Origin of the sequence: Pseudomonas sp. HMSC057H01, assembly GCF_001836405.1 — a bacterium.
In the GTDB taxonomy this organism is placed as follows: Bacteria; Pseudomonadota; Gammaproteobacteria; order Pseudomonadales; family Pseudomonadaceae; genus Pseudomonas; species Pseudomonas aeruginosa.
The window spans coordinates 1-48,055 of sequence record NZ_KV828508.1; the positions used below are offsets into that span (position 1 = coordinate 1).

The 48,055-nt window shown below is 67.3% G+C and carries 37 protein-coding genes and 1 pseudogene; 8 read left to right on the forward strand and 30 right to left on the reverse strand.

Annotation, left to right across the window (positions count from 1 at the left end):
* From HMPREF2581_RS21955 to hutC, 18 genes and pseudogenes are all read right to left on the reverse strand, one after another.
* Positions 1-313: pseudogene (locus HMPREF2581_RS21955) on the reverse strand (sel1 repeat family protein); the annotation flags it as partial.
* A gap of 3 nt (positions 314-316) precedes the next feature.
* The gene (pldB, locus tag HMPREF2581_RS21960) at positions 317-2,554 is read right to left on the reverse strand and encodes a type VI secrection system-dependent phospholipase D effector PldB (RefSeq protein ID WP_003141825.1); all 2,238 of its coding nucleotides are present in this window, start codon (positions 2,552-2,554) and stop codon (positions 317-319) included.
* Positions 2,551-4,923: a type VI secretion system Vgr family protein gene (locus HMPREF2581_RS21965; protein WP_003141826.1), complete on the reverse strand. Its 2,373-nt coding sequence runs from the start codon at positions 4,921-4,923 to the stop codon at positions 2,551-2,553. Before HMPREF2581_RS21965 ends, pldB begins: the two co-directional genes overlap by 4 nt.
* Before the next feature lie 269 nt (positions 4,924-5,192).
* Positions 5,193-5,993 carry an N-formylglutamate deformylase gene (gene hutG / locus HMPREF2581_RS21970; RefSeq protein ID WP_003117997.1) on the reverse strand — a complete coding sequence of 267 codons (801 nt, stop codon included), beginning with the start codon at positions 5,991-5,993 and terminating at the stop codon, positions 5,193-5,195.
* Positions 5,986-7,194 (reverse strand): imidazolonepropionase, encoded by a 1,209-nt coding sequence (hutI, locus tag HMPREF2581_RS21975; RefSeq protein ID WP_003141827.1) that lies wholly within the window; start codon positions 7,192-7,194, stop codon positions 5,986-5,988. Before hutI ends, hutG begins: the two co-directional genes overlap by 8 nt.
* Complete coding sequence (gene hutH, locus HMPREF2581_RS21980) at positions 7,191-8,723, reverse strand: HAL/PAL/TAL family ammonia-lyase (protein ID WP_003101754.1); 1,533 nt, start codon at positions 8,721-8,723, stop codon at positions 7,191-7,193. Before hutH (HMPREF2581_RS21980) ends, hutI begins: the two co-directional genes overlap by 4 nt.
* A complete protein-coding gene (locus HMPREF2581_RS21985) occupies positions 8,720-9,550 on the reverse strand; it encodes a quaternary amine ABC transporter ATP-binding protein (RefSeq protein ID WP_003135837.1) in 831 nt (276 codons plus the stop codon). Before HMPREF2581_RS21985 ends, hutH (HMPREF2581_RS21980) begins: the two co-directional genes overlap by 4 nt.
* A complete protein-coding gene (locus tag HMPREF2581_RS21990) occupies positions 9,547-10,398 on the reverse strand; it encodes an ABC transporter permease (RefSeq protein ID WP_003095946.1) in 852 nt (283 codons plus the stop codon). Before HMPREF2581_RS21990 ends, HMPREF2581_RS21985 begins: the two co-directional genes overlap by 4 nt.
* A 24-nt stretch (positions 10,399-10,422) precedes the next feature.
* Positions 10,423-11,391: an ABC transporter substrate-binding protein gene (locus tag HMPREF2581_RS21995; protein ID WP_003141828.1), complete on the reverse strand. Its 969-nt coding sequence runs from the start codon at positions 11,389-11,391 to the stop codon at positions 10,423-10,425.
* 117 nt (positions 11,392-11,508) lie between these two features.
* Complete coding sequence (locus tag HMPREF2581_RS22000) at positions 11,509-12,912, reverse strand: amino acid permease (RefSeq protein WP_003141829.1); 1,404 nt, start codon at positions 12,910-12,912, stop codon at positions 11,509-11,511.
* Between the two features lie 62 nt (positions 12,913-12,974).
* Entirely contained in the window at positions 12,975-14,504 is a 1,530-nt protein-coding gene (gene hutH, locus HMPREF2581_RS22005; RefSeq protein WP_003095952.1) for a histidine ammonia-lyase, read from the reverse strand.
* 96 nt (positions 14,505-14,600) lie between these two features.
* Positions 14,601-16,043 carry a purine-cytosine permease family protein gene (locus HMPREF2581_RS22010; protein WP_003095954.1) on the reverse strand — a complete coding sequence of 481 codons (1,443 nt, stop codon included), beginning with the start codon at positions 16,041-16,043 and terminating at the stop codon, positions 14,601-14,603.
* 107 nt (positions 16,044-16,150) lie between these two features.
* Positions 16,151-17,830 carry a urocanate hydratase gene (gene hutU, locus HMPREF2581_RS22015; RefSeq protein WP_003095958.1) on the reverse strand — a complete coding sequence of 560 codons (1,680 nt, stop codon included), beginning with the start codon at positions 17,828-17,830 and terminating at the stop codon, positions 16,151-16,153.
* 324 nt (positions 17,831-18,154) lie between these two features.
* Positions 18,155-18,952, reverse strand: coding sequence for a phosphate/phosphite/phosphonate ABC transporter substrate-binding protein (locus HMPREF2581_RS22020; protein WP_003095961.1), 798 nt, complete (start codon positions 18,950-18,952; stop codon positions 18,155-18,157).
* Between the two features lie 18 nt (positions 18,953-18,970).
* Entirely contained in the window at positions 18,971-19,909 is a 939-nt protein-coding gene (locus tag HMPREF2581_RS22025) for a fatty acid desaturase (RefSeq protein WP_003141830.1), read from the reverse strand.
* Positions 19,910-19,924: 15 nt separating this feature from the next.
* Entirely contained in the window at positions 19,925-20,947 is a 1,023-nt protein-coding gene (locus tag HMPREF2581_RS22030; protein ID WP_003101766.1) for an ABC transporter substrate-binding protein, read from the reverse strand.
* A gap of 141 nt (positions 20,948-21,088) precedes the next feature.
* Positions 21,089-21,679 (reverse strand): HutD/Ves family protein, encoded by a 591-nt coding sequence (locus tag HMPREF2581_RS22035; RefSeq protein ID WP_003095969.1) that lies wholly within the window; start codon positions 21,677-21,679, stop codon positions 21,089-21,091.
* On the reverse strand, positions 21,676-22,428 hold the full coding sequence (hutC, locus tag HMPREF2581_RS22040) for a histidine utilization repressor (protein WP_003095970.1): 753 nt from the start codon (positions 22,426-22,428) through the stop codon (positions 21,676-21,678). The genes HMPREF2581_RS22035 and hutC overlap by 4 nt, the downstream gene beginning before the upstream one ends.
* A 100-nt stretch (positions 22,429-22,528) precedes the next feature.
* On the opposite strand from hutC, the gene HMPREF2581_RS22045 reads away from it, so the two are divergent.
* Positions 22,529-23,890: a formimidoylglutamate deiminase gene (locus tag HMPREF2581_RS22045; RefSeq protein ID WP_003141831.1), complete on the forward strand. Its 1,362-nt coding sequence runs from the start codon at positions 22,529-22,531 to the stop codon at positions 23,888-23,890.
* A 142-nt stretch (positions 23,891-24,032) separates the two neighbouring features.
* On the opposite strand, the gene HMPREF2581_RS22050 is transcribed toward HMPREF2581_RS22045, so the two are convergent.
* The 9 genes from HMPREF2581_RS22050 to HMPREF2581_RS22090 form a co-directional block, all read right to left on the reverse strand.
* Positions 24,033-24,602, reverse strand: coding sequence for a lipocalin family protein (locus HMPREF2581_RS22050; RefSeq protein ID WP_003141833.1), 570 nt, complete (start codon positions 24,600-24,602; stop codon positions 24,033-24,035).
* Positions 24,599-24,856: an outer membrane protein assembly factor BamE domain-containing protein gene (gene bamE / locus HMPREF2581_RS22055; protein ID WP_003095983.1), complete on the reverse strand. Its 258-nt coding sequence runs from the start codon at positions 24,854-24,856 to the stop codon at positions 24,599-24,601. Before bamE ends, HMPREF2581_RS22050 begins: the two co-directional genes overlap by 4 nt.
* A gap of 72 nt (positions 24,857-24,928) precedes the next feature.
* On the reverse strand, positions 24,929-25,531 hold the full coding sequence (locus HMPREF2581_RS22060; protein WP_003095987.1) for a DUF924 family protein: 603 nt from the start codon (positions 25,529-25,531) through the stop codon (positions 24,929-24,931).
* Between the two features lie 4 nt (positions 25,532-25,535).
* Positions 25,536-26,546 carry a class 1 fructose-bisphosphatase gene (locus HMPREF2581_RS22065; RefSeq protein ID WP_003110175.1) on the reverse strand — a complete coding sequence of 337 codons (1,011 nt, stop codon included), beginning with the start codon at positions 26,544-26,546 and terminating at the stop codon, positions 25,536-25,538.
* A gap of 139 nt (positions 26,547-26,685) precedes the next feature.
* Positions 26,686-27,216: a lactoylglutathione lyase gene (gene gloA, locus HMPREF2581_RS22070; protein ID WP_003141835.1), complete on the reverse strand. Its 531-nt coding sequence runs from the start codon at positions 27,214-27,216 to the stop codon at positions 26,686-26,688.
* 153 nt (positions 27,217-27,369) lie between these two features.
* Complete coding sequence (gene estA / locus HMPREF2581_RS22075) at positions 27,370-29,310, reverse strand: esterase EstA (RefSeq protein WP_003115524.1); 1,941 nt, start codon at positions 29,308-29,310, stop codon at positions 27,370-27,372.
* 108 nt (positions 29,311-29,418) lie between these two features.
* A complete protein-coding gene (locus HMPREF2581_RS22080) occupies positions 29,419-30,813 on the reverse strand; it encodes a DUF3999 domain-containing protein (RefSeq protein ID WP_003141838.1) in 1,395 nt (464 codons plus the stop codon).
* Entirely contained in the window at positions 30,810-34,415 is a 3,606-nt protein-coding gene (locus tag HMPREF2581_RS22085) for a DUF2339 domain-containing protein (protein WP_003141840.1), read from the reverse strand. Before HMPREF2581_RS22085 ends, HMPREF2581_RS22080 begins: the two co-directional genes overlap by 4 nt.
* 138 nt (positions 34,416-34,553) lie before the next feature.
* Positions 34,554-35,138: an SAM-dependent methyltransferase gene (locus tag HMPREF2581_RS22090; protein WP_003110179.1), complete on the reverse strand. Its 585-nt coding sequence runs from the start codon at positions 35,136-35,138 to the stop codon at positions 34,554-34,556.
* 83 nt (positions 35,139-35,221) lie between these two features.
* Between HMPREF2581_RS22090 and HMPREF2581_RS22095 the strand changes: the two genes are divergently transcribed.
* A complete protein-coding gene (locus HMPREF2581_RS22095) occupies positions 35,222-35,647 on the forward strand; it encodes a helix-turn-helix domain-containing protein (protein WP_003114472.1) in 426 nt (141 codons plus the stop codon).
* Between the two features lie 83 nt (positions 35,648-35,730).
* On the opposite strand, the gene typA is transcribed toward HMPREF2581_RS22095, so the two are convergent.
* The gene (gene typA, locus HMPREF2581_RS22100; RefSeq protein ID WP_003096009.1) at positions 35,731-37,548 is read right to left on the reverse strand and encodes a translational GTPase TypA; all 1,818 of its coding nucleotides are present in this window, start codon (positions 37,546-37,548) and stop codon (positions 35,731-35,733) included.
* 216 nt (positions 37,549-37,764) lie between these two features.
* Positions 37,765-39,219 carry a tRNA uracil 4-sulfurtransferase ThiI gene (gene thiI / locus HMPREF2581_RS22105; RefSeq protein ID WP_003141843.1) on the reverse strand — a complete coding sequence of 485 codons (1,455 nt, stop codon included), beginning with the start codon at positions 39,217-39,219 and terminating at the stop codon, positions 37,765-37,767.
* 336 nt (positions 39,220-39,555) lie between these two features.
* Here thiI and glnA point away from each other — a divergent pair, with 336 nt between their 5' ends.
* Together glnA and HMPREF2581_RS22115 are read left to right on the forward strand one after the other, a co-directional pair.
* A complete protein-coding gene (glnA, locus tag HMPREF2581_RS22110; RefSeq protein ID WP_003096016.1) occupies positions 39,556-40,965 on the forward strand; it encodes a glutamate--ammonia ligase in 1,410 nt (469 codons plus the stop codon).
* A gap of 147 nt (positions 40,966-41,112) precedes the next feature.
* Positions 41,113-41,517 carry a hypothetical protein gene (locus HMPREF2581_RS22115; RefSeq protein WP_003141845.1) on the forward strand — a complete coding sequence of 135 codons (405 nt, stop codon included), beginning with the start codon at positions 41,113-41,115 and terminating at the stop codon, positions 41,515-41,517.
* Here the strand turns inward: HMPREF2581_RS22115 and HMPREF2581_RS22120 are convergent.
* Positions 41,514-43,721 (reverse strand): mechanosensitive ion channel family protein, encoded by a 2,208-nt coding sequence (locus HMPREF2581_RS22120; protein WP_003111156.1) that lies wholly within the window; start codon positions 43,719-43,721, stop codon positions 41,514-41,516. The genes HMPREF2581_RS22115 and HMPREF2581_RS22120 overlap by 4 nt on opposite strands.
* 287 nt (positions 43,722-44,008) lie before the next feature.
* On the opposite strand from HMPREF2581_RS22120, the gene HMPREF2581_RS22125 reads away from it, so the two are divergent.
* From HMPREF2581_RS22125 to ntrC, 4 genes are all read left to right on the forward strand, one after another.
* On the forward strand, positions 44,009-44,530 hold the full coding sequence (locus tag HMPREF2581_RS22125) for a DUF4124 domain-containing protein (protein ID WP_003096024.1): 522 nt from the start codon (positions 44,009-44,011) through the stop codon (positions 44,528-44,530).
* Positions 44,527-45,099, forward strand: a complete 573-nt coding sequence (locus HMPREF2581_RS22130) for a DUF4124 domain-containing protein (protein ID WP_003096027.1) — start codon at positions 44,527-44,529, stop codon at positions 45,097-45,099. Before HMPREF2581_RS22125 ends, HMPREF2581_RS22130 begins: the two co-directional genes overlap by 4 nt.
* A gap of 270 nt (positions 45,100-45,369) precedes the next feature.
* Positions 45,370-46,446, forward strand: coding sequence for a two-component system sensor histidine kinase NtrB (ntrB, locus tag HMPREF2581_RS22135; protein WP_003096033.1), 1,077 nt, complete (start codon positions 45,370-45,372; stop codon positions 46,444-46,446).
* A gap of 2 nt (positions 46,447-46,448) precedes the next feature.
* Complete coding sequence (ntrC, locus tag HMPREF2581_RS22140; RefSeq protein WP_003104661.1) at positions 46,449-47,879, forward strand: two-component system response regulator NtrC; 1,431 nt, start codon at positions 46,449-46,451, stop codon at positions 47,877-47,879.
* Positions 47,880-48,055: the final 176 nt, after the last annotated feature.

Genomic DNA, 48,055 nt, shown 5'->3' on the forward strand with positions numbered 1-48,055 from the left:
AGAGATCCAATGCCTTCTGCGTATCTTTTTCTACCCCTCCGGGCCACCCTGTGCGATAAAGATTCGCCAAATTATGCATCGCCTTCCAATGCCCACGCTCAACTGCCTTACTGTATAAGTCCACAATACGTCCCCAAGGACGCAAGGCGTCAGGCTTAGCTAGCGCAACTGCTTCCCGATACCAGGCATCGGCCTGGGGATCGAGAGGTGGCAAATGGTCTTTCTCATTAACGCAGATGAACGGCTTACTGTCGGCCATAGCGGGAACTCCGAAACTCAACAGGAAAATGAATAGACCAATAGAGATTCGCATCGCTCAGTCCACCGTAAGATTTTGACTATAGGGTGTAGTGACATCCCAGAAGCGCAGCAAGTGCGAAGTAAAAGGCTCATCTGCCACCTGGGCCTTCCAGTTATCATCCATCTTCTGATTCCACAATTCGAAGTTTTTTTCGGTCGTTTCGGCCAACCTCCCAACATGCGCCCCCCACAACTCCTCCCGCATCGCCCTCGCCAAATCCGGATTGGGCTGGGCAATCCCCAACTCGCTGTCGCCATGCATGCTGCGGACATTGATATTGGCCGAGCTGAGCAGGGTATAGAGGTCGTCCACCAGCAGCAGCTTGGAGTGCACGTAGATGTGCTTGTAGCGTGCCTTCAACGGTGGTGCCCCGAGGGCGGCCTCGGCTTCGGCGGACAGGCGCGCTGGCGGCGGGCTGCCGGGGGCGGGGTCGCTGGTGGCCAGGGTGGCGACGACCACCTTGAGGCCGGGTGCTTCGGCGAGTTGATAGGGCTTGTCGTCCTCGCCGGTGTTCTTCGCCAGTCCGGGAATCTCCTGCGCGCCGAGATCGCCGAGGCGTTGCTCGACTTCCGGCGTCACACCTTTCTCTTCGAGCGCCTCGATCTTGCGCTCCAGCCGTTCGATGTTGTTTTCCTGGCCGCGCCGGACATAGGGATCGGGATGTAGGTTTTCCCTGACCTGCTTCAACTGCTCCCGCTTTTCCCGCAAGTCATGCGCCAGGTCGCGCTGTACCTGCGGCATCAGTTGCTCCTGGCCCAGGCCTTTCATCATGTCGTAGGTGGTCTTCGAGGCGTCGCTGGAGTCGGGGGTGTTGGTCACGACGAACAGGTACAGGTCGCCGGGCACGCCCCGGGCCTTGCGCACCTGCGCAGTCTTCCGCAGGCGCTCGGCGAAGCCGGCATAACGGAAGTACTGGTTTTCCATGTAGACGTAGTCGGTGGCATTGCCCAGGGCCTTGAGATAGTGCTCCAGGATCGAGCGCTCGTCGTCCTGCGGCTGGGTCCGGCAAATCTGCGCGACGCTGTTGCTGGCGGGCGTGGCGATCTTCGGCAGCGGCAAGGCGTCGCGCTCGGCGGTCAGCGATGGCGTCGAGAACCAGCGCTTGTACCACGGCGTCTCGAGGTCCCAGGCCTCGCTGAAGTTGCGGCTGAGGTCGGCCAGCACCGGTCCCTGGACCTGCATGGAGATATCCTGCCAGGGCCCGAACCCGGGATCGCGACCGGCGGCGCGGTCGTCGAACAGGTGGGCGCTGGTGTCCCAGTAGTTGCGGTGCATGTTGTGACCCATGACGAAGCCGATGGCCTGCGGGCTGCCATAGTCGACCAGGACCATCTTCTGGTGATGGCTGGCGAACTGGGTGAGTACCAGCAACTGGCCGATGCCCAGGTCGTCGTTGCCATCGGCGCGCAACAGGTGGATCAGGCTTTGCAGCCGCCCGTTGACGAGGCGCACTTGCTCGCCGTTCATCACCGGCCTGGCCGTCTGCTCGAAGTCGCGGGTACGGAACTCGACGTTCTGCAACCCACCGCCGCGTACCGCCTTGAACCAGTCGCGGGTGAATATCTGCCCCCAGGGATCCTGGCGGGTGCCGCCGGAACCGCGCTTGCCGCCGTAGCCCTGGGCCTCGCTGCTGTCGAGAGTGCGCTGGATCTCGGCGTTCTCCGCCTCCAGCTCGGCGATGCGCGCCCGCGCGTGGGCGGCGCCCCGCGGGTCGAAGCTCGGCAGCCTGCCTTCGCGGTGCAGCCGTTCCGAGCGTTCCAGGGCTTCCTGCTGCCGCGCGATGAGGTTGAGGTTATGCTGGCGCCGCTGCTCCAGCCGCAGCACCTCGTTGTCCACTGCGCTGCCGCTGGCGACGCCCGAGCCCGCCCAGGTGCCGCCGGAACCGCCGACGCCGGCCCCGGGGATGGTGTTTTCCTTGAGCCTGGCGAGCTGGTTGCTCCAGACCAGCACCCGCGCCTGCACCCCTTCGCGGCCCTTCGTCTGCAGCAATTCGCCGATTCGCGGTCCGTCGGGGCGTTTGAAACGCATGGCCGGGTCGAAGCCCCAGGTGATGATGTCGATGCTGTGCCGGGCCGCTTCCATCGCCGCATGCACCGCGTCGAAGGCCGCCTGGCCATTGATCAGCGGCTTGATGTGCACACCCGCGCGCGGCGGGTAGAAAGCCTTGTTGGCGAACCAGTCGAGGGTCAGCCGGACGCTGCCGGCCTGTTGCGCGTACAGCTTGAGGGTCTGCGGTTTGTACAGGTCGCTCATGGCGTGGGGTCATCCTTGTCGGCGGCGCCGGGCCGCGAGGCGTCGCGCCGGTAGGCGTCCGGGGCGGAACGCGGCTTGTGCTGGGGCATTTCCGCCCGGTAGTCGCGGAACCCCTGTTGGGCGAGCCGATCGTCGACCTGCAGTGCGTCCGGCCGGTCGACCATCTCCACTTCGTAGGCGTGGCCATTGGCCGTCTCGATACGATAGGTGCGTTCGCCCGGAAGCGGTTCGAAGCTGATTGCGCCGCCTTCGTCGGCGATGCCCTCCTCCTTGAGGGCACCGTTGGCGTAGAGCCGATACGGTTGCCTGGCCGCCGATGCCACGCCGGGCAACGGACTGAGTTCGAAACGCAGGAGTTTCTGCGGCGCTTCGCCGATCTTCTGGGCGATGGCTCCCAACAAGGCGCCTCCCGCCGCCGCGGCGTCGGCCGCGAGCGGTTGCAGCGGCGACAGCGCGCGAACGCCGCTACCGATGCCGGGGCTGCCGCCGCTGTTGATCATCACCTGGGCGCCGTCAAGGGTGACACCGCCCGGGTCGAGCCTGGCGAAGCTGCCACCGCCCTTTAGGGTCAGCTCCATGCCTGCCTCGATCACTACCTTGTCGCCGGCCTTGAAATGGATCTCGTCGCCCGCCTCGACGAACTGGCCGGTGCCGATCCTCAGGTGCAACGCGTCGGCGACGCTGAGGTGGTCGGCCGCCTTCAGTTCGACCTTGCGGTCGGCGTGGACCGTGCGCTGTTCCTCGGCCCTGAACTCGCTGTAGCTATCGCCCTCGACCGTGTCGTGGCGCTCATGGCCGACGCGGATCTTCTGGTCGTGCTCGATGTTCTCGTCCCAGTCGCGCTGGGCGTGGACGAAGATCTGTTCCTGGCCCTTGCGGTCCTCGATGCGCAGTTCGTTGAAACCGCCGCCGCCGGGGTAGCTGTCGGTCTTGAAAACGCTGCGGGTCTTGTTCTGCGGCAGTTCGTAGGGCACCCGGTTTTCGCTGTGGTAGAGGCAGCCGGTGACCAGCGGCTGATCCGGATCGCCCTCCAGGAAACCCACCAGGACTTCCATGCCCACCCGCGGGATGGCGACGCCGCCATAGCGTTTGCCCGCCCAGTTGGAGGCGACGCGCAACCAGCAACTGGTGTTGTCGTCGGCCTGGCCGAGGCGATCCCAGAAGAACTGCACCTTGACCCGGCCGTATTGGTCGCAGTGGATGGTCTCGCCGGCGGGGCCGGTCACGACCGCTGTCTGGCAGCCCAGCACGCGTGGCCTGGGATGCTCCAGCGGGGGGCGGAAATGCGCGCTCCAGGGAGTGGCGACGAAACGGTTGCGATAGCCCTGGCGGAAATCGCCCCGGCCCTGCGCGACGTCGCTGTCGATCGACTCTTCCAGTACCTGCGGCTGCCGCCCTTCGTGGAGAACCTCAGTAAGCAGCCAGAGATCGTTCCATTCGCCGCAGGGATGCGCGGACAGCGTCAGGAAGTGTCCGCTGAGCAGCGCCGGTTCGTCGCTTTCGCCCCTGGCCTGTAGGTAGTCGGCGCGATGCCGTTCCAGCGCGCGCCGGCTCAGGTGCTTGCCGCGCTCGCGGTGGGTGAAGCGGCCGGGATAGTCGTAGTCCTCCAGGTCCGGTTGCTGCGCCCCGGGCTGCGGGCCATGGGCGGCCTGCATCTGCAACGCGGGTTGCTCGAAGTCGTAGTCGCGCCGGGTAACCCGGCTGGCACGGGTGTCGAAGCGCACGCCGAAGCGCTTGACCACCGGCTGGTCGGCGACCAGCCCGGCGTCCTGCACGTAGGCGACGGGGCGTTGCAGCCGCGGAAAGGAGGTCTGGTCGTCGCCGAAGACCAGCATATGGCCCTGGGCAGAAAACTCATGGTGGTAATGGATGCCTTCCTCCTCGCAGAGCCTGCTGAGGAACGCCAGGTCGGTTTCGTCGTACTGCGTGCAGTATTCGCGGGCCGGGTACGGCGTCGGGCCCAGCTGGAAGCGGTAGGCGTCGGCGAGAATGCCGTGGCCCTCCAGCACCCGGCCGATGATTTCCGGCACGCTGAGGCGCTGGAAGATGCGTTGGTCGCTGCACAGCCCCAGGTAGGCCAGGCGCGGCTCCAGGGTCGCGCGATAGCCGGTCAGGCGCTTGCCGGAGTCCCCCTGGGCGATGCTGGTGAGCTGTCCGTGGACCCCTTGCCCGCTCGGCGAGAGGATCAGGAAGGCCGGCTGGTGCAGCAGCGCGTCGAGGTCCAGGTCGGATCGCTCGCTGACCAGCTCCAGGTCGAAGCGAAAGGGCTGGCTGATGGCTTCGCGACCGCGGAAGGCGAGTACCTGGAAGTCGTGCCGGAGGTTTTCGATGCGAAGGCTGAAGTGCGTCTGGTTGGCGGGGGCGAACATTCACTGTCCTCTTGGAAACGCAGCCGTGCGTTCCTGGCGTATTCGGTTCCGGGCGCGACGCGCCTGCGCCCGCGCGATGGAAATGCTGGCCGAGAGGATAGAGGAGAACAGTTGTGCAACTCTTTGCGCACTCGGCCTCCCGGCCGCATCAACGCTGACCTCAATAAATTTGTAACAGAAAATTTCCAGAATGCCGACACGGACGCCCCACCCCATCCGCGGCATTCACGTCCGCCAGGACGGGCCAGGCGTCCGCCGCCTCGAGCGCCTCAGGCGTAGCGCTCGTGCCCCCAGGCGAGGAGGCTTTCCAGCAGTTCGCGGATGACCGCGCGGGTCGCTTCGGCGAGGTCCGCGCGGTAAGCGAACGGGGCCTGCTCGTCCATGTAGGTGCACTGCGCCAGCTCCAGCTGGACGGCATGGACGTGCTGCTCCGGCTGGCCGTAGTGGCGGGTGATGTGGCCGCCCTTGAAGCGCCCGTTGAGCACATGGCTGTAGCCTTCGGCGGCAGCGCAGACCGCCTCCAGGCGGGCCGCCAGCGCTGGATCGCAACTGGCGCCGGCGTTGGTGCCGAGATTGAAGTCGGGCAGTCGGCCGTCGAACAGGTGCGGCACGTGGGAACGGATCGAGTGGGCGTCCCAGAGCAGCGCGTAGCCGAACTCGGCCTTCAGCCGCGCCAGTTCCTCGGCGATGGTCCGGTGGTAGGGCGTCCACACTTCGGCCAGGTAGCGCATGCGTTCCTCGGCGGACGGCGCCATGCCTTCGCGGTAGAGCGGCCGGCCGTCGAACAGGGTGTCCGGATACAGGCCGGTAGTGGCGGTGCTGTACAGCGGCTTGTCGTCGGAAGGGCGGTTGAGATCGACTACATAGCGCGAATAGTGGGCAGCCAGGGTGCTGGCGCCCAGTTCCTCGGCGAAATCGTAGAGCCGGGGAATGTGCCAGTCGGTATCGGTCAGCGCCCGCGCCTCCTCCACCAGGCCGGCGTCCACCGCCGGGGTCAGGCGCGTGCCGGGGTGCGGCATGCTGATCAGTAGCGGCACGCGGCCGCGCTTGAAACTCAGGACTTCATCCACGGTATACCTCCTCGGCGTGGCGAATGACGCGTTTCGGCAGATCGCCGCCCAGCCAGTAGGCCAGCTCCGCCGGACGCTCGATGTCCCAGGCGACGAAGTCGGCCAGCTTGCCAACCTCCAGGCTGCCGTGGCGGGCTTCCAGCCCCAGCGCCCGGGCGGCGTGCAGGGTGACGCCGGCCAGCGCCTCCTCCGGGGTCAGGCGGAACAGGGTACAGGCCATGTTCAGCATCAGGCGCAACGACAGCGCTGGCGAGGTGCCGGGATTGAGATCGCTGGCAATGGCCATGGCCACGCCGTGCCGGCGCAGGGCATCGATCGGCGGCAGCTGGGTCTCGCGCAACAGGTAGAAGGCGCCCGGCAGCAGCACCGCGACGGTGCCCGCCTCGCCCATGGACCGGGCGTCGTCCTCGGTCATGTACTCCAGATGGTCGGCCGACAAAGCCCGGTAGCGCGCCGCCAGGCTGGAACCGTGCAGCGAGGATAGCTGCTCGGCGTGCAGCTTCACCGGCAGGCCCAGCTCGCGGGCGGCGATGAATACCCGCTCGACCTGCGCCGGGGAAAACGCCAGGTGCTCGCAGAAGGCGTCCACCGCGTCCACCAGTCCCTCTCCGGCCAGCGCGGGGAGCATCGTCGAGCAGATATGCTCGATGTAGTCGTCGGCGCGCCCGGCGTATTCCGGCGGTAGCGCATGGGCGGCCAGGCAGGTGCTGCGCACGGTCGCCGGCAGGCGTTCGCCGAGGCGGCGGATGACTCGTAGCATCTTGCGTTCGCTGGCCAGGTCGAGGCCGTAGCCGGACTTGATCTCCAGCGCCGTCACGCCGTCGCGCAGCAAGGGGTCCAGGCGCTTGCGCGCGCTGGCCAGCAATTCTTCCTCGCTGGCCTCGCGGGTGGCGCGTACGGTGCTGGCGATACCGCCGCCGGCGGCGGCGATCTCGGCGTAGCTGACGCCCTCCAGGCGCTGCTCGAATTCGCCGCTGCGGTTGCCGCCGAACACCGCGTGGGTGTGGCAGTCGATCAACCCCGGGGTCAGCCAGGCGCCATCGAGGTCGATGCGTTCGGCGTAGTCGTCGGGCGGCAGTTCGGCGCGCGGGCCGATCCAGTGGATCAGCGGACCGTCGGTGACCAGGGCGGCGTCCTCGACAATCGAGTACTTGCCGCCCTTGAGGGTGGCGGCATGGCAATGCTGCCAGAGTCGTTTCATTGCAGGTCTCCTATGCTCGCGGCCAGCCGGGCGAGACTCTTCCGCTCGCCGAGGATGGCCGCCGCGCTGGCGATGTCAGGAGCCAGCCAGCGGTCGGTGTCGTACGCGGGCACGCGCTCGCGCAGGATGCCCCAGGCCGCCGCGGTGCCCTGGCCGAAGCGTTGCGGGGCGAGGAATTCGAAGGCCTGGGCGGCCAGCAGGTACTCGATGGCGAGGATCCGCCGGAGGTTCTCCAGGGCCCTGCCAAGCTTGAGCGCGGCACTGGTGCCGAGGCTCAGGTGGTCCTCCTGGAGCGCCGAGGTGACGAAGTTGTCGACCACCGCCGGCTGCGCCAGCTGGCGATTCTCGCCGGCCAGGGAGGCGGCGACGTACTGGGTGATCATCATCCCCGAGTTGACTCCCGGCTTGCCCACCAGGAACGCCGGCAGGCCGCTGACCAGCGGGTTGACCAGGCGATCCAGGCGCCGCTCGGCGACCCCGCCCAGCTCGGCCACGGCGATCGCCAGCAGGTCGGCGGCCATCGCCACCGATTCGCCGTGGGGATTGGCCTGGGATACCACCCGGTAGGCCTCCGGCGTACCCAGCAGCAGCGGGTTGTCGGTGGCCGAGTTGAGTTCGGTCTCTATCTGCCGCGCCGCGTGGGCCAACTGGTCACGGCAGGCGCCATGGATCTGCGGTATCGAGCGGATGCTCAGGGCATCCTGGGTGCGGATGCCGCGGGCGTTCTCCAGCACCTGGCTGCCAGCCAGCAAGGCCCGCAGATTGGCGGCGACCCGCTGCATCCCGGGATGCGGCTTGAGCGCAACGATCTCGGCGTCGAACGCCGCCAGTTGGCCGCGCAGGGCCTCGAAGCTCATCGCCCCGATCACGTCGGCCCACTGCGCCAGGCGCTGCGCGTCGTCCAGGGCCAGGCAGGCGAGGCCGGTCATGCACGGCGTGCCGTTGACCAGGCAGAGCCCGTCCTTGGCTCCCAGGCGCACCGTCGCCAGGCCTTCCGCCGCCAACGCGGCGGCGGCCGGCACGACGCTGCCGCGGTAGCTGACCTCGCCGATGCCGAGCAGGGCGATGCCGACGTGCGCCATGTGGGTCAGGTAGCCCACCGAGCCCTGGGCCGGCACCTGCGGGGTAATCCCGTGGTTGAGCAGCGCCAGCAGCCCTTCCACCAGCGAACGGTCGAGCCCGGACTTACCCTGGCTGTAGTTGGCGACGGCGGCACAGATGATCGCCCGGGTCTGTTCGTCGCGCAGCGGCTCGCCGACCCCGCAGGCATGGCTGAGCAAGGTGTTGCGCGACAGCTCGGCGAGCTGCTCGCCTTCCAGCAGGACGTCGCACAGCGCGCCGAGGCCGGTACTGATGCCGTAGGCACGCTCGCCATTGGCGACGATACGGCAGACGATGGCGCGGGCGTTGTCGATCCGTGCCCAGGCCGCCGCCGACAGTTCCAGGCGCGCACCGTGCCGGGCCACCGCGACCAGTTCCTGCCAACGCAGCGGACCGTCGCCGAACACGACGCTCGGTAGGTCGCTCATAGGTTCGCCACCCGCCGCTGGACGAAGCGGTCGACGTAGTCGTCGGCCGGCTGGTGGAGGATTTCCCGTGGTGTGCCGACCTGGATCAGTTGGCCGTCCTTGAGGATCGCGATGCGGTTGCCGATGCGTACCGCCTCGTCGAGGTCGTGGGTGATGAAGACGATGGTCTTGTGCAGGGTTTTCTGCAGTTCCAGCAACTGGTCCTGCATGTCCGCGCGGATCAACGGGTCGAGGGCGCTGAAGGCCTCGTCCATGAGAATGATCTCGGTGTCGGCGGCCAGCGCGCGGGCCAGGCCGACGCGCTGGCGCATGCCGCCGGAAAGCTGGTGCGGATAGGACTTCTCGTAGCCCTTCAGGCCCACCGTGGCGATCCAGTGCAGGGCCCGCTCGTGACACTGCGCCCGGCTTTCGCCGCGAACCTTCAGGCCGTAGGCGACATTGTCGAGCACGCTCTTGTGCGGCAGCAGGCCGAAACTCTGGAACACCATGCTGATCTTGCGCCGGCGGAATTGCCGGAGGGCTTCCATGTCGTAGCGCAGGATGTCCTCGCCATCCACCAGTATCTCGCCGCTGGTGGGGTCGATCAGGCGGTTGAAATGGCGCACCAGGGTCGACTTGCCGGAACCCGACAGGCCCATGATCACGAAGATCTCGCCAGCACCGATGGTCAGCGACAGGTCGTTGACGCCGACCACGCAGCCGGTCTGCGCCAGCACTTCGGCCTTGCTGCGTCCCTGGCGGATCAGCGCCAGCGCGGCATCGGCGCGCGGGCCGAAGATCTTGAACACGTTCTTCACTTCGATCTTGTTCATCTGCGCACCGCTCATTTGCTCGTCTCGTGCCGGGAACGGCCGTAGGCCTGGGTGATGCGGTCGATCACCACCGCGAGGATGACGATCGCCAGGCCGGCTTCCAGGCCCTTGCCCACGTTCAGCGTCTGGATGCCCACCAGTACGTCTTCGCCGAGGCCGCGGGCGCCGATCATCGAAGCGATCACCACCATCGACAGGGCCATCATGGTGGTCTGGTTGATCCCCGCCATGATGCTCGGCAGGGCCAGCGGCAACTGCACGCCGAACAGCTGCTGCCAGCGGTTGGCGCCGAAGGCGTTGACCGCCTCCATCACCTCGCTGTCGACCTGGCGGATGCCCAGGTCGGTGAGGCGGATCAGCGGCGGCGCGGCATAGATCACGGTGGCGAAGATCGCCGGCACCTTGCCCAGGCCGAACAGCATCAGCACCGGGATCAGGTACACGAAGCTGGGCATGGTCTGCATGATGTCCAGCAGCGGCATCAGTACCGCGCGCAGGCGGTTGCTGCGCGCGGCGAGGATGCCCAGGGGGATGCCGATCAGCACCGAGATGAAGGTCGCCACCAGCATCAGCGCGAGGGTCTGCATCAGCTTGTCCCAGAGGCCGACGGCGCCGACCAGGAACAGCAGGCCGGTGATCACCAGGGTCGGCAGCAGGCGCCGGGTGGCGTGCCAGGCGATCGCCGCGACGATCGCCAGCAATAGCCACCAGGGCGTGGCGCGGAGCAGCCCTTCGAGGTTGACGATAGCCCACAGCAGGGTGTCGGAGATCTTGCGGAACAGGTCGCCGTAGTTGGTCACCAGGGCGTCGACCCAAGCGTTGACCCAGTCGGCGATGGAAAATGTCAGGCGTTCGGGAAACATGGTCTGCTCTCGTCGGTCGTGGGTTCAGAGTGCCGCTTCGATCTTCTTCGCCGTGTCCTCGTCGACCCAGGCGTGCCAGACCTCGGGGTGCTCCTTGAGGAACTCGCGCGCCAGGCGCGCTGCATCGATCCTGTCCTTGGCCATCCGCGCCAGGTCGCTGTTCAGCAGCTCCGCCGGCAGGTTGACCTTCTCCAGCACCGCCACCAGCTCCGGCGCCTGGTCGTGGAAGGTCCGCGACAGGCCGACCTGGATCCTGATGCGCTTGTCGACGCCGGGCCTTTCCTCCAGGCGCACCAGGTCGGCACGGCCCATCAGCGGCGTCGGCGACCAGTAGTAGAACAGGATAGGCTCGCCGCGCCGATAGCTCGACAGCACCGCCGCGTCCAGTGCCGGGCCGGTGCCCGGACGGAAATTGGTGAACGTCTCCTCCAGGCCGTAGCTTTTCAGCATCTCGCTGTTCTCCAGCTCGCAGGTCCAGCCGGCCGGGCAATTGTAGAAGCGCCCCTTGCCCGGTTCTTCCGGGTCGCGGAAGACCTCGGCGTACTGCGCCAGGTCGGCGATAGAGCGCAGCTTCGGCGCCTTCGCCTCGAGCTTGCGCTGCGGGTCGCCCTCGATCACGTAGCGCGGCACGTACCAGCCCTCCACCGCGCCGACGATGGGTTCGCCGACGCCGACCACCTTGCCGGCCGCGGCGGCCTTGTTCCAGGCGTCGCTGCGGCCGATCCACTCCTCGGCGAAGACCTGGATGTCATTGGTGCTCAGCGCCTGCTCCATGGTGATCGAGTTGCCCGGCAGGCTGTCGGTGGTACAGCCGTAGCCCTTGGCCAGGACGAACTGCATCAGCTCGGTGAGCAGCGTCCCGCTCTCCCAGTTCAGCCCGGCGAATTTCACCGCCTTGCCGGACTCGCACCAGCCTTCCGCCTGGGCGCCCGCCGCGGCGGCGAGCAGGCCGAGGGCACAGAGAACACTCAACATCGACTTCTTGTATCGCATGGTTCGACGCTCCAGATGCACGATTGGGAAAGGCAGTTGGAAAACCTGCGGGCCGCGCCCGGGGGAACGGCCTCGATCGTTGTTATTGGCCGGCGGCTCAGGCCGCCGTCGGTTCCGTCACAGCCCTCCCTGGGCCTGAAGCACGCCATGCGCGGCATCGCCCTTCGGCCTGACCCAGCGCCGGTAGGCGATCACCAGCACGGCGATCCAGATAGCCCCGACCCACAGGGCCGGGCGGGTGTCCGGGAAATAGCCGAGCACCACGAAGATGAACAACATGAAGACGATCGCCGCCGCCGGCGCGAATGGCCACAGCGGCACCGGGAACTTCAGCGCGGCGACCTGGCGCGGCCCCATGCGCCGGCGCATGCCGACCTGGGCCAGGAGGATCATCAGCCAGACCCACACGGTGGCGAAGGTGGCGATGGAAGCAATCAGCAGGAATACGCTCTGCGGGATCAGGTAGTTCAGCGCCACGCCGAGCAGCAGGGCCACCGCCATCAGCAGCACGGTCATCCACGGCACGCCGTGCCGCGACACCCGCGAGAAGCCGACCGGCGCCTGGCCCTGGCGGGCCATGCCGTAGAGCATGCGACCGGCGCCGAAGATGTCGCTGTTGATCGCCGAGATCGCCGCGGTGATCACCACGACATTGAGGATCGCCGCGGCCGACTCGATCCCCAGGCCGTCGAAGATCTGCACGAAGGGACTGCCGTTGCTGCCGATCTGCTGCCAGGGGAAGATCGCCATCAGCACGAACAGGGTCAGCACGTAGAACAGCAGGATGCGCAGCGGCACCGCATTGATCGCCCGCGGGATCACCCGCTGCGGGTCCTGCGCCTCGCCGGCGGTGATGCCGATGATCTCGATGCCGCCGAAGGCGAACACCACCACCGACAGCGAGGCGACCAGCCCGGCCCAGCCGTTGGGCAGGAAGCCACCGTGCTGCCACAGGTTGTGCACGCCGGTGGCGGACGTCGCCGCGCCGTCCAGGCTGAAGCCGAAGAACATGATGCCGAGCCCGGCGAGGATCATCGCGACGATGGCGCCGACCTTGACCAGCGACAGCCAGAACTCCAGCTCGCCGAAGACCTTGACATGGCAGAGGTTCAGCCCGCCGATGAACAGCACGATGGACAGTACCCAGATCCAGCGCGGCACGTCGGGAAACCAGAACCCCATGTAGATGCCGAACGCGGTGACATCGGCGAGGCAGACGATGATCATCTCGAAAGCGTAGGTCCAGCCGGTGACGAACCCGGCCAGGGGGCCGAGATAGCTGCTGGCGTAATGGCCGAACGAGCCGGACACCGGCTCGTGCACCGCCATCTCGCCGAGCGCGCGCATCACCATGTACACCGCCGCGCCGGCGACCAGGTAGGCCAGCAGCACCGCCGGCCCGGCCATCTGGATGGCCGATGCGGAACCGTAGAACAGGCCGGTGCCGATCGCCGACCCCAGTGCCATGAAACGAATATGACGGGCGTTCAGCCCGCGCCGAAGCCCCGTGTCGTGCGTCATCCCTCGGCTCTCCTGTTGTTGTTCTTGCTGGAGCGCCCCGGCCGAGCGGCCGGGGGCGGGTATCAAAGGCTCGGCAACAGCCGGGCCGGCAGCAGCGCGTTCAGGCAACCGCTGGCGAGCAACTGGCTGGCGGCCTCGATGTCAGGGGCGAAGAAGCGATCCTCCTGGTAGTACGGCACCTTGTCGCGCAGCAGGCGGCGAGCCTGCTCCAGCTTCGGCGAACTCTTCAGGCCCTCACGGAAGTCCAGGCCCTGGCAGGCGCCCAGCCATTCCACGGCGAGAATCCCGCGGACGTTCTCGGCCATCGCCCAGAGCCGTTTGCCGGCGTTCGGCGCCATCGACACGTGGTCTTCCTGGTTGGCCGAGGTCGGCAGGCTGTCGACGCTGGCCGGATGGGCCAGGGCCTTGTTGTCGCTGGCCAGCGCGGCGGCGGTGACCTGGGCGATCATGAAGCCGGAGTTGACCCCGCCGTTGGCCACCAGGAACGGCGGCAACTGCGACATGTGCATGTCCATCATCAGCGAGATGCGCCGTTCCGACAGCGAACCGATCTCGGCCAACGCCAGGGCCAGGTTGTCGGCGGCCATCGCCACCGGTTCGGCGTGGAAGTTGCCGCCGGAGATCACGTCGCCCTCGGCGGCGAATACCAGCGGGTTGTCGGACACCGCGTTGGCTTCGATCTCCAGCACCTCGGCGGCCTGGCGCATCTGGGTCAGGCAGGCGCCCATCACCTGCGGCTGGCAACGCAGCGAATAGGGGTCCTGGACCTTGTCGCACTTCTCATGGGAACGCGCCACCTCGCTGCTGGCGGTGAGCAGGTCGCGATAGGCCGCGGCCACGTCGATCTGCCCACGCTGGCCGCGCGCGGCGTGGATGCGCGCATCGAACGGCGCCCGCGAACCGAGCATGGCCTCGACGCTGAGCCCGCCGCAGACGGTGGCGGCGGCGAACAGGTCCTCGGCCTCGAACAACCCGCGCAGCGCGTAGGCGGTGGACACCTGGGTACCATTGAGCAGGGCCAGGCCTTCCTTCGCCGCCAGGGTCAGCGGCTCCAGCCCGGCCACCGCCAGCGCCTCGGCGGCCGGCAGCCACTCACCGCGATGGCGCGCCCGGCTTTCGCCGATCAGCACCAGCGACATGTGCGCCAGCGGCGCCAGGTCGCCGGAGGCGCCCACCGAGCCTTTCAGCGGGATGTGCGGATAGACCTCGGCGTTGATCAGCGCGATCAGCGCGTCGATCACCTTGCGGCGGATGCCGGAGAACCCGCGAGCCAGGCTGTTCACCTTGAGCAGCATGACCAGCCGCACCATGGCGTCGTCCAGCGCCTCGCCGACGCCGGCGGCATGGGACAGGACGATGGAGCGCTGGAGCTTCTCCAGGTCGGCCGGGGAGATCCGCGTCGAGGCCAGCAGGCCGAAACCGGTATTGATGCCGTAGGCGGTGCGGCCCTCGGCGATGATGTTCTCGACACAGGCGACGCTGGCGGCGACCGGCGCGTCGGCGCTGGGATCCAGGCTCAGGCGCACGGGGGCCAGGTAGGCTTGGCGCAGGTCGGCCAGGGTCAGCTGGCCGGGTTTCAGATGCAGGCTCATCGAAGGCTCCTTGTTCGGTTCGGCGGGCTCGGCAGCGCCGTCCGCCGGCGGCGTTTCATGGGATTGAAGGCGGCCGCGCCGCCCTGGAAATTCGTCTCAGGCCCCGTGCGCGGGACGTTCGAAGGCGCCGGGATCGGCCGGCAGGATCATTCGCGCCGGGGCCTGGCGCGTGGCCTTGCGCCGCGCCACCAGGTAGTAGAGGACCGCCGGCACCAGCAAGCCGATGATCCAGGAGATATCCACGCCGCCGAGGTGCTCGACCATCGGTCCGGTGTACAGCGTGGTCGCCAGGAACGGCATCTGCACCAGCACGCCGAGGGTATAGACGGCGATTCCCGGCAGGTTCCAGCGACCGTAGCGGCCGTCGGGGTCGGCCAGCGCGGGCACGTCATAGCGCTCGCGGGTGATGAAGTAGTAGTCGACCAGGTTCACCGCGCTCCACGGGGTGAAGAAGGTCAGCAGGAACAGGATGAAGGACTTGAACGCAGCGAGGAACGAGTGCTGGCCGAGCAGCGCGATGAGCGTCGAGGCGCCGACGATCGCGAGGACGAAGAACAGGCGTTGCACGCGGGTGATCTCCAGTTGACCGCGTACGCTGCTGATGATGGTCGCGATGCACATGAAGCTTCCGTAGGAGTTCAGCGTGGAAATGGTCACCTTGCCGAAGGCGATGCTGAAGTAGAGCAGCGCGGCGACGGTCCCGCTGCTGCCCAGGCCGACGATGTAGGCCACCTCGCGGCCGGCGAACTGGCCGTTGGCCAGGGCTGCGGAGAACACCCCGAGGACCATCGAGGCCTGGGCGCCGAGCACCGAGCCGAGGCCGACGGCGAGGAAGGTCTTCCACGACGAGGTGGACGCCGGCAGGTAGCGTGAATAGTCGGCCACGTAGGGGCCGAAGGCGATCTGCCAGGACGCCGCCAGGGACACCGCGAGGAGGAACGAGGCCCAGCTGAAGTGGCGGATGGCGAGCAGATCGCCGATGTCGCTGAGCAGCATCAGGCGGCTGAACAGGTAGACGAAGGCGATGATGCCGAGGACGCTGGCGATCCGCCCGATGATGTGGATGACGCGATAGCCGAGCACCGTCACCAGGACGATGAAGGCGGCGAAGATGAAGATCCCGGCGCTGTCGCTGAGCCCGGTGAGCTGGCCGATGGCCTGGCCGGAAAGCACCGTGCCGGTGGCGGTGAAGCCCAGGTACATCAGGCACACCAGGGCGATCGGGATGCAGGCGCCGTAGACGCCGAACTGCACCCGGCTGGAAATCATCTGCGGCAGCCCCAGGCGCGGCCCCTGCGCGGCGTGCAGGGCCATCACCGCACCGCCGAGGAGCTGGCCGATGAGCAGGCCGACCAGCGACCAGAACACGTCGCCGCCGAGGACCACGGCGAGGGCGCCGGTGACGATGGCGGTGATTTGTAGATTAGCCCCCAGCCAGAGGGTGAACTGGCTGTAGAGGCGACCGTGACGCTCGTTCGCCGGGATGTAGTCGATCGAGCGCCGTTCGATCAGTGGCTTGCTGTCGCTGCCCTGGGTCATGCTGCTGTACTCCGCTGCGGCTCGCGCGCCGCCATTCTTGTTGTGGCCTGGTCGGGACAGTGGGCGGCCGCCCCCACGCCCCGCCGGCGTGGAGGCGGTTTCCGAGGTCAGCGCTGGGCGGTGATCATCGGCAGGTTCAGGCCCTGCTCCTTCGCGCAATCGATGGCGACCTGGTAGCCGGCGTCGGCGTGCCGCATCACCCCGGTTCCCGGGTCGTTGGTCAGCACGCGGGCGATGCGTTCGGCGGCCTCGTCGCTACCGTCGCAGACGATCACCATCCCGGAGTGCTGGGAGAAGCCCATGCCCACGCCGCCGCCGTGGTGCAGCGAGACCCAGGTGGCGCCGCTGGCGGTATTCAGCAGGGCATTCAGCAGCGGCCAGTCGGACACCGCGTCGGAGCCGTCCTGCATGGCCTCGGTCTCGCGGTTGGGGCTGGCCACCGAGCCGGAGTCGAGGTGGTCGCGGCCGATGACGATCGGTGCGGACAGCTCGCCGCTGCGCACCATCTCGTTGAAGGCCAGGCCGAGCTTGGCGCGCAGCCCCAGGCCAACCCAGCAGATGCGCGCCGGCAGGCCCTGGAAGCTGATGCGCTCGCGGGCCATGTCCAGCCAACGGTGCAGGTGGGCATCGTCGGGGATCAGTTGCTTGACCTTGGCGTCGGTCTTGTAGATGTCCTGCGGGTCGCCCGACAGCGCGGCCCAGCGGAACGGACCGATGCCGCGACAGAACAGCGGGCGGATGTAGGCCGGGACGAAGCCGGGGAAATCGAAGGCATTGGCCACCCCCTCTTCCTTGGCCATCTGGCGGATGTTGTTGCCATAGTCGAAGGTCGGCACGCCCTGCTGCTGGAACGCCAGCATGGCCCGCACGTGTACCGCCATGGACTGCTTGGCGGCCTTGACCACGGCGGCCGGGTCGGTCTGCGCGCGGTCGCGGTACTCTTCCCAGCTCCAGCCGGCCGGCAGGTAGCCGTTGAGCGGATCGTGGGCGCTGGTCTGGTCGGTGACCATGTCCGGGCGTACGCCGCGGCGAACCAGTTCCGGAAGGATCTCGGCGGCATTGCCCAGCAGGGCGATGGAGATGGCCTTGCCTTCGGCGGTGTAGCGCTGGATCCGCGCCAGGGCGTCGTCCAGGTCCTTGGCCTGCTCGTCGACGTAGCGACTGCGCAGGCGGAAGTCGATGCGGCTCTGCTGGCACTCGATGTTCAGCGAACAGGCGCCGGCCAGGGTCGCCGCCAGCGGCTGGGCGCCGCCCATGCCGCCAAGGCCGGCGGTAAGCACCCAGCGGCCCTTGAGGTTGCCGTCGTAATGCTGGCGGCCAGCCTCGACGAAGGTTTCGTAGGTGCCCTGGACGATGCCCTGGCTGCCGATGTAGATCCACGAACCGGCGGTCATCTGGCCGTACATCGCCAGGCCCTTGGCGTCCAGTTCGTTGAAGTGTTCCCAGGTCGCCCAGTGCGGCACCAGGTTGGAGTTGGCGATCAGCACCCGCGGCGCGTTGGCGTGGGTCTTGAACACGCCAACCGGCTTGCCGGACTGTACCAGCAGGGTCTCGTCGTCGTTCAGTTGCTTGAGGGTCTCGACGATCCTGTCGTAGCACTCCCAGTTGCGCGCGGCACGGCCGATGCCGCCGTAAACCACCAGTTCCCTGGGGTTCTCCGCGACCTCCGGGTCGAGGTTGTTCATCAGCATGCGCAGCGGCGCTTCGGTCAGCCAGCTCTTGGCGGTCAGCGTAGTGCCGCGCGGGGCGCGGATTTCAATATCGCGGAATTTGCTCGGGGTGGTCACGGCAGGCTCCTGGGCGTGGCGTTCAACGGGCGGCGCCCCGCGAGGGTGCGCCTGAATTCGGGGACGAAGCAGAGGTCGGGCTGGGTCTACCGAACACATCTATGCTTGTACATACAAGTATAAGCAAAGGAAGGGCCAATTCTGCCGTCACGCCCTCCGGCGATATCTGCACACCCCCGTGAATCTCATTCAACCCACTGATTTTTCTGGAGTTAAGAATTAGCGAAGGTGGCCTCTTCTCCGGAAAAGGAACCTGCCGGAACGGCCCTGGATGCACGTGTTCGAAGCGTGCGCGCACCGGTTTGGGGCCTTCGGTAACACCGTTCAGCGCAATTGCGGGTAACCCCAGCCCTGCGCCTGACGCTCGTAGTCGAGGAGAATCCGGTAATGCTCCTCGCCGGCCGGGAGGAAGCTTTTCAGCGCCAGTGTCGCGGCCAGGTGCGGGCACTCGATCAGCGTCAGGTTCAGCGCTTCGAACAGCTCGCGGCGTTGCGCCGCACTCCAGTGCAGCGAGGTGATCAGCGGCAAGGCCGGGCTCGGCGCGCTGCGCCCGAGCACGCGCAGGCCGGCCAGGCGCTCCGGTGCGTGGCGTTGCAGGTAGCCGAAGGTCACTGCATCCACCGAGGTCAGCTCGACCTCACCCGCGGCCACCATCGCCAGGCTGCGCAGGTGGCCGCCGCTGATGCGCACTTCGGCGAAGAACGCCGAGTCTCGCCCCAGCGGCGCCAGCGCATGGCGCAGCAGGTTCATGCCGCTGTTGGAGTCGCGGTCGTTGAGCGCCAGGCGGGTATTGCGGAAGTCGCCGAGGCGCTGGCGCGCCTGTCCTTCGGCGGCGACGAACAGACTGCAATGCTCGCCGGGAGCGCAATCGGGCAAGTCGTAGCTGGGCACCGCGAGCACCGCCACCTGGCCGCGCAACTGGGTCATCAGCGGATAGCCGCAGGTCTGCGCGAACAGCAGGTTAGGCTGTCGCCACTGCACCGCCAGATCGGCGGCGGCCGGCGCGTAACGGCGCACGCCCAGGCGCCGGCAGACCTCGCCGATGAAGGTTGCGCCGGCCTGCCTGACGCAGTCCGGCTCGACATACATGTCCAGCGCCGCCACCACCGGGGTATCGATCATGCTCTCGTCCGCCTGCCTTCAATGCTCGGGATGCACCGGCGCATCCACCGGCCGCCAACCGTGGCGCCGCCATAGACGACCATAGCCGGGCAGGTGGAAATCGCCACTGCGTCGCCGGTAGGCACGGCGGCTTGCGTTATACACGCGCGGCAGCAGGTACCAGGGCAGGCCCGGCAGATCGTGGTGGACCAGATGCAGGTTGTTGTTGAGGAACAGCAGCCGCCACGGCCACCCCGCCTCGACCAGCACGCTGCGCTGCGCCGGCTCGCGGGCCGGACGGTGCTCGTAGAAAGAGCGCAGCATGCTCAGGCCGAGGGCCGGATAGGCCACCGCCGGCAGGTATAGCCAGGGCGGGATACCCGCCCAGCGCCAAAGCCCGGCCAGCAACCCGCCCAGCAGCACGGCATGCAGGCCCCACAGGCGCCAGGCGGCGCCCTCTCCCTGGCGCAACCGCGAACCCTCCAGGCGCGCCATCGCCGCCAGGGCCAGCAGCGGGCCGAGGGTGGCGCGACCGAGCAGGGTCTTGTCCAGGCAGAGCCAGCGCCGCCGCCAGGAGCCCAGGCGCGGCCATTCGGACAGACTGACGTAGCGACTCTCGGGGTCCAGCCCCGGGTAGGTCAGTTGCTCGTCGCGGTGGTGCCGCAAGTGGCTGTCACGGTACAGCGGATAGGGATACCAGACGGCCAGCGGCAGGTAGCCGAGCACGGCGTTGAACCTCGGCCAGCGGGTCGGGTGGCCATGGATCAGCTCATGCTGCAACGACATGTAGAGGGAGGCGAACGGCACCAGCCCCGCCAGCACCGGCCAGCCCCAATGCCGATACTGGCTGGCGAGCAGTGCCCAACCGCCGTACAGGCAGGCGATCAGCAGCCAGGTCGGCCATTCGCTGCGCGCCTGGAAGGTATCCTGGAGCCGCCGCACCAGGGTGCGCTGACGCCCGCTCAGGTAGTGCGCCATGAAGGCTGGCGAGGCTTACTTCAGGGAGGTATCGAGGCGCGCGGCGACTTCGGCTGGCACCCAGTGGCTCCAGATTTCGCGATGCTGGCGAAGGAACTGCGCACGCACCTCGCCGACCTCGCGATGATTCTGCGCCATGTCGGCGAGCAGCTCGTTGAACAGCGGCAAGGGGATCTCGACCTTGCGGAACAGCTCGACCAACGCCGGCGCCTTGTCATGGAAATCGCGGGAAACGCCAATGGTGATCTTCGCCGGCAACGAGCGGGAACCGATGGGGTCGGGGTTCTTCGGATCGGACAGGGTGGCCCAGGCCTTCTCGCTGAACGGCGGCTCTTCCAGTTGCACCAGCTTGAAACGGCCCATCAACGGAGTCGGCGACCAATAGTAGAAAAGCACCGGCTCACCGCGCCGGAAGGCCGCACTGATCGCCGCATCCAGCGCCGGGCCGGTGCCGGTGCGGAAGTTCGTGTAGCTGTCCTGCAACCTGTAGGCCTTGAGCTTCTGGCTGTTGACGATCTCGCAGGTCCAACCGGTCGGGCAGTTGTAGAAACGCCCCTTGGCGGGCTCCTCGGGATCGCGGAACAGCGCCTTGTAGCGCGGCAGGTCGGCGACCGACCTCAACTCCGGCGCCTTCGCCTCGATGCCTCGTTGCGGGTCGCCCTTGACCAGGTACTCCGGCACCCACCAGCCCTCGGTGGCGCCCTTCACCGTCTCGCCGACGGAGAACACCTCGCCCGCCTCCTCCGCCGCGCGCCACACCGGGCTACGCCCGGCCCATTGCTCCCCGGTGACCTGGATATCGTTCTGGCGCAGGGCGTTTTCCATGGTCACGGTATTGCCCGGCAGCGCGTCGGTCTCGCAGCCGTAGCCTTTTTCCAGTACGTAGCGCAACAGGTCGGTGGTGAACATGCCGCTTTCCCAGTTCAGCCCGGCGAACACCACTTTGCCCGGGTACGGGCATTCCGCCGCGACGGCGGTCTGGCTGGCGAGGCTGGCGCCCAGGGCGAGGACGGCGAGGATCTGGCGAAGCGGGGGCATGCGGGTCTCCCGGTTGGAGTCGGACGGCATGCGGAACTATATAGGCATTAAAAATATTGGATTAATAACGTTTGGTTCTTTTGATAGACAAAAGCGCCTACCCTTTCGGTGTAGACGCTTTTTCCTGGCGGCGCCGGCGAATCACAGCGAATCGAGTTCCACCGCACAGACCCACGCCGGCTCGTGTGCCGTCAGGCGCCAATGCTGCAAGCCCTGCAGTCCCTCGGCGCACAGGCAGTCGTGGGCAGCCAGTTGCCCGCGAGGTTGCCCTTGCAAGGAAATCGCTACCCCGCCCTGCTGGGCGAACAGCAGCAGCGTGCTCGCCGTGCCGTGCCAGTCCAGCTCGCCCTCGACCCGCAGCCATTGCAGGCGCGCGCGATGGCGCCGGGGCGCATAGATCAGGTTGAAGTCGCGGATAGCTCCATCGAGCAGGGTGCAGTGCACCTCGCTGTCGCCGGAAAAGGCGAAGGCCTGCCGCGCGCGTAGCGGCGCGGATTCCGCGCCATCCACCCGCAGGCGCATGCCGCCGCCCTCCAGCACGCTGATGATCCGCTGGTAACCGGCGAAGCGGGAGAAGCCGCCGGACTCGCCGACATCGGCGATCGACAGGCGCCAGCCGAAGCCGTCCAGGCCGTCGCCGCCGTCGCGGGCGATCTCCTCGGTGGAGCCGGCGCCGTTCTTCCACGGCATTCTCGGGTAGTCGACGGCGCGCAGGATGCGGAATTCGCTCATGAGCTGAAGCGTCCTTCCAGACGGTGGCGGGAACCCGGGTGCAGCAGCCGCGCGGCGGTCACCGCGACACGCCCGGACCAGGTGCGGCGGCGGATCAGCAGGCACGGCTCGCCGCGTTCGATCTGCAACAGCTTGCACTCGGCCGGCTCGGCGAGGATCGCCTCGACCACATGCTCGCCCTCGGTGAGCGGCGCCACCTGGGTCAGGTAGGCATAGGGCGTTTGCCGGGTGAAATCCTGCTTGAGGTAGTCCGGCGCCACCGCGGCGTTCACGTAGCGGTCCTCGATCTGCACCGGGATATCGTTCTCGTAGTGCACGATCAGCGAGTGGAACACCCGCTGGCCTTCGCGCACGTCCAGTGCCAGGGCGCGCTCGGGGCCGGCGACCTCCTCACCGAGGGTGATCACCTGGCAACGATGGCGATGCCCGCGGGCCGCGATCTCGTCGGCGATATTGTGCACCTCGAACAGTGCCGACTGGCCCTTGGGCTCGGCGACGAAGGTACCGACCCCCTGCATGCGCACCAGCAGGCCGTCGCTGGTCAGTTCGCGCAGGGCGCGATTGATGGTCATGCGACTGAAGCCGAGCTGGCTGACCAGTTCGCTCTCGGAGGGCACCCGGTGGTGCGGCGGCCAGGCGCCCGACTGGATCTGGCTGACGATCATCTGCTTGACCCGCGCGTAGAGCGGCGCCGGTACCTCGCCGAGTTGCGAGGCCAGCGGGGAACGATCGGAAGAAGAGGACGTCACGGAGAGACTCCTTGTCGAGGCGTCGATGAAGTGAGTTTACGCACCGCTTAATCGTCTGTATATGTATATACAAATAAAACAGACTGCGTGTGAGCTGATTATGTCCGCAATTTTCGCTGAACGTGCGTTGCTGCCGGAAGGCTGGGCGCGAAATGTCCGTTTCGAGATTTCCGCGGACGGAGTTCTCGCCGAGATTCGTCCCGACGCCAACGCCGACGGCGCCGAACGCCTCGGCGGCGCCGTGCTGCCGGGGATGCCCAACCTCCATTCGCACGCGTTCCAGCGCGCCATGGCCGGGCTCGCCGAAGTCGCCGGCAATCCCAACGACAGTTTCTGGACCTGGCGCGAGCTGATGTACCGGATGGTCGCTCGGCTGTCGCCGGAACAGATCGAGGTCATCGCCCGCCAGCTCTATATCGAGATGCTCAAGGCCGGCTACACGGCGGTGGCGGAATTCCACTACGTCCATCACGACCTCGACGGCCGCTCCTACGCCGACCCCGCCGAACTTTCCCTGCGCATCTCCCGCGCCGCCAGCGCCGCCGGCATCGGCCTGACCCTGCTTCCCGTGCTTTACAGCCACGCAGGCTTCGGCGGCCAGCCGGCCAGCGAGGGCCAGCGGCGCTTCATCAATGGCAGCGAGGCCTATCTGGAACTGCTCCAGCGCCTGCGCGCGCCGCTGGACGCGGCAGGCCACTCCCTGGGCCTGTGCTTCCACTCCCTGCGCGCGGTGACTCCGCAGCAGATCGCCACGGTCCTCGCCGCCGGCCACGACGACCTGCCGGTCCACATCCATATCGCCGAACAGCAGAAGGAAGTCGACGACTGCCTGGCCTGGAGCGGACGCCGGCCGTTGCAATGGCTGTACGAGAACGTCGCGGTCGACCAGCGCTGGTGCCTGGTCCATGCGACCCACGCCGACCCCGCCGAGGTGGCGGCGATGGCGCGTAGCGGCGCGGTGGCCGGCCTGTGCCTGAGCACCGAGGCCAACCTCGGCGACGGCATCTTCCCGGCGACGGACTTCCTCGCCCAGGGCGGGCGCCTGGGCATCGGCTCGGACAGCCACGTCTCGCTCAGCGTGGTCGAGGAACTCCGCTGGCTGGAATACGGCCAGCGCCTGCGCGACCGGAAACGCAACCGGCTGTACCGCGACGACCAGCCGATGATCGGCCGCACGCTCTACGACGCTGCGCTGGCTGGCGGCGCTCAGGCCCTTGGGCAGCCGATCGGTAGCCTCGCCGTGGGCCGCCGCGCCGACCTGCTGGTGCTCGACGGCAACGACCCCTACCTGGCCAGCGCCGAGGGCGACGCCCTGCTCAACCGCTGGCTGTTCGCCGGCGGCGACCGCCAGGTGCGCGACGTGATGGTGGCCGGCAGATGGGTGGTGCGCGACGGCCGGCATGCCGGGGAAGAACGCAGCGCCCGGGCATTCGTCCAGGTGCTGGGGGAACTGCTCGACTGACCCTGCGCAGCGGCGGACAACCGCGTTGCGCTTATCCGCCCGACTCGTTCGAGCCGTCGGGCGCTAAACGCCGATACTTCCCACGCCAGCCGCCAGGCGTGAACGGCGCTGGAAAGAAAAAACGCCCCGGCGGGGCGTTCCTTCACTGGCTCCGCTTCAACTGGCCGTCGGGTACCCGCCAGATCAGCTCGTCCACCGCGTAACCGCGGCTGCGCGCTTCTTCCAGCAGACGCTCGCGGGTCTGCTGCGAAACCTGCGGGGTACGCGACAGCAGCCACAGGTATTCACGGTTCGGATTGCCCACCAGCGCGGTGCGGTAGTCGTCGTCCACCGCCAGCACCCAATAGTCGCCGCGCGCCACGTTGGGGAAGAGATTGGCGAACCAGTTGTCGAAGCGCACCCACAACTTGTCGGTGCGGCCTGGCTGCTGGGCGACCGCCCGCCCCTCCACCTGCTCCCACTCGCCATCCCGGGTCAGGCAGCGGTTGATCACCTGGATGCTCTGGTCTTCCTGCAAGCGGTAATGCGCTTCCGATTGCGCGCAGTTGCGCTGGAAGAACATCGGCAAGCGCGCCAGTTCGTACCAGGTGCCCTGGTAGCGCTGGAGGTCGACCTGCTCGGTGGCCGGCGGATTCTTCGGCGAGCCCGCGCAACCGACCAGCAGCAAGCCCAGCCACAGGGTGCAGAGCACCCGGATCGGCAGACCGATCACTTGAGCCCCTGGCCGGAGAAGAGCAGCGCCTTGTCGGCCGCGTACTGCACGCTGATGAAAGCCTTCTCGTCGCCCCAGGTGCAGCTGGACATGCCCAGCGCGCCGGAGCACTCGGTGGGCTTGCCGAGGATCGCCTCGACCTCGGCCTTGCTCATGCCGGCCTTGAGCTTGGAATAGTTTTCCTGGTTGATCTTGCTGCAGGCAGCCAGGACGACGCAGAAAGCGACCACGGCCAGGGTACGGAACGACGCCATGAGGAACTCCTTGTTCGGGGGAAGCGCTGCCCTACAGCTTGGCATACGCGGGGGAAATCCGAAGCCTTGGAGTCAGAAACGCGAACCGGGTTCCCTGAGGAACGCCGTCTCCTCCTCGCTGGAAGGGCGGCCGAGAATGGCGTTGCGATGGGGGAAGCGGCCGAAACGGGCGACTACCGCATGATGCCGCTCGGCATAGTCGTAGAAGTCATCGAAGGGCTGGCGCGCACTGCCGCCGACCTGATCGCGCAGGTCGCGGAAGCAGGCTACCGCCCGCTCCTGGCTGGGCAGGTCCTCGGCGTGCTCCAGGACCAGGTAGGCGAACACCCGGCGCACCGGCGGCAACTGGCGGTCGAAGCCTTTCTCCAGGCCCTCGCGCACCACCCGTTGCGCTCGGGCGTCGCCGGCGTAGGCGCGCGGCGTGTCGCGGTAGATCATCCGCGGCAACTGGTCGAGCAACAGGATCAACGCCAGCCAGCCATCGGCCTCGGCCGTCCACTCCTGCAAGCCGCCGTCCAGCGCCTGGTTCACCAGGTCGCCGAAACGGCCGCCGGCATCGGCGTCCTGGCAGACGTTCTTGCCGAACCACAGGCCGTTGCGCTGGGCAACCACCTCGGCGGCATCGCTGGAGGTGCCGAACCACCAGTCGAGCAGGGTCTCCCAGGGCGCGCTCATCGGCCTACTCCGCGTGGTAGCCGGTGATGCGCTCGACTTCCTGCTTCGAGCCGAGGAACACCGCGACACGCTGGTGCAGGTTCTCCGGCTTGATGTCGAGGATGCGCTGGGTGCCGTTGGTGGCGGCGCCGCCGGCCTGCTCGATGATGAACGACATCGGGTTGGCTTCGTACATCAGGCGCAGCTTGCCGGGCTTCTCCGGCTCGCGGGCGTCGCGCGGGTACATGAAGACGCCGCCGCGGGTCAGGATGCGGTGGACGTCGGCGACCATCGAGGCGATCCAGCGCATGTTGTAGTTCTTGCCCAGCGGACCTTCCTTGCCGGCCAGCAGTTCTTCCACGTAGCGTTTCACCGGCGCTTCCCAGTGGCGCTGGTTGGACATGTTGATGGCGAACTCGGCGGTGCTTTCCGGCACGCTGATGTTGTCGTGGGTGAGGACGAAGCTGCCCAGCTCGCGGTCCAGGGTGAAGCCCTTGACGCCGTTGCCGAGGGTCAGCATCAGCATGGTCTGCGGGCCGTAGATGGCGTAGCCGGCGGCGACCTGGGTGGTGCCCGGCTGGAGGAAGGCCTCCTCGCGCAGGGTATCGTTCTGGTTCAGGTACTCGCTGGGGCAGCGCAGCACCGAGAAGATGGTGCCGACCGAGACGTTGACGTCGATGTTGCTGGAGCCGTCCAGCGGGTCGAAGACCAGCAGGTAGGCGCCTTTCGGGTAGCGCCCCGGAATCTGGTAGGGGTGGTCCATCTCCTCGGAGGCCATGCCGGCCAGGTTGCCGGCCCATTCGTTGGCTTCCAGCAGGATCTCGTTGGACATCACGTCCAGCTTCTTCTGCACCTCGCCCTGCACGTTCTCGGTGCCCATGCTGCCGAGTACGCCGCCCAGCGCGCCCTTGGACACCGCATGGCTGATTTCCTTGCAGGCACGCGCCACGACCTCGATGAGGAAGCGCAGGTCGGCCGGGGTGTTGTGGCTGCGGGTCTGCTCGATCAGATAGCGGCTCAGGGTAACGCGGGACATGGATGGCTCCGGAGAGAGGAAAAAACCCGCGCAGTTTAACGCGGAATTGGCGGTCACGCTTGACTCCGCGCAACCGCCGGTTGGAGATCGGCGGCGGTGGCGCGGTTCATTTCCGCGGCGCGCAGCCGATCGACGGTCGTCAGCCGCGTCCCATCTCGCCGTTCAGGCTGGCCTGGACGATTTCCACCCAGTAGCCGTCGGGATCGCTGATGAACGCCACGTTCTTCATGCCTCGGTCCAGCGGCTTGACGAAGTTCACCCCGAGCGTCTCGAAACGCTCGCAGGCCGCCACCAGGTCGGGCACCGAGAAGCAGATGTGGCCGAACCCGCGCGGGTCCTGGTTGCCGTTGTGGTACTGGCTGTCGTCGCTCTCGCTGCCCCAGTTGTGGGTCAGCTCGAGGACCGACTGGCGTCCGAAGGTGTAGCGCTGGCGTTCGTCGAGCGCGTCGGGCACCTCTTCGCCACGGGTCATGGCGAGGAAATACAGGGAGAACCGTCCTTCCTCGAAATCCAGGCGACGCAGCAGGCGCATGCCGAGCACCCGCGAGTAGAAGTCGAGCGAGCGCTTCGGATCCTTGACCCGCAACATGGTGTGGTTGAACACGTATTCCTGGGTGATGGCGTCCGGCTCCATGCAGATGCCGGGCTGTACTTCGGTGTTGAAACTCATCGGGCGATTCCCTCGAACGAAACGGATCGGCAGTGTATGGCGGTCGACCGGGCAGCGAGTAACAGCGGGGTACTACTCTCTTGATGCCGACGCGCGCCGATCGTTCCGTCGACGGGAAACGCGACCGGCGCCGACCGGGCGCCGGCCGCCGTTTCAGAAGTCCAGGCTCAGCGCCAGGCTGACGCTCTGCTGGGTATCGTCCTCGCCCTTGCGCCAGTTGTAGCCGCCGCGCAGCGACAGCTCCGGCGCCAGCTTCTGGCTGAAGCCGAGGGAGACGCGGTTGAGGTGGTCCTGCGGGGTGTAGCCTTCGAGGGTGAAGCGATTGCCCGGCAGGCTGTTGAGGGACATGGTCAGGTCCTGGGTGTCGTCCTCGTACTCGCGTTCGTGGGCGTACTCGGCGAACAGCTGGGTATCGCTGCCGAACGCGTACTTGCCTTGCAGGCCGGCGCCCAGGCGCTTCGAGCTGCGCTTCTGGTCATCGTAGTCGAGCGCGGTGGCGCTGGCGCCCTTCTCGGAATAGCCGTCGACCTCGACCCGCGCGTAGTCGGCGCTGACGAACGGCGACAGGTGCCAGGGACTGTCGGCCTGCTGGGCGATGTCGTAGCCCAGGCGCGCGCTGAACGCCCACAGATGGCCGTTGGTGTCGCCTTTCTCGCTGCGCTCGCCGCCGCCCAGGGCGAACTTGCGCTTCAGGTCGTCGTAGTCGAGGTAGCCGCCGGTCAGCGCCGCGTCAGCCCACCAGCGGTTTTCCTGGTACTGCACGAAGGCGCTGGCCATGTAGCTGTTCATCCGGTAGTCGGAATCCTTGGCGCCGGCTTCCAACTTCTGCCGGTAGAAACCGGCGGCGACCCCGGCGCGCCAGGCCTCGTCGATGCGGTAGCTGCCACCAAGGGTCAGGTTGTAGCCATTGCCGTCGCCGCTGGCGGCGCTGTCCTGGGAGTCGAAGTCCAGGCGCTGGCCACCGCCGCCGACGAAGCCGCGCCACTGGCCGACGTTCTGCCAGTTCTCCCAGTCCGCCTGCCACTGGCTGCGCAGTTCGTCCTGGTAGGCACGCAGGGTGCCGTGGGCCATTTCCGGCAGCAGGGTCAGCTCCCAGGGCGCCGACAGCAGCGAGTAGGTGTAGTCGGCGATCAGGCGCTGGCCGGTGATGGTCGGGTGCACGCTGTCGTTGAACAGCAATTTGCTCGGGTCGGGCGTGCTGCCGTTGATCCCGTAGGTCGGGTTCATGGTGCAGCCGTTGCCGCTGAAACAGGTGCCGATCAGGTTCTGGTCGGCGGCCAGGCCGAAGGAAGCCGGGTTGGCCATGCCTTCCTTGAGCAGCAGCGGGATGTTCAACGGAATGACGTTGGCGCCGGCCTGGCTCAACTGGGCGGTCAGCTCGGCGTTGAACGTGCCGCTGAGTTGGCTGGCGAAAGGCTGCAAGGGACCACCGAAGGTAGCCGGGGTCAGGCCCAGGTCGGGCAACAGCCAGACCACGATGTAGCGCGCGCCGGCCTGCTGCAGGGCCTGCACGCTATCCACCAGGCGACCGGCGGCCTGTTGTGCCTGGACGTCGTTGAGGATGCGCCCCTGGAGGAAGTCGTTGCCGCCGCCGGTGATGTAGTACAACGCGTTCGGGTCGGCACCCAGGCCCTGGCGGGCACGGTCCACCAGGTAGCCATCGCGGCTGCGCAGGAGGGTATTGTCGCGCTCGATCAGCGAGCCGTTGGCCGCGGTGATCGAGTCGTAGATCTGATCGGTCCGGTAGCCGCCCACCGCCCAGTTGTTGCCGTCGGCGATGCCCTGCTGGGCGTTGACCGGCGAGGTCGAGGCAGCCAGGTCGCCCGGGGCGATGCCGAGCTGATTGCCGAGCAGCATGGGCGCGGTCGGTCCGAAGATCTCGCCGCTGCCGTTCTGGTAGGTCGGGCCGACCCGGTTGGTGAAACGCGAGGTGCTTCCGGCGGGGCCGGCAGGATCGGGGAACTGCCCGGCATCGCTGAGGCTGTCGCCGAACACCACCAGCGTCGAATAGGGCGAAGGAGCAGCCTGCGGGGCGGTGGACAGCGAAGCCAGCAGGCAGGCCGCTACCAGTGGCTTGAGCGCCATTCTGATCATTCTCTTACTCCGTGATTTGTTTTTATTGTCGGGCCGCCGCGTCGTCGGCATGCGCCCCGGGGCCCGTCGTAAAGCCTCCTCAGCCGAACAGCATAGCGCGGAACCGGCTCATGGCTTGTTCGGCGAGGAACGCAGCAGGCTCATTGCCATTATTACCAGCAGAGCGACCCCCAGCAGAAGTACCGCCCACAGGCCGATCTTCTTCCAGTCGCTACCCGGTGCCGGCGCCGCGGCCGCCATGGCCACCTCCAGCGGTTCGCCCAGGCTGGCGCTACCCAGGGTGGCGCGCTTGCTCTCGGTATAGCCGGGAATCAGTACGCCGAGCGGCAGCGCCGCCGACTGCGCGCCGGGCTTGCCGAACGCCAGCCGGTACGGCGGGCTGCCGCGCACTAGGAACACCAGTTCGCTGGCCGGCAGGCCGACACTCAGGGACGGGACCTCCGGGCCCAGGCCGGTACCTCGTTGGTCCACCTGCAGACGCAGCTCGCGCACCGCCCAGCCCGGCAGTTCCAGCTCGTTCTGCTGTACGTTGCGGCCGTCGATCGGCAGCCGGTAGAGGACCCCGCGTGCCAGGCTGCTCCAGGCGGCCTCCCGGCGCGGCGAAGCGTTCTCCGTACGATCACGGCCGGACAGTTCCACCGGGACGATGGTGTGGGTCAGCGCCTGCTCCAGGGACACCCGCACCCGCTGCAACGGCAACGCCAGCGGCAACTGCCAGCGGTACTCGCCGTCCCCCGCCTGGCGCCCGGCCAGCGGCTCGGACCAGATCATCGGCGCCGGCTCGGTGCTCCGCGTGCTGCCTTGCAGGCGGGCGCCATGAAGGTCTGCCGCGGTTGCCCCGGCCGGCCAGGCCAGACGCAGGTAGCGGGCCTGGCGGCCGGGAAGCTTGACCTCGCTGACGTCGATGCGTTCGCCGTTGAAGGTCAAGCGGGCGATCTGTCCGTCACCCCAGGCCTGCCAATGCTCGAGGTCGTCGCTGGCTTCCACGGAGAAGCGCTGGAAGCCCTCCTCCGGGCTGCTCCAGTCCAGCCGCAGGCGCTCCAGGGGAAACGTCACCGCGCTCGCGTCGATCAGCCAGCCGCGCAAAGTCTCGGCAGCCGGCCCGGCGTTTTCCGGCAGCACCTCGACTATGGTGCCGCTGGTGTTGCGCTGCACCCGCAGGTTCGGTTGCGTCGCGTCGGCGGCGGACGTGCCTCGCAACGGGAACAGCCGCACCTCGGCCTCATGCGGCGTGCTGGCCTGGCGCTCGCTGCCGGCCACCAGGGCGTAGGGCAAGGCCTCGCCTTCGGCATCGAAGACCCGCAGGTCGCGCAGGTCGGCATGGGCAGCCGACAACTGCACGCTCATCGGGATGCTCAGGCGATACCAGGGACCTTCGCCCTGCAGCGACAGCGCCACCTGGCGGCTGAAACCTTCGGCAGACTCCTTCGCCGACAGCGGCAGGGACAGGCAGGCGCCCAGCAGGAGCAGGCCGGCGGTTCTGAACGAAAAGGAGCGCGTCATGGCTGCTCGGCCTCCGATGCGACCTCGGCGCGACGCGGAGGCAAGGGTGAGAAGTAGCCGACGACCAGCAACAGGACGCCGACCCCGATGAAGGAGATGATTCGCTCCAGGCTGCCACTGTTGCCCAGCTCGACGAAGAACAGCTTGACCACCACGACGCCGACCAGCGCCGCGCCGACCATCCACAGGTCGCGCCGGCCGAGACGGGTACCGGCGATGGTCAGGCCCAGCGCACAGAGCGTCCAGACCAGCGACAGCCCCGCCTGCACCAGCATCGACGCGGCCAGCGCCTCGGCCTGGAACGGTACGCCGGCCAGGTGGTGCGCGGCGCGGCACACCGCCAGGGTCAGCAGGGCGAACAGCGAGGCGCCGGCCAACGCCTGGCGCCCCAGGCGCGCGCTGGCATTGCCATCGACGAGCGAGGCCAGGCTGGCGTCGCTCCAGCGGTAGAGGGCGAACAGCACGATCAGCAGCCCCAGTTCCAGCGGGTTGGCCAGCGGCAGGTAAGGCAGCGGCTCGGCAGCGCCGTCGCTGAGCAGGTTGGCGCTCCAGAACCAGCCGAGCAGCAACAGCGCCACCGGCGCAGCGGCGAGCAGCCGATACTCCCGCGGGAAGTCGCGCAGCGGCCAGGGCAGGCTCCGCCCGCCAGCCACCAGCAGCAGGTAGGCGCTCGGGACCAACGCCCAGCCCAGCCAACGCCAGGCGTTGTACTGTTCGGCGAGCAGGGCGAACAGGTAGCGCAGCTCCAGCGCCAGCACCCCTAGCAACAGCCAGCAACCGAGCACATGGGCAACGCTCAGGGCCTTCGCCGGCAGCAACGGGGCAAGGCGTCGCAGCGACAGCAGGTGCGTGGCGAACAGCAGCGGCCAGGCCAGCCAGCCGAATTCGCCGAACGGCTGGTAATCGAAACGCCAGGCACTGGCCAGGGCCAACAGCGCCACCGGGACCAGCGCCAGGCACAGCAGGGCCAGTTCGCGCCAGCGCTCGCGCAGCGCCAGCAGCATCCACGACGCCACTGTCGCCGCGGCCACCAGCAGCAACGCATGCTCGCGCAGGCCATAAGGCACGAAGCGGACGGTTTCGCACAGCGCGGTCAGCGCCCACCAGCCGGCTCCCCAGAGCAGCAGCAAGTGCGACAGCTCGGCCAGGCCGAGGGTACCGATACCCAGCGCCCGCTCGCGCTCGCCGGCGCGGCGCAGCCGCCAGGCGCCGACCAGCGCCGCCAGGGCCAGCACTGCCGGCGTCCAGAACCCGGAATGGGCCAGGGGCCGCAGGCCTTCGCCGCTCAGCGAGCCGAACAGCGACGGCCCGGCGAGGAGGAACGCCAGGCCGCCCACTACCTGCAAGGCGAGGCCGAAGTAGAAGCTCAGGCGCTGGCGCAGCACCAGGCTCAGCCAGATGATCAGCAGCCCGCTACCGGCCCATACCGCGCTGGCGCTGCGCCAAGGCAGGACGAACAGCACTGCCAGGTTGACGAACGCCAGACCGGCCAGCAGCACCAGGCTCAAGCCCATGAGCAGCCGACTGTCGTCCTTCACCAGCGGGTCGCGCGCCGCCAGCAGCATGCCGCCGATCAGCGCCAGGCCAATCAGCGAGGCGGTCATCAAGCCACGCCAGCCCGAGTCGAATACCCCACCCTGGCCATCGCCGCCCTGCAAATGCAGGAGGAACAGCGCACCGCCCAGCAGTTGCACGGCGAAGGCGCAGAACAGGAAGGTACGCGAGCCCAGGCGCAAGCCGGCGAACAAGCTCGCCAGGCCGGCCACGGCCCAGGCGATGGCGGTGCTGTCGACGGCCAGGCAGAGCGGTGCGACCAGGTAGAGGAAGGCCAGGCCGGCGGCCGCCAGCAACGGCCGGCAGGCCGGCTCCCAGTCGGCCAGCGCTTTCGCCGGCGCGCGACGCAGCTGCCAGAAGCTGAACAGCGCCGCCGCACCGAGCATCAGCGCGCCCAGCGGCGAACCCTCCAGCAACGTCGTCTCACCCGGGCGCACGCCATTCAGGTAGGCCAACGCCGCACCGCCCTGCAACAGCAGGGCGAAGAGCCGCGCCAGGCGGCGTTGCTGGTGCAGGCCGAGCCAGTAGATGCCGGCGCCCTCGACGGCCCAGGCGGCCGAGGTCCAGCGCGCGTCCAGGCCGAGCGGAATGGCCAGGGTGCCGAAGACCACCCCCAGCGCCAGGCAGATTTCCACCAGCAGGCTGGTGCGTCCGGCCGAAGCATGGCCGCGCAGCACCCGCGCCAGGACCATGTAGAAGAGGCCCAGGGCCAGGGCGCTGAAGGCCATGCCGAAGTCGATGTGGCCGATCACCGCGCATTGCAGGCCGAACCCCACCAGTGGCGGGCCGAACAGCACGGTGGCGTCGATGTAGTCGGCCTGTCGCGCCGACCAGCGCAGCAGTTCGCCGCGCTCGGCAGGCGCCTGCGCGGCCTCCAGCAGCTTGCGGCGGGCGAAGAGCAGGCCGATCCCGACGTACATCAGGAAGAACAGGGCCAGGAACGGCTCGGTGCTGGCGAACAGCTCCGGTGTATAGGAGCGCAGTCCCCAGGCGAAGCCGATGCCGAAGGTGCCGACGAAGCCGACCAGGTTGAGCGGCCGCCAGGCGCGGAACCAGGCGATGGCGAAGATGCCGGCGTTGAGCAGGGCGAAGTAGCTGAACAGCGCTACATGGTTGCCGCTGCCGGTGGAGGTCAGGATCGGCGCGGCGAAGCCGCCGAGCGCCGCCACCACCGCCAGGCCCATGGCGTTCTGCAGCACGGCGAGGATCGCCGAGCAGATCGTCACCACCACCAGCAGGGCCAGCGCCGCGCCGGGAGAGATCAGCGGATGCAGGCGCATGGCGGCGAAGATGGTCAGGTACAGCACCGCGATACCGGTGCCTTGCAGGATCAGGCCGTAGGCGGCGCGCCGCTCGCGCAACCACCAGCCGACGCCGAGCAGCGCCATCGCTGCCAGCGCCACCCCGGCGTAGCGGTACTCCACCGGCACCGCCACCCGTTCCGAGGCATAGCGCAGGAGGAAGGCCAGGCCGATGAACAGCAGCACCACGCCGATGCGCAATACCGTGTTGCCGCCGAACAGCCAGCCCTTGGCCGCGGCGAAGCCACGCTCGACCAGCGAGGGTTCGCGTGGAGGCGCTGGAGGGGCGGCACGGCGCGGCGCTGGCTGGGCGTCAGGCTGGAACGCCGGCTGACGCTCGATGGGCTGGACGGGTTCGGGGGGACGAGGCGGAGGCGGCGCAGCCTCGACGGCCGGCAGCTCGATGTCCCAGTCCAGCGGCGGGGCAACCTCGGCGGGAGGAGCGGGAGGCGTGTCTGCGAGCGGCTGGTCGATGCCGGCGGCCGGCTCGGGAACGCTTTCGGGAAGGTCCTGCGCCTGGCGCTCCACGCGCAGCAAGCGCTGGTGGATGACCTCGGTGCCGCGCTCGAAGCGTTCGGCGAATTCGCTCATCTGCTTGCGCAGGCGATCGTTCTGTTGCGCCAGGTTCTGCAGCGAGACGGCCTGTCCCAGGGCCAGGCCGGAAAGGCCGCCGAGGAGGGCGCCGACCAGCGATTCCCCGGCGAAGCCGCCGAGGATCAGGCCCACCAGCATGAAAATCCATTGCATGCGTCGAATCCTTGATCAAGAGGTACCACGATCCACTGATACCTGCCCTGGCCATCCTGCCAGAGCGGAACCCGCGCCGGGAGTATACAGCCCGCATTCCAGAGATTCGACGCATTCCGACGCCCGCCCCGTGGCGAGCTACCTCTTCCTGGCGATGAACTGGACCACGCAGGCCGCGCCGGTGTGGAAACGGCCCTCGACCACCTCGCGCTCGATTTCCCGCGCCAGCAGCACTTCGCACTCCGGCAGCTCAGCCTCCAGCGCCGCACGGCTCACCAGCATGTCGACGTCCGCCGGGCCGCCGGTGCCGCGGCCGAGTTGTTCCGGCCGATAGGCCTCCAGCAGGAAGAGACCGCCCGGTCGCAGCGAACGCTCCAGCAGGCGGTTGAGTCTGCCGCGCACGCGACTGGGCAGGTGCGCGAAGATCGACACCACCGCTCCGAACGCCGCTGCCGGCGGTTCGTAGTCCGCCAGGTCGACCACCAGGGTGTCGATCGACACGCCTTTCGCCTCGGCCAGCCGGCGCGCCTTGGCCAGGCCGACGGCGGAGCCGTCCACGCCAAGCACCTCCAGCCCCAGCGAAGCGAGGAACACCGCGTTGCGCCCCTCGCCCTCGGCGACGCTCAGCACCGGCCCGGCCAGCCGCTGCGCATGCTCCTTCAGGAAAGCGTTGGGTTCGGTTCCGTAGACATACTCTTCGGCGGCATAGCGTTCGTCCCACATGATGTTCACCTCGTCTGTATTTCGTCACGGCCCAGGTGCCGAAACGCTAGTCTTCCACTTCAAGTCGACTTGAGGTCAAGGGCATGCGGCAACTGGACATAGGCGAGGTCGCGCGACGATCCGGGGTACCGGCCTCGACCCTGCGCTACTACGAGGAAAAGGGACTGATCGCCTCCAGCGGCCGGCACGGCCTGCGCCGGCTGTTCGATGCAGGCGTGCTGGAGCGGCTGGCGCTGATCGGGCTGGGCCGCGCCGCCGGGTTGTCGCTGGACGAGATTGCCGGCATGGGCGCAGCCGACGGCGCGCTGCGGATCGACCGCGCGGCGCTGGCGGCCAAGGCCGACGAACTGGACCGGACGATCCGCCGCCTCGCCGCCATGCGCGACGGCCTGCGGCATGCCGCGGCCTGTCCGGCGCGCGAGCACATGGACTGCCCGACGTTCCGCCGCTTGCTGCGGGCCGCTGCCGCGGGGGCCATCAAGCCACGCCGGAAAGCGCCCGGCGCATAGCAAAACGGCCGGTAGGCCGGGCACCCCTGCCCTGCCTGCCGGCCGCGAGGCACGCCGTTGCGGCGCGCCGGTACGGCAACGGTTTAGACCTTGCTGCGCTCGTAGCGCTTGCGGTCGTTCTCGTTGAGCATCTTCTTGCGCAGGCGGATCGACTTCGGCGTCACTTCCACCAGCTCGTCGTCGGCGATGAACTCCAGCGCCTGCTCGAGGGTGAAGCGGATCGGCGGAACCAGGGCGATGACTTCGTCCTTGCCGGAAGCGCGCATGTTGTCGAGCTTCTTGCCCTTGGTCGGGTTGATCACCAGATCGTTGTCACGGCTGTTGATGCCGGCCAACTGGCCTTCGTAGATTTCGTCGCCCGGGCCGAGGAACAGCTTGCCGCGGCTCTGCAGGGTCTCCAGCGAGTAGGTCAGGGCGGTGCCGGTGGCCATGGAGACCAGTACGCCGTTCTGGCGGTTGCTGACTTCGCCGGCCTTGATCGGACCGTAGTGGCTGAAGGTCGAGGTCAGGATGCCGGTGCCCGAGGTCAGGGTCAGGAAGTTGTTGCGGAAGCCGATCAGGCCGCGCGCCGGAATGGTGTACTCCAGGCGCACGCGGCCCTTGCCGTCGGGAATCATGTTGCTCAGGTCGCCCTTGCGCAGGCCCATCTGCTCCATCACCGAGCCCTGGTGCTGCTCCTCGATGTCGATGGTGACGTTCTCGTAGGGCTCCTGCTTCTCGCCGTCCTTCTCGATGATCACCACTTCCGGGCGGCCCACGGCCAGCTCGAAGCCTTCGCGGCGCATGGTCTCGATCAGTACCGACAGGTGCAGTTCGCCACGGCCGGAAACCTTGAACTTCTCCGGGCTGTCGCCCGGCTCGACGCGCAGCGCCACGTTATGCAGCAGTTCCTTCTCCAGGCGCTCCTTGATGTTGCGGCTGGTGACGAACTTGCCTTCGCGGCCGGCGAACGGCGAATCGTTGACCTGGAAGGTCATGCTCACGGTCGGCTGGTCGACGGTCAGCGGCGGCAGCGCCTCGACGTTCTGCGGGTCGCACAGGGTATCGGAGATGAACAGCTCCTCCATGCCGCTGACGCAGACGATGTCGCCGGCTTCCGCCTCGGCCACCTCGACGCGCTGCAGGCCGTGGTGGCCCATGATCTTCAGGATGCGGCCGTTGCGCTTGCTGCCGTCGTCGCTGATGGCCACCACCGGGGTGTTGGACTTGACCTTGCCGCGGGTGATGCGGCCGATACCGATCACGCCGAGGAAGCTGTTGTAGTCCAGCTGCGAGATCTGCATCTGGAACGGACCCTCGGTGTCCACCACCGGGGCCGGGACGTGGTCGATGATCGCCTGGAACAGCGCGTCCATGTTGTCGTCCATCTTCTCGTGGTCGAGGCCGGCGATGCCGTTCAGGGCGCTGGCGTAGACGATCGGGAAGTCGAGTTGCTCGTCGGTGGCGCCGAGGTTGTCGAACAGGTCGAAGATCTGGTCGATGACCCAGTCCGGACGCGCGCCCGGACGGTCGATCTTGTTCACCACCACGATCGGACGCAGGCCGGCCTTGAAGGCCTTCTGGGTCACGAAGCGGGTCTGCGGCATGGGGCCGTCCTGGGCGTCGACCACCAGCAGCACGGAGTCGACCATCGACATCACGCGCTCCACCTCGCCGCCGAAGTCGGCATGACCGGGGGTGTCGACGATGTTGATGTTGTAGCCGTTCCACTTGATCGCGGTGTTCTTCGCCAGGATGGTGATGCCACGCTCTTTTTCCTGGTCGTTGGAGTCCATCACCCGCTCGCTTTCCGCTTCTTTGCGGTCGAGGGTGCCGGACAGCTTCAGCAGCTTGTCCACCAGGGTGGTCTTGCCATGGTCGACGTGGGCGATGATGGCGATGTTGCGCAGATTTTCGATCACAAGTCTTGTCTCGTTTAACGCCCGAAGCGCGGCTTCGCGGCGGTGGTGGGGTCGGACAGGGCGGCGCCCGACACGACAGGCTTCTTCAATTAAGGGGCGGGCAGCAGGCGGACGCTGCCCCGGTCCGGCCGGCACGCCGAAGGGCGGGCATCGGCCTAGGCGGCGGACGTGTCGGGAGGACGGTGGCGGATGCTGCCGCCGAACAAGCCCGGCTGCTTAAGCCGGACGATAAACACGCACATTGGTGTGCCCCTCGTTGAGCAGATGATGGGCATGCAGGCGGCTCATCACCCCTTTGTCGCAATACAGGAGGTACTGGCGGTTGGCGTCCAGTTCCTTGAAGCGGCTGTTGATCGCGTAGAACGGCAGCGCCTGGACTTCGACGCCTTCCAGGGCCAGGGGTTCGTCTTCCTGGGCATCAGGATGGCGGATATCGATGACAATCTGACCGGGCAGCACCTCGCCGACCTCTTCCACCTGCAGGTCCTGGCCGAGTTCGTCGATCACCCGGTCGACGGTGCGCTGGGTGGCGCGCTCCAGGGCGCGCTCGAGCACCGCCATGTCGAATTTCGACTCTTCGTGCTCGACGCGGTAGGGCTTGGCCTGGGTGGTCGGGTTCACCGAGATCACCCCGCAGTATTCCGGCATGTGCCGGGCGAACTCGGCGGTGCCGATCTGCCGGGCGGTGTCGATGATGTCCTGCTTGTGGCTGACGATCAGCGGGCGCAGCACCAGGGTGTCGGTAACCCGGTCGATCACCGAGAGGTTCGGCAGGGTCTGGCTGGACACCTGGGAGATCGCCTCGCCGGTCACCAGCGCGTCCAGCTCCAGGCGCTCGGCCACGCGGCTGGCGGCGCGCAGCATCATGCGCTTGAGGGTCACGCCCATATAGCTGTCGTCGACCTTGGTGAGGATCTCGCCGACCACTTCCTCGAACGGCACGCTGATGAACAGCACGCGCTGCGAGCGGCCGTACTTCTCCCACAGGTAGTGGGCGACTTCCATCACCCCCAGTTCGTGGGCGCGCCCGCCGAGGTTGAAGAACACGAAGTGGCTGATCATCCCGCGGCGCATCATCTGGTAGGCCGCCACGGTCGAGTCGAAGCCGCCGGACATCAGCACCAGCACCTGTTCCAGCGCGCCCAGCGGATAGCCGCCCAGGCCCGGATGCTGGCGATGGATGACGAACAGGCGGTCGAGGCGGATTTCCATCCGCACCTCGACTTCCGGCTGCTTCAGGTCGATCCCGGCAGCCCCGCATTCGCGGCGCAGGCCGCTGCCGACGTAACGCTCCACCTCCATCGAGGTGAACGCGTGCTTGCCGGCGCGCTTGCAGCGCACGGCGAAGGTCTTGCCGGCCAACTGGTCGCCGAAATGCGCCTTGCACTTGGCGAGGATGTCGTCGAAATCGCCCAGCGGATACTCGTGGACCTCGAGGAAATGACCGATGCCCGGGGTGCAGGTCAGGCGCTCGATCATTTCGCGCCTGACCTTGGCGTCGACCACGGCGGTCTCTACCTCAAGGTTGTCCCACTCGCCCTCGACCTTCAGCTCCGGGTCCAGGTCGCGCAGCACCGCGCGGATGTTCTTCGCCAACTGCCGGATGAAGCGCTTGCGCACCGGCCGGCTCTTGATGGTGATTTCCTGGAAGGTCTTGACGATGAGTTTCATGCGAGGGACGCGAACGCGCGGGGCGACGGAAAAAAAGGGGCGGAATTATATCTGAAATTGCTCACGTATTGAGCAGAAATATGCACAGTTATTTTTGCTGCACCAAAATGGAATGATGCACCAACATGGAGCACCATAACGGTGCACCCGAAGGCCGCCCAGCTACCATGAAGAAGACCTGGCCCCGCCAAACATGGGGCCCTGCCCGATTCCGGGCACTGGCACGCAACTTGCTCACTTGTGAGGCAGGTTGCCCTGGCGGAGTATTCCGGCCGGCATCACCCGATACTGGGGCACAGAAAAAGCTCCCAGCTCTAATCCCTCCTGGAGGACAGCATGTCGTACAAGTCGCACCAACTGATCAAAGACCATGACGTGAAGTGGGTAGACCTGCGCTTCACCGATACCAAGGGCAAGCAGCAACACGTCACCATGCCGGCTCGCGACGCGCTGGACGATGAGTTCTTCGAAGCCGGCAAGATGTTCGACGGCTCCTCCATCGCCGGCTGGAAAGGCATCGAAGCCTCCGACATGATCCTGATGCCGGACGACAGCACCGCCGTCCTCGATCCGTTCACCGAAGAGCCGACCCTGATCCTGGTCTGCGACATCATCGAGCCGAGCACCATGCAAGGCTACGAGCGCGACCCGCGCAACATCGCCAAGCGCGCCGAGGAGTACCTGAAGTCCACCGGCATCGGCGACACCGTGTTCGTCGGCCCGGAGCCGGAGTTCTTCATCTTCGACGAAGTGAAGTTCAAGTCCGACATCTCCGGCTCGATGTTCAAGATCTTCTCCGAGCAGGCTTCCTGGAACACCGACGCCGACATCGAGTCCGGCAACAAGGGCCATCGCCCGGGCGTGAAGGGCGGCTACTTCCCGGTACCGCCGGTCGACCACGACCATGAAATCCGCACCGCCATGTGCAACGCCCTGGAAGAAATGGGCCTGGTGGTCGAAGTCCACCACCACGAAGTGGCAACCGCCGGCCAGAACGAGATCGGCGTGAAGTTCAACACCCTGGTCGCCAAGGCCGACGAAGTGCAGACCCTGAAGTACTGCGTGCACAACGTCGCCGACGCCTACGGCAAGACCGTGACCTTCATGCCGAAGCCGCTGTACGGCGACAACGGTTCGGGCATGCACGTGCACATGTCGATCTCCAAGGACGGCAAGAACACCTTCGCCGGCGAAGGCTATGCCGGCCTGTCCGAGACCGCCCTGTACTTCATCGGCGGCATCATCAAGCACGGCAAGGCCCTGAACGGCTTCACCAACCCCTCGACCAACTCCTACAAGCGCCTGGTCCCGGGCTTCGAAGCTCCGGTGATGCTGGCCTACTCGGCGCGCAACCGTTCCGCCTCGATCCGTATCCCCTACGTATCCAGCCCGAAGGCCCGCCGTATCGAAGCGCGCTTCCCGGACCCGGCAGCCAACCCCTACCTGGCCTTCGCCGCGCTGCTGATGGCCGGCCTGGACGGCATCCAGAACAAGATCCACCCCGGCGATGCCGCCGACAAGAACCTGTACGACCTGCCGCCGGAAGAGGCGAAGGAAATCCCGCAGGTTTGCGGCAGCCTGAAAGAGGCGCTGGAAGAACTCGACAAGGGCCGCGCGTTCCTGACCAAGGGCGGCGTGTTCACCGACGAGTTCATCGATGCCTACATCGAGCTGAAGAGCGAAGAAGAGATCAAGGTGCGCACCTTCGTGCACCCGCTGGAATACGACCTGTACTACAGCGTCTGATCCACCCTTTCCTATAACAACGAGTCACCCTCTTGAGGCCTCCTTCGGGAGGCCTTTTTTATGGGCCGGCCCATGGAGAAACGCAAAGTTCGCCGCGCCGTTCGGTTAGACTTGCCGCGCTCCCCGCCCCAAGGATAAGGACCGTCCATGCGTCACTCTCTCTGGCTCCTGCTTGCCGCCATCCTCAGCCTGCCCGCCCAGGCCGCCACCGAATGCCGCGATATCCACGACCGCGACCTGCGGCGCATGTGCAACGCACTGGAACGCGGCGACAGCGGGGATTGCGGCGACATCGACAGCCGCGACATGCGGCGTTACTGCGGCGCGCTGCTGGCGCCGGGACAGCGCTACGACTGCGACGACATCCGCGACGGCGACACGCGCCGCCAGTGCCGCGCCATCGTCCGCGGCGACCGCAAGCGCTGCGACGACATCGACAGCCGCGACATGCGCCGCCAGTGCCGGGCCGTGGTATCGCGTGCGCCGTGGCAGTGCGACGGCATCGACGACCGCGACATGCGCCGCATCTGTCGGGTCATCCTGTCGCGCTAGATGCCGCCGTCCGCCGGCGTGCCCTGCTCGTCCGGTTCCGCGGATTTCGCCTTGGGCGCCCGGCTCAACTGTACGTTGAGACGCGGCATGGACAGTTCGAGGCCGGCCTGGTCGAGGCGCCGACGCAGGCGCAGGTTGAACGCCCGCTGGACCTCCCACTGCTTGATCGGCGCGGTCTTGAAGCGGAAGCGCAGGATCGCCTGGCCGTTGTCGAAACTCTCCACGCCCTGCAATTCCATCGGCGACCACAGGTTGCGGTAGACCGCCGGGTCGCTGCGCAGCTCCATCGCGACCTCGCGCACCAGCGCCACCGCGTCGTCGATCGGCATGCTCGCCGGCACCGGCCAGCGGAACATCGCGTAGCCGAACTGGCGCGAGTAGTTCTTGATGCTCTTGATCTCGCTGAACGGGATGGTATGCACCACGCCGTCCAGGTCGCGCAGGCGCACGGTACGGATGGTCAGGCCCTCGACCGTGCCAAGGTGGCCGCCGACGTCGACGTAGTCGTCGATCGACAGCGAGTCCTCGATGATGATGAACAGGCCGGTGATCAGGTCCGCCACCAGCGACTGCGCACCGAAGCCGATGGCCAGGCCGATCACGCCGGCACCGGCCAGCAGCGGGGTGACGTTCATGCCCATGTTGGCCAGGGCGACGATCAGGGCGATCACCGCGATGGTGGCGAACAGCACGTTGCGGATCAGCGGCAGCATGGTCAGCGCGCGGGTGTTCGGCCGGCTCTTGCCGCCCAGGCCGAGGCTGTGCTGGATCGCGGTATCGGTGAGGATCCAGATCAGCCAGGCGACCAGCAGGGTGGTGCCGAAGCTGACTACCTTCATGCTGATCTGCTCGCCCTCGCCTTCCGCATAGCGAATCAGCGACATGCCCCAGACGCGCAAGGCGACCTCGATGAAGAACAGCACCACGAAGATGTGCAGCAGGGTGTAGCCGAAGCTTTGCAACTGCTCGATGTACGGTGCGCTGCGGCGCGGGCCGGCGCCGACCCGACTGGAACGGCGGCGGATCAGCCCGATCACGGTCATCGCCACCACCGCCAGCACCGCGCAGACCAGCGCCCGGCGCAACGCCGAACTGCTGTCGCCGGCGGAAACGAAGGTGGCGAACAGGGAAATCCCCACCAGCACCAGCACCGGCACGAACCACAGCGAGCCGACCAGTTGCACCAGGTCGTGCAGGCTACGGCGCTTGAGGCGGCGCTCCAGCGGCTGGTTGCGGATCAGGTGGGCGATCGGCCGGCGGAAACGCATCACGAACAGCGCGGTGAACAGCGCGGCGCTGGCGTTGGCCAGGGTACTCAGGCAGATCGAGGTGTGCTCGCCGAGGCCGGCGATCAGCCGCGGATCGTGGGCGACCTCGCCCAGCGCGGCGAGGCTGCCGATCAGCCACAACGGGCGGAACGCCTGGCGCCGCAGGATATCCAGGGCGCGCTGGCGGTGCGGGCCGCTGAGCAGCGAGAGGGAAATCACGCACAGCGCGGAGAACAGCGTGCCGCAGACCAGCACATAGGCCATGACCATCGCCAGGGTCTTGCTCAGGGAGTCCGGCAGCACCACCGACAGGTACAGGGTGATGAGGAAGGCCACCAGCCAGGGGCCCAGCTTGCGCAGGGAAAACAGCAGCAGGTCGCGGGTCTTCGGATGCTGCGGCAACTCCGCCGACAGGCCGAAGCGCTCGCGCATGCGCCGGCTGAGCCAGAGCAGCGCGCTGGCCAGGCAGGCCCAGAGGAGGATCACCACCGAAAAATCGAAGACCATCGCCGGCAGGTCGCGCCAGCTGGGAAAGCGCTCCTCGAGTTCGGCACGCGCCAGCTGGAACTGGTTGCCCCATAACGCGACCGGGCTGTTCGCGCCCTGGAACTGCTTTTCCAGGCTGGTCAGGGTATCGCCGATCAGCCCCAGCACCCCACCCTCGCTTTCCTTGCCTTTCTTGGTCACGTCGCGCAGCTGTTTCAGCTTTTTCAGCAGGTCGGCGCGCTGCCTGTCGTTCTCCAGGGTCTGGATGACCTGGTTCAGCGATTGTTCCAACTGCGCATCGCTGACCTTCTCGCCACCGGAGGAACTCCCCGCCAACGGGTTCGGCAGCGCCGCGGCGCCCGGCGGCGAGTAGAACAGGGCGGCGCAGAGGCACAGCAGCAGGGCCGCCAGGACGCGGGAGCGAAGGGTGAAGCGGGCGATGATCGGCACGAGAAAGGCAGTCCCCAAGGTGAGAAACCGAAACAGCCGCATCATACAAGCCGGACACCCGCCGTTTCGAACGGGGCCGCCGGCCGGCGGCGCAAGCACAGACACTCTGGCGCAACGAGGGTTCGCCCCGCCAGTGCCGGCTGAGACGGACGCAGCCGCGCGGCGGGGCACAGCGACCGCCAACGTGCCCCAGCGCACACCTTCGAATACCCGCATGCCGCACAATGCACGGCTTGCCAGCGCGCCGATGCGGTGCAACGCTTGGCAGGTTCACCCGGAGACCGTCCATGCGCCTGATCACCAGCTGCCTGCTCCTGGCCGCCGCCCTGCCGGCCATGGCGCAGATCTACCAATACACCGACGCCAACGGCAACAAGGTATTCACCAACCAGCCGCCAGACGGGGTGCAGGCGCAGACCGTCGAACTGCAGCCGACCAATACCGTAGGAATCGACACGCCGGAAAAGTCCTCCGCGGGCAATGCCCCGGCCGCCGATAGCGAGGCTGCCGCCTACGAGATCCTTGCCCTCAGCGACCTCCCCACGGAAGAGGCGCTGCGCGCCAACAACGGCACCTTCAACGTCAGCGTCAGCATCCGCCCGGCCCTGCACAGCGGCCACCAGTTGCAACTGGTGCTGGACGGCAAACCCTACGGCACGCCCAGCGGCGGCACCCGCTTCACCCTGCACGAGATCGACCGCGGCGACCACAGCCTCGCGGTACAGGTACTCAACGGCGAACGGGTGCTGCAATCCAGCCCGCCGGTGACCTTCACCGTGCAGCGCGTGCACCTCGGGAAGAAGCGATGATCCCGCGCATTCTCGGCGCCCTCCTGCTGTGCCTGGCCTGCGCCGCGCAAGCGGGGGTCTACACCTACATCGACGCCGAGGGCAACCGCGTCTACACCGACCAGCCCCCCAGCGGGCGCAAGGCCCAACGCGTCGAACTGGCGCCGGGCAACAGCGTGGCGCCGCCGGGCATACGCTATCGTCCGCCCGCCGCGCCGCTGGAGGTGAAGCCGCCGGCCTACCAGCTACTGCGCATCCTCTTCCCCGAACCGGACGCAACCCTGCGCGCCAACAGCGGCGACGTCATCGTCACCGTCACCAGCGAGCCGGCGCTGCTGCCCGGCCATCGCTATCGCCTGCTGCTCGACGGCAAGCCTGCCGGAGCGCCGGGACGCAGCCCGGTATTCCCGTTGAAGAACCTCGATCGCGGCACCCACCAGGTCGCAGTGGAAATCATCGATGGCGACGGCATGACCGTCGAAAGCACCCCGAGCCAGCCCTTCCACCTGCATCGAGTGAGCATCGCCGGCCAACCCCTGCCGGAGGTCGATACGCCGCTGGTCAGCGCGGTACAGCCGAGCGAGCGCTAGCCGAACTTCCCCTGCCCACTCCGCCGTGGGCGGGATTTTCCGGTTTTTTTCCCGACTCTCCTGGCGAAAACGCCGCCGGCCACGTCAACGCACCAGATTGGTGCGATTACCCGCACCACTTTCTATACTGTCCCCATTTCGGGTCACCGCTCGTCGCCGAAAACCTTCCCGGCGCACCTCTAGCCAGCGCCTCGGCAGAAAAAACGCGCCTTTTCGGCGCCTGGTTTGCTTTTTGCATTTTCCTGCCCAACCTTGGAACAGCTGCCCGCCATGCCGACCGATACCCTGCACCGACTGTTGCTCGACAACCTGACCACCGCGGTGATCCTGCTCAACGGCGAACTGCGCCTGGAGTACATGAACCCGGCAGCGGAGATGCTCCTGGCCGTGAGCGGCCAGCGCAGCCACGGGCAATTCATCAGCGAGCTGTTCACCGAATCGCCGGAAGCCTTGAACTCGCTGCGCCAGGCGGTGGAACAGGCGCATCCGTTCACCAAGCGCGAAGCGACCCTGACCTCTATCACCGGCGTCAGCATCACGGTCGACTATGCGGTGACGCCCATCCTCAACCGCAACGAGACGCTGCTGCTGCTCGAGGTCCATCCGCGCGACCGGCTGATGCGGATCACCCGCGAAGAAGCACAGCTGTCCAAACAGGAGACCACCAAGCTGCTGGTGCGCGGGCTCGCCCACGAGATCAAGAACCCGCTCGGCGGCATCCGCGGCGCAGCGCAACTACTATCCCGCGAGCTGCCGGAAGAGTCGCTGAAGGACTACACCAACGTCATCATCGAAGAAGCCGACCGGTTGCGGAACCTGGTGGACCGCATGCTCGGCTCGAACAAACTGCCGAACCTGGCGCCGACCAACATCCATGAAGTGCTGGAGCGGGTCAGCAGCCTGGTGGAAGCGGAGAGCCAGGGCAGCATCACCCTGGTCCGCGACTACGACCCGAGCATCCCCGACCTGCTGCTCGACCGCGAGCAAATGATCCAGGCCGTGCTCAACATGGTACGCAACGCCATGCAGGCGATCGCCGGGCAGAACGACCTGCGCCTCGGTCGCATCACCCTGCGCAGCCGTACCCTGCGCCAGTTCACCATCGGCCACACGCGTCACCGCCTGGTGTGCAAGGTGGAGATCATCGACAACGGCCCGGGCATTCCGGCCGAGCTCCAGGAAACCATCTTCTACCCCATGGTCAGCGGCCGTCCGGACGGTACCGGACTCGGCCTGGCCATCGCCCAGAACATCATCAGCCAGCACCAGGGGCTGATTGAATGCGAGAGCCACCCCGGCCATACCGTGTTCAGTCTGTTCCTGCCCCTGGAACAAGGAGTGCATTGACCATGAGCCGATCAGAGACCGTCTGGATCGTCGACGACGACCGCTCCATCCGCTGGGTACTGGAAAAGGCCCTGCAGCAGGAAGGCATGACCACGGTGAGCTTCGACAGCGCCGACAGCGTGATCGGCCGCCTCGGCCGGCAGCAGCCGGACGTGATCATCTCCGATATCCGCATGCCCGGCGCCAGCGGCCTCGACCTGCTGGCGCAGATCCGCGAACTGCATCCGCGCCTACCGGTGATCATCATGACCGCGCATTCCGACCTCGACAGCGCGGTGGCCTCCTACCAGGGCGGCGCCTTCGAATACCTGCCCAAGCCGTTCGACGTCGACGAGGCGGTCTCCCTGGTCAAGCGCGCCAACCAGCACGCCCAAGAGCAGCAGGGCCTGGAGCTGCCGGCGAACCAGGCGCGCACGCCGGAGATCATCGGCGAGGCGCCGGCGATGCAGGAGGTATTCCGCGCCATCGGCCGCCTCAGCCATTCCAACATCACCGTGCTGATCAACGGCGAATCGGGTACCGGCAAGGAGCTGGTCGCCCATGCCCTGCATCGCCACAGCCCGCGCGCAGCCTCGCCATTCATCGCGCTGAACATGGCGGCGATCCCCAAGGACCTGATGGAATCCGAGCTGTTCGGCCATGAGAAGGGCGCCTTCACCGGGGCCGCCGCCCAGCGCCGCGGACGCTTCGAGCAGGCCGATGGCGGCACCCTGTTCCTCGACGAGATCGGCGACATGCCGGCCGACACCCAGACCCGCCTGCTGCGCGTCCTGGCCGACGGCGAGTTCTACCGGGTCGGCGGGCACACGCCGGTGAAGGTCGACGTGAGGATCATCGCCGCCACCCACCAGAACCTGGAAAGCCTGGTGCGCGACGGCAAGTTCCGCGAGGACCTGTTCCATCGCCTGAACGTGATCCGCATCCACATCCCGCGGCTGGCCGACCGCCGCGAGGACATCCCGGCGCTGGCCCGGCACTTCCTCAGCCGCGCCGCCCAGGAGCTGGCGGTGGAACCCAAGCTGCTGAAGGCGGAAACCGAGGAGTACCTGAAGAACCTCGGCTGGCCGGGCAACGTCCGACAACTGGAGAACACCTGCCGCTGGATCACCGTGATGGCCTCCGGCCGCGAGGTGCACATCGACGACCTGCCGCCGGAGCTGCTGACCCAGCCGCAGGACAGCGCGCCGGCGGCGAACTGGGAACAGGCCCTGCGCCAGTGGGCCGACCAGGCGCTGGGCCGCGGCCAGTCGAACCTGCTGGACAGCGCCGTGCCGGCCTTCGAACGGATCATGATAGAAACCGCCCTCAAGCACACCGCCGGCCGCCGCCGCGATGCCGCCGTGCTGCTCGGCTGGGGCCGCAATACCCTCACCCGCAAGATCAAGGAGCTGGGGATGAACGTCGATGGAGCCGACGACGAAGGCGACGACTGAAGCGCCACTGCTCCCATGAGCGACCCAACGGGGCCTTCGGGCCCCGTTTTTCATGGTCCGTCGCGCGCCCCTGCCAAGCGAGACGCCGCCCCGGCCTCGGCAGGGCGCCCGCCCGATACCGTCGGTCAAACCGTGGCGTAGAGCGAATAACCGCATCGCGGTTATCCGCCGGTTGT

Coding starts and splice junctions, on each gene's coding strand:
- pldB (WP_003141825.1), bottom strand. CDS start 2,554: ATGAGCGACCTGTACAAACCGCAGACCCTCAAGCTGTACGCGCAACAG.
- HMPREF2581_RS21965 (WP_003141826.1), bottom strand. CDS start 4,923: ATGTTCGCCCCCGCCAACCAGACGCACTTCAGCCTTCGCATCGAAAAC.
- hutI (WP_003141827.1), bottom strand. CDS start 7,194: ATGAAACGACTCTGGCAGCATTGCCATGCCGCCACCCTCAAGGGCGGC.
- hutH (WP_003101754.1), bottom strand. CDS start 8,723: ATGAGCGACCTACCGAGCGTCGTGTTCGGCGACGGTCCGCTGCGTTGG.
- HMPREF2581_RS21985 (WP_003135837.1), bottom strand. CDS start 9,550: ATGAGCGGTGCGCAGATGAACAAGATCGAAGTGAAGAACGTGTTCAAG.
- HMPREF2581_RS21990 (WP_003095946.1), bottom strand. CDS start 10,398: ATGTTTCCCGAACGCCTGACATTTTCCATCGCCGACTGGGTCAACGCT.
- HMPREF2581_RS21995 (WP_003141828.1), bottom strand. CDS start 11,391: ATGCGATACAAGAAGTCGATGTTGAGTGTTCTCTGTGCCCTCGGCCTG.
- HMPREF2581_RS22000 (WP_003141829.1), bottom strand. CDS start 12,912: ATGACGCACGACACGGGGCTTCGGCGCGGGCTGAACGCCCGTCATATT.
- hutH (WP_003095952.1), bottom strand. CDS start 14,504: ATGAGCCTGCATCTGAAACCCGGCCAGCTGACCCTGGCCGACCTGCGC.
- HMPREF2581_RS22010 (WP_003095954.1), bottom strand. CDS start 16,043: ATGACCCAGGGCAGCGACAGCAAGCCACTGATCGAACGGCGCTCGATC.
- HMPREF2581_RS22020 (WP_003095961.1), bottom strand. CDS start 18,952: ATGATCGATACCCCGGTGGTGGCGGCGCTGGACATGTATGTCGAGCCG.
- HMPREF2581_RS22025 (WP_003141830.1), bottom strand. CDS start 19,909: ATGGCGCACTACCTGAGCGGGCGTCAGCGCACCCTGGTGCGGCGGCTC.
- HMPREF2581_RS22030 (WP_003101766.1), bottom strand. CDS start 20,947: ATGCCCCCGCTTCGCCAGATCCTCGCCGTCCTCGCCCTGGGCGCCAGC.
- HMPREF2581_RS22035 (WP_003095969.1), bottom strand. CDS start 21,679: ATGAGCGAATTCCGCATCCTGCGCGCCGTCGACTACCCGAGAATGCCG.
- HMPREF2581_RS22045 (WP_003141831.1), top strand. CDS start 22,529: ATGTCCGCAATTTTCGCTGAACGTGCGTTGCTGCCGGAAGGCTGGGCG.
- bamE (WP_003095983.1), bottom strand. CDS start 24,856: ATGGCGTCGTTCCGTACCCTGGCCGTGGTCGCTTTCTGCGTCGTCCTG.
- HMPREF2581_RS22060 (WP_003095987.1), bottom strand. CDS start 25,531: ATGAGCGCGCCCTGGGAGACCCTGCTCGACTGGTGGTTCGGCACCTCC.
- HMPREF2581_RS22065 (WP_003110175.1), bottom strand. CDS start 26,546: ATGTCCCGCGTTACCCTGAGCCGCTATCTGATCGAGCAGACCCGCAGC.
- gloA (WP_003141835.1), bottom strand. CDS start 27,216: ATGAGTTTCAACACCGAAGTACAGCCCGGCATCTGCATGGAGCCGGAC.
- estA (WP_003115524.1), bottom strand. CDS start 29,310: ATGATCAGAATGGCGCTCAAGCCACTGGTAGCGGCCTGCCTGCTGGCT.
- HMPREF2581_RS22080 (WP_003141838.1), bottom strand. CDS start 30,813: ATGACGCGCTCCTTTTCGTTCAGAACCGCCGGCCTGCTCCTGCTGGGC.
- HMPREF2581_RS22085 (WP_003141840.1), bottom strand. CDS start 34,415: ATGCAATGGATTTTCATGCTGGTGGGCCTGATCCTCGGCGGCTTCGCC.
- HMPREF2581_RS22090 (WP_003110179.1), bottom strand. CDS start 35,138: ATGTGGGACGAACGCTATGCCGCCGAAGAGTATGTCTACGGAACCGAA.
- HMPREF2581_RS22095 (WP_003114472.1), top strand. CDS start 35,222: ATGCGGCAACTGGACATAGGCGAGGTCGCGCGACGATCCGGGGTACCG.
- thiI (WP_003141843.1), bottom strand. CDS start 39,219: ATGAAACTCATCGTCAAGACCTTCCAGGAAATCACCATCAAGAGCCGG.
- glnA (WP_003096016.1), top strand. CDS start 39,556: ATGTCGTACAAGTCGCACCAACTGATCAAAGACCATGACGTGAAGTGG.
- HMPREF2581_RS22115 (WP_003141845.1), top strand. CDS start 41,113: ATGCGTCACTCTCTCTGGCTCCTGCTTGCCGCCATCCTCAGCCTGCCC.
- HMPREF2581_RS22125 (WP_003096024.1), top strand. CDS start 44,009: ATGCGCCTGATCACCAGCTGCCTGCTCCTGGCCGCCGCCCTGCCGGCC.
- HMPREF2581_RS22130 (WP_003096027.1), top strand. CDS start 44,527: ATGATCCCGCGCATTCTCGGCGCCCTCCTGCTGTGCCTGGCCTGCGCC.
- ntrB (WP_003096033.1), top strand. CDS start 45,370: ATGCCGACCGATACCCTGCACCGACTGTTGCTCGACAACCTGACCACC.
- ntrC (WP_003104661.1), top strand. CDS start 46,449: ATGAGCCGATCAGAGACCGTCTGGATCGTCGACGACGACCGCTCCATC.